46 protein-coding genes, 1 tRNA gene and 2 pseudogenes (2 of these 49 running past the window's edge) are annotated in these 57,671 nt (G+C 69.9%); 40 read left to right on the top strand and 9 right to left on the bottom strand.

Features of this window, described 5'->3' with window-relative positions; translation table 11 throughout:
• Positions 1-219, bottom strand: a pseudogene (locus IE140_RS00950) (hypothetical protein) (its annotated part extends 523 nt beyond the left edge of the window); the annotation flags it as partial.
• 31 nt (positions 220-250) lie between these two features.
• Positions 251-814, bottom strand: coding sequence for an MmpS family transport accessory protein (locus IE140_RS00945; RefSeq protein ID WP_229826658.1), 564 nt, complete (start codon positions 812-814; stop codon positions 251-253).
• 312 nt (positions 815-1,126) lie between these two features.
• On the opposite strand from IE140_RS00945, the gene IE140_RS00940 reads away from it, so the two are divergent.
• The 9 genes and pseudogenes from IE140_RS00940 to IE140_RS00905 all read left to right on the top strand — a co-directional run bounded on the left by IE140_RS00940 (position 1,127) and on the right by IE140_RS00905 (position 16,520).
• Entirely contained in the window at positions 1,127-9,865 is an 8,739-nt protein-coding gene (locus tag IE140_RS00940) for a golvesin C-terminal-like domain-containing protein (RefSeq protein ID WP_150195409.1), read from the top strand.
• A 154-nt stretch (positions 9,866-10,019) separates the two neighbouring features.
• On the top strand, positions 10,020-11,012 hold the full coding sequence (locus IE140_RS00935) for a hypothetical protein (protein WP_150195407.1): 993 nt from the start codon (positions 10,020-10,022) through the stop codon (positions 11,010-11,012).
• Positions 11,013-11,096: 84 nt separating this feature from the next.
• Positions 11,097-12,479 carry an SMI1/KNR4 family protein gene (locus IE140_RS00930; protein WP_150195405.1) on the top strand — a complete coding sequence of 461 codons (1,383 nt, stop codon included), beginning with the start codon at positions 11,097-11,099 and terminating at the stop codon, positions 12,477-12,479.
• A gap of 428 nt (positions 12,480-12,907) precedes the next feature.
• Positions 12,908-13,135, top strand: a complete 228-nt coding sequence (locus IE140_RS00925) for a hypothetical protein (RefSeq protein WP_150195403.1) — start codon at positions 12,908-12,910, stop codon at positions 13,133-13,135.
• 414 nt (positions 13,136-13,549) lie between these two features.
• Entirely contained in the window at positions 13,550-14,365 is an 816-nt protein-coding gene (locus tag IE140_RS00920; RefSeq protein ID WP_229826657.1) for a DUF3152 domain-containing protein, read from the top strand.
• A gap of 54 nt (positions 14,366-14,419) precedes the next feature.
• Positions 14,420-14,563 (top strand): annotated as a pseudogene (locus tag IE140_RS36740) (L,D-transpeptidase family protein); the annotation flags it as partial.
• A 76-nt stretch (positions 14,564-14,639) separates the two neighbouring features.
• Positions 14,640-15,092 carry a hypothetical protein gene (locus IE140_RS00915; RefSeq protein ID WP_167533502.1) on the top strand — a complete coding sequence of 151 codons (453 nt, stop codon included), beginning with the start codon at positions 14,640-14,642 and terminating at the stop codon, positions 15,090-15,092.
• A gap of 91 nt (positions 15,093-15,183) precedes the next feature.
• Entirely contained in the window at positions 15,184-15,747 is a 564-nt protein-coding gene (locus IE140_RS00910; RefSeq protein ID WP_229826656.1) for an RNA polymerase sigma factor, read from the top strand.
• A 2-nt stretch (positions 15,748-15,749) separates the two neighbouring features.
• The gene (locus IE140_RS00905; protein ID WP_189459979.1) at positions 15,750-16,520 is read left to right on the top strand and encodes a hypothetical protein; all 771 of its coding nucleotides are present in this window, start codon (positions 15,750-15,752) and stop codon (positions 16,518-16,520) included.
• Between the two features lie 483 nt (positions 16,521-17,003).
• Here IE140_RS00905 and IE140_RS00900 read toward each other — a convergent pair.
• A tRNA-Arg gene (locus IE140_RS00900) sits at positions 17,004-17,075 on the bottom strand.
• 152 nt (positions 17,076-17,227) lie between these two features.
• Here IE140_RS00900 and IE140_RS00895 point away from each other — a divergent pair.
• The 26 genes from IE140_RS00895 (at position 17,228) to IE140_RS00770 (ending at position 45,437) form a co-directional block, all read left to right on the top strand.
• A complete protein-coding gene (locus tag IE140_RS00895) occupies positions 17,228-17,662 on the top strand; it encodes a response regulator (RefSeq protein ID WP_229826655.1) in 435 nt (144 codons plus the stop codon).
• Between the two features lie 110 nt (positions 17,663-17,772).
• Positions 17,773-18,960: an ArgS-related anticodon-binding protein NrtL gene (nrtL, locus tag IE140_RS00890; protein ID WP_150195395.1), complete on the top strand. Its 1,188-nt coding sequence runs from the start codon at positions 17,773-17,775 to the stop codon at positions 18,958-18,960.
• 32 nt (positions 18,961-18,992) lie between these two features.
• On the top strand, positions 18,993-20,384 hold the full coding sequence (gene lysA, locus IE140_RS00885; protein ID WP_150195393.1) for a diaminopimelate decarboxylase: 1,392 nt from the start codon (positions 18,993-18,995) through the stop codon (positions 20,382-20,384).
• Positions 20,385-20,483: 99 nt separating this feature from the next.
• Positions 20,484-21,773 carry a homoserine dehydrogenase gene (locus IE140_RS00880; protein WP_150195417.1) on the top strand — a complete coding sequence of 430 codons (1,290 nt, stop codon included), beginning with the start codon at positions 20,484-20,486 and terminating at the stop codon, positions 21,771-21,773.
• 7 nt (positions 21,774-21,780) lie between these two features.
• Positions 21,781-22,851 (top strand): threonine synthase, encoded by a 1,071-nt coding sequence (gene thrC / locus IE140_RS00875; RefSeq protein ID WP_150195391.1) that lies wholly within the window; start codon positions 21,781-21,783, stop codon positions 22,849-22,851.
• A gap of 406 nt (positions 22,852-23,257) precedes the next feature.
• Complete coding sequence (thrB, locus tag IE140_RS00870; RefSeq protein WP_075264223.1) at positions 23,258-24,175, top strand: homoserine kinase; 918 nt, start codon at positions 23,258-23,260, stop codon at positions 24,173-24,175.
• Positions 24,176-24,564: 389 nt separating this feature from the next.
• Complete coding sequence (gene rho / locus IE140_RS00865; protein WP_093442037.1) at positions 24,565-26,592, top strand: transcription termination factor Rho; 2,028 nt, start codon at positions 24,565-24,567, stop codon at positions 26,590-26,592.
• A 288-nt stretch (positions 26,593-26,880) separates the two neighbouring features.
• On the top strand, positions 26,881-28,656 hold the full coding sequence (locus tag IE140_RS00860) for a trypsin-like serine protease (protein WP_093442034.1): 1,776 nt from the start codon (positions 26,881-26,883) through the stop codon (positions 28,654-28,656).
• Between the two features lie 260 nt (positions 28,657-28,916).
• Positions 28,917-30,020 (top strand): LCP family protein, encoded by a 1,104-nt coding sequence (locus tag IE140_RS00855; RefSeq protein ID WP_150195676.1) that lies wholly within the window; start codon positions 28,917-28,919, stop codon positions 30,018-30,020.
• 165 nt (positions 30,021-30,185) lie between these two features.
• Complete coding sequence (gene rpmE / locus IE140_RS00850; RefSeq protein ID WP_003966263.1) at positions 30,186-30,410, top strand: 50S ribosomal protein L31; 225 nt, start codon at positions 30,186-30,188, stop codon at positions 30,408-30,410.
• 156 nt (positions 30,411-30,566) lie between these two features.
• Complete coding sequence (gene prfA, locus IE140_RS00845) at positions 30,567-31,643, top strand: peptide chain release factor 1 (RefSeq protein ID WP_088572968.1); 1,077 nt, start codon at positions 30,567-30,569, stop codon at positions 31,641-31,643.
• Between the two features lie 40 nt (positions 31,644-31,683).
• The gene (gene prmC, locus IE140_RS00840) at positions 31,684-32,529 is read left to right on the top strand and encodes a peptide chain release factor N(5)-glutamine methyltransferase (protein ID WP_032763085.1); all 846 of its coding nucleotides are present in this window, start codon (positions 31,684-31,686) and stop codon (positions 32,527-32,529) included.
• 52 nt (positions 32,530-32,581) lie between these two features.
• Positions 32,582-33,229, top strand: a complete 648-nt coding sequence (locus IE140_RS00835) for an L-threonylcarbamoyladenylate synthase (RefSeq protein ID WP_032763084.1) — start codon at positions 32,582-32,584, stop codon at positions 33,227-33,229.
• A complete protein-coding gene (locus tag IE140_RS00830) occupies positions 33,226-33,867 on the top strand; it encodes an arsenate reductase/protein-tyrosine-phosphatase family protein (protein WP_006127583.1) in 642 nt (213 codons plus the stop codon). The genes IE140_RS00835 and IE140_RS00830 overlap by 4 nt, the downstream gene beginning before the upstream one ends.
• Before the next feature lie 213 nt (positions 33,868-34,080).
• On the top strand, positions 34,081-35,376 hold the full coding sequence (gene glyA / locus IE140_RS00825) for a serine hydroxymethyltransferase (RefSeq protein ID WP_150195678.1): 1,296 nt from the start codon (positions 34,081-34,083) through the stop codon (positions 35,374-35,376).
• 84 nt (positions 35,377-35,460) lie between these two features.
• Positions 35,461-36,858, top strand: coding sequence for an MraY family glycosyltransferase (locus tag IE140_RS00820; RefSeq protein WP_176741780.1), 1,398 nt, complete (start codon positions 35,461-35,463; stop codon positions 36,856-36,858).
• Between the two features lie 267 nt (positions 36,859-37,125).
• A complete protein-coding gene (locus tag IE140_RS00815; protein ID WP_010072149.1) occupies positions 37,126-37,566 on the top strand; it encodes a Cg1360 family ATP-synthase-associated protein in 441 nt (146 codons plus the stop codon).
• Between the two features lie 200 nt (positions 37,567-37,766).
• On the top strand, positions 37,767-38,600 hold the full coding sequence (gene atpB / locus IE140_RS00810) for a F0F1 ATP synthase subunit A (protein WP_006127587.1): 834 nt from the start codon (positions 37,767-37,769) through the stop codon (positions 38,598-38,600).
• An 87-nt stretch (positions 38,601-38,687) separates the two neighbouring features.
• Positions 38,688-38,918, top strand: coding sequence for an ATP synthase F0 subunit C (gene atpE / locus IE140_RS00805; RefSeq protein ID WP_006127588.1), 231 nt, complete (start codon positions 38,688-38,690; stop codon positions 38,916-38,918).
• Between the two features lie 41 nt (positions 38,919-38,959).
• On the top strand, positions 38,960-39,496 hold the full coding sequence (locus IE140_RS00800) for a F0F1 ATP synthase subunit B (protein WP_088572967.1): 537 nt from the start codon (positions 38,960-38,962) through the stop codon (positions 39,494-39,496).
• A complete protein-coding gene (locus IE140_RS00795) occupies positions 39,493-40,308 on the top strand; it encodes a F0F1 ATP synthase subunit delta (RefSeq protein ID WP_150195680.1) in 816 nt (271 codons plus the stop codon). Before IE140_RS00800 ends, IE140_RS00795 begins: the two co-directional genes overlap by 4 nt.
• Before the next feature lie 129 nt (positions 40,309-40,437).
• On the top strand, positions 40,438-42,009 hold the full coding sequence (gene atpA / locus IE140_RS00790; protein WP_030811009.1) for a F0F1 ATP synthase subunit alpha: 1,572 nt from the start codon (positions 40,438-40,440) through the stop codon (positions 42,007-42,009).
• 3 nt (positions 42,010-42,012) lie between these two features.
• Entirely contained in the window at positions 42,013-42,930 is a 918-nt protein-coding gene (locus IE140_RS00785; protein WP_093442024.1) for a F0F1 ATP synthase subunit gamma, read from the top strand.
• Positions 42,930-44,372: a F0F1 ATP synthase subunit beta gene (gene atpD, locus IE140_RS00780; protein ID WP_032763067.1), complete on the top strand. Its 1,443-nt coding sequence runs from the start codon at positions 42,930-42,932 to the stop codon at positions 44,370-44,372. The genes IE140_RS00785 and atpD overlap by 1 nt, the downstream gene beginning before the upstream one ends.
• A 110-nt stretch (positions 44,373-44,482) precedes the next feature.
• Complete coding sequence (locus IE140_RS00775) at positions 44,483-44,857, top strand: F0F1 ATP synthase subunit epsilon (RefSeq protein ID WP_030715243.1); 375 nt, start codon at positions 44,483-44,485, stop codon at positions 44,855-44,857.
• Between the two features lie 133 nt (positions 44,858-44,990).
• A complete protein-coding gene (locus IE140_RS00770) occupies positions 44,991-45,437 on the top strand; it encodes a DUF2550 domain-containing protein (protein ID WP_006127595.1) in 447 nt (148 codons plus the stop codon).
• 114 nt (positions 45,438-45,551) lie between these two features.
• Here the strand turns inward: IE140_RS00770 and IE140_RS00765 are convergent, their stop codons facing one another.
• The 3 genes from IE140_RS00765 to IE140_RS00755 all read right to left on the bottom strand — a co-directional run bounded on the left by IE140_RS00765 (position 45,552) and on the right by IE140_RS00755 (position 49,437).
• Positions 45,552-47,426 carry a glycoside hydrolase family 18 chitinase gene (locus IE140_RS00765; RefSeq protein WP_093442021.1) on the bottom strand — a complete coding sequence of 625 codons (1,875 nt, stop codon included), beginning with the start codon at positions 47,424-47,426 and terminating at the stop codon, positions 45,552-45,554.
• 164 nt (positions 47,427-47,590) lie between these two features.
• A complete protein-coding gene (locus tag IE140_RS00760; protein WP_100561555.1) occupies positions 47,591-48,241 on the bottom strand; it encodes a response regulator in 651 nt (216 codons plus the stop codon).
• Positions 48,238-49,437, bottom strand: coding sequence for a sensor histidine kinase (locus IE140_RS00755; RefSeq protein WP_150195682.1), 1,200 nt, complete (start codon positions 49,435-49,437; stop codon positions 48,238-48,240). Before IE140_RS00755 ends, IE140_RS00760 begins: the two co-directional genes overlap by 4 nt.
• 151 nt (positions 49,438-49,588) lie before the next feature.
• Here IE140_RS00755 and IE140_RS00750 point away from each other — a divergent pair, with 151 nt between their 5' ends.
• Positions 49,589-50,161: a hypothetical protein gene (locus IE140_RS00750; protein ID WP_150195684.1), complete on the top strand. Its 573-nt coding sequence runs from the start codon at positions 49,589-49,591 to the stop codon at positions 50,159-50,161.
• 3 nt (positions 50,162-50,164) lie between these two features.
• On the opposite strand, the gene IE140_RS00745 is transcribed toward IE140_RS00750, so the two are convergent.
• A complete protein-coding gene (locus tag IE140_RS00745; RefSeq protein ID WP_006127600.1) occupies positions 50,165-50,737 on the bottom strand; it encodes a cob(I)yrinic acid a,c-diamide adenosyltransferase in 573 nt (190 codons plus the stop codon).
• A 206-nt stretch (positions 50,738-50,943) separates the two neighbouring features.
• Between IE140_RS00745 and IE140_RS00740 the strand changes: the two genes are divergently transcribed.
• The 3 genes from IE140_RS00740 to IE140_RS00730 all read left to right on the top strand — a co-directional run bounded on the left by IE140_RS00740 (position 50,944) and on the right by IE140_RS00730 (position 55,139).
• Positions 50,944-51,792, top strand: a complete 849-nt coding sequence (locus IE140_RS00740; protein WP_006127604.1) for a 3-hydroxyacyl-CoA dehydrogenase family protein — start codon at positions 50,944-50,946, stop codon at positions 51,790-51,792.
• 280 nt (positions 51,793-52,072) lie between these two features.
• Positions 52,073-52,396: an STAS domain-containing protein gene (locus tag IE140_RS00735; protein ID WP_003966237.1), complete on the top strand. Its 324-nt coding sequence runs from the start codon at positions 52,073-52,075 to the stop codon at positions 52,394-52,396.
• Between the two features lie 238 nt (positions 52,397-52,634).
• A complete protein-coding gene (locus tag IE140_RS00730) occupies positions 52,635-55,139 on the top strand; it encodes an ATP-binding protein (protein WP_189459977.1) in 2,505 nt (834 codons plus the stop codon).
• A gap of 81 nt (positions 55,140-55,220) precedes the next feature.
• Here the strand turns inward: IE140_RS00730 and nucS are convergent, their stop codons facing one another.
• Entirely contained in the window at positions 55,221-55,892 is a 672-nt protein-coding gene (gene nucS, locus IE140_RS00725; RefSeq protein WP_006127607.1) for an endonuclease NucS, read from the bottom strand.
• Between the two features lie 272 nt (positions 55,893-56,164).
• Between nucS and IE140_RS00720 the strand changes: the two genes are divergently transcribed.
• Positions 56,165-56,557, top strand: coding sequence for an SCO5389 family protein (locus tag IE140_RS00720; RefSeq protein WP_006127608.1), 393 nt, complete (start codon positions 56,165-56,167; stop codon positions 56,555-56,557).
• Between the two features lie 144 nt (positions 56,558-56,701).
• Here the strand turns inward: IE140_RS00720 and IE140_RS00715 are convergent, their stop codons facing one another.
• Positions 56,702-57,671, bottom strand: the 3' portion of a protein-coding gene (locus tag IE140_RS00715; RefSeq protein WP_189459974.1) for an LLM class flavin-dependent oxidoreductase. It continues 101 nt past the right edge of the window; 970 of the gene's 1,071 nt are visible here — the last part of the coding sequence; its start codon lies off the right edge, out of view; the stop codon is at positions 56,702-56,704.

Raw genomic sequence — 57,671 nt, 5'->3', positions numbered from 1 at the left:
AGTGCGGGGCAGTTCGCGCTTCTTGGCGTCCTTGCCTGCCAGCGCCAGCGTGTGCGCCTTGGCTGGTCGGGAGCTGTCATCGGTCCCGGTGTCGCCGGAGCCTCCCGTGGCGGTCACGGCCGTCACACCGGTGCCGGCCAGGACCACGGCTCCCGCCGTCAGCCAGATGGTCCGCTTCGACGTGCTTGCCCGCCGCGCGCGGGTCCCTCTCGGACTCATGCCCATCCCTCGTGAAGCTGCTGTGTGATGATCAGTTTTCGGTGGCGGGCAGTTCGCCCGCGCAGGTGGCGCGCCCGAATTCGTTCATGGCCGTAGCTCTTTGGGCGTGCTTGCCGCGGATGGCGAGCGTGCAGGCTGCCTGTCCGCCCTTCTCGCCGAGGACGATGGCCACGGTCGGGGCTTTGCCCAGCGGCACCTGGACGGTCTGCTTCCACGGCAGCTTGGCGTCCCGGACGACCGTCGCCTGGCCGTCCTCGTCGCGGCCGAGGTACGAGATCTCGACCGGGCCCTCGCCCGTGACCTCGTACGTCACGGCGGCGGTCGGCACGGTGGGTGCCTTCGGCTTCTCCTCCGTGTCGAGCACGCCGTAGCCGACGAGGCCGCCGCAGGCGAGCAGCAGGGCGGCGGCGATCGCCATTCCGGCCCGGCTGCCGTCGGTGCCCTTGTCCGGGCTCTTGTTCGCCGTCCCGGTGTCTGCCGTTTCCGTGTTCGCCGCTTCCCCATCCGCGGGTTCCGCGTCTGGGGCTTGCGTATGAAGCGTCTCGACGGACATTTCCTCCGGCTCTGGGCTCTCCGTGGATTCCTTGGATGGCATGAACGAGTCCCGGCTTTCGGTGGGTCGAATCGATTCTGGAGTCGAACCGGGCGGTTATACACCACGTGGAGAGAACCGCGCGAGCGACGGGACAAAAGGGGCGAAGCCATCGCCTTTCAGGGTCGGGTTGCCCAGAATGTCCGTGGGCTTGACGGGATTTCACTGAAGTGGTCAATAATCCGCTGCCGCGCCCGTGAACCGGCCTTTCGGCTGCTCGCATGCGGCTGCACAGCCATGCTCAAGGCCGGGCCGGAACTCTCCGCTCGGCTCGTTCGGCGTGCCCGTTTCGCGCTCGTCGGGGGTCGGCCGCCGATGTCGAAAGGTAATGACGTGAAGGTTCCCTACAGGAGATATCTCTCCTGTCTGGTGGTCGCAGCGGTGGCAGGCACGCTACTGCCGCAGGTCGCTTACGCGGCCCCGCCACCACAGCCAGAAAAGGACGATGGTAAGGGAATTATCGAAACCGCCACCGACTGGTTCGGAGGAGACGGCAACGAAGGCAAAGAACCGCCCTCGTACGGCAACCACGGAATAGCCGACCGACAGAAGCTGGCCAGGGGAAAGAACGATCTGAAGGGTAAGCGGGTCAAGGAACTGACCTCCCGCCGGACGCCCACGGCGCGCTTCTGGCAGCTCTCCGACGGCCGCGTCGAGGCCGAGTTGTCGGCCGCGCCGACCTCGTACAAGGACACGGCCTCCAAGAGCTGGAAGAACATCGACACCCGGGTCGCGGAGACAAAGGCCAAGGGCTTCGAGTTCGCCAACACGGCCAACACCGGCCGCAGCTGGTTCGGGTCCGACCCGGACCGGCTGCTCCGCTTCGAGGCCGGTGACGGCGGCCGGTCGGTCACGCTCGGGCTGGAGGGCGCGGGCGCCCGTCTCAAGCCGGAGGCGAGGGGCGCTACCGTCACCTACAAGGGGGCGGCGAACGGCGCCGACCTCTCGTACCAGGTCGGCCCCGGCCGGGTGAAGGAGAACATCACCCTCGCCGAACGGCCCGCCGGCCCGGTGAAGTACACCTTCACCCTGAACACCGAGGGCCTGAGCCCCAAGGCCCGCAAGGACGGCTCGATCGCGTTCTTCGGCGAACTGCCGAACACCCCGGTGCTGGTCATCCCGGCGCCGTACATGACCGACGCGAAGAAGTCGGCCTCGTCGCCGTACGGGTACGAGTACAGCGCCGCCGTCACCCAGAAGCTCTCCCGCGACGGCGACGGCTGGAAGCTCACCGTCACGCCGGACGCGAAGTGGCTGGCGGCGAAGGAGCGCCAGTACCCGGTCGTCATCGACCCGACCATCACCATCGCGCCCTCGCCGTCCGGTTCGCAGGACACGATGGTCCTGTCCGACCAGCCGGGCGTGAACTTCAACTCCGCCTGGAACCTGTCCGCCGGCAAGACCTCCAGCACGGCCCAGGCTCGTTCGCTGCTGAAGTTTCCGCTGGACGAGATTCCGGCCGGCGTGAAGGTCGACGGGGCGCGGCTGGGCGTCTACTTCGACCAGTCGCACACCACTAATGGCAACGATGTGACGATGGAGGCCCACCGCGCCACCGGCGCGTGGGACGAGTCGACGGCGAACTGGTCCAACACCTCAGGACTGTTGGGCGAGCTGTCCGGCACCAGCGTCCAGGCCGACGACGGAGACGCGGGTACGACGGCGGCTACCGGCACCTGGCCCGCCTCCGGCTCGACGCTGACCCAGTACGCGATCGGCCAGGACTACCACTACAACAAGGACGCCGTCGCCGGGGACAAGTACACCTGGCAGCCGAAGGTCACCGACACAGCCTCCTACCGCGTCGACGTGCACTACGTCGCGGCCACCGACCGGGCGACGAACGCCCCGTACACGGTGACCCACCGGGACGGCACCCAGACCTTCACCGTCGACCAGAGCGCCGGCACCAACGGCGTGTGGACCTCGCTGAACGGCGGCACGCAGCTGCCGTTCGACAAGGGCACCGTCGGCAAGATCGTCCTCGGCGACGGACCGGCCTCCGCCTCGACCTCCGTCATCGCGGACGCCGTCCGCCTGGTGAACCCCGCCCAGATCGTCAAGAACAAGGGCGAGTACAACCAGTGGCACGAGTTCCCGGTCGCCGACACGGTGCAGAAGTGGGTCGACGGCACCGCGAACCACGGCTTCATCCTGAAGGCGAAGGACGAGTCGTCCACCGGGCCGCTCGGCGGCCCCCGCTACGAGGCCGGTGACGGCTACTACGGCGGCGAGACCTCAAGCATTCCGCGGCTGAACGTCACCTGGGGCCGCGTCGGCACCGTGCTCGACTCGCCGACCGTGGTGCACTCCACCGGCCCCGAGCTGCACTGGCCGGCGTACAAGAACACCGCCGGGGACACGGGCGCGGACATCGTCGAGTACCAGCTGCACCGCTCCACGCAGCAGGACTTCACGCCCTCCGCGGCGACACTGATCGCACCGATCGGCAAGACGGCCACCGCGTACACCGACACCACCGCGGTGCCCACCCCCGACTCGTCGTCCAGCGAGATCGGGAAGTCGTACTACTACCAGATCGCGGTCAAGACCGAGGACGGCGATCTGCTCGGATCGCCGACCCGCGTCGTGGGCATCCCCAAGGCCGGCCGGACGATGAAGATCATCCAGGGCAGCCAGGGCGGCGTCACTGACACCACCCTCTCCTCCGCCCAGCCGACCACCAATCAGGACACCATCCAGTCCTGGGACGTCGGCCAGAAGTGGCTGAGCGTCGGCAACAACTCCGGCACCTACGGCAAGACCCGTGCCGTGCTGAAATTCCCCACCAGCGACATCCCGGCCACCGCCACGGTGCTCGACAACCGGATGTACATGTGGGGCGCCGAGACCACAACGGGCAGTAACGGAGCGATCTACGAACTCCATGCTCTGACACGAGACTTCGCGGAGACCGGCGCTACCTGGAACAACGCGACCTCCACCACCCCTTGGACCAGCCCGGGCGGTGACATGAACGCCGCCGTCTCCGACACCGTGGCGGACATGGCGGACGTCGGCCGGCACTGGTGGGACGCCACCAGCCTGATGCAGAACTGGGTGAAGAACCCGGCCGGCAACAAGGGCGTCGCGGTCAAGCTGAAGGACGAGTCCACCACCGGCCCGCAGGAGCGCAGCCTGTTCCTGTCGGCGGAGGCCGCCGACCCGCAGTTGCGCCCGTATATGCAGGTCATCTACGTCGACTCGACCACCTCCTCGACGTACTACGCCCCCACCACCCCGTCCCGGATGACCCCGAACTCCACCTACACGGTGGACTTCACGGTCACCAACACCACGTCCTCGGCGTGGGCAGCGGGCGAGCGGGAGCTGTCCTACACCTGGAAGCTTCCCGATGGCACGGACGTCACCACCGGCGGCAACCAGCTGGAGACCCCGATCCCGGCCCTGCTGCCGGGCAAGTCGGCCACCATCCAGGCGCAGGTCGCCACCCCGATCAACTCGGACTCGGGCAACAAGCGCAACGAGTACGTGCTCGGCTGGGACGTCCGCAAGATCTCCGACGGCAGCTGGCTGTCGGCGGGCACGGGCGGCATCCCGGCGCTGAAGCAGAACGTGGCGGTCGAGGACCCGACCTCCAACCAGCTCGGCCTGGAGAAGTTCTACTCGTACACGGGCAAGAACACCGGCGCCGGGTCGACGGTCATGAACAACCTGTCGTCGGGCAACAGCGTCTGGTCGTACAACGCGTTCACGAACCCGGGGCGGGGGCTCACCACCTTCGCCCGGTTCGCGTACAACTCGCAGGACACTTCGGACACGGTTGCCGGTCACGGCTGGTCGTTCCAGGCTGCCGGCCCGATCCGGCTGGGCGCGCCCCTGGACTTCCACCCGAATCCGAACCCCACGGAGATCCGTCTCCCGGACGGCGACGGCACATCGCACGTCTTCCGTAAGCAGGAGGACGGCACCTGGAAGGCCCCGGCGGGCGTCCACTACCAGGTCACGATGAAGCCGGGCCTGGACTGCAAGCCGACCAAGGACCCGGTCCCGGACGCCTGGACGCTGACCCGCCCGGACGGCACCCGCTTCCTCTTCGGCTGCGACGGCTACATGACGTCGACCGTCGACAAGAACGGCAACACCCAGACGTTCACCTATGAGGAGCGCAAGTCCAACAACAAGCCGACCAAGTTCCTGAAGTACATCACGGACCCGGCCGGCCGCACGTCGCTCACCGTCGAGTACTACAAGAAGGGTGACCCGTCCTACGAGTACATCGACGACTCGGGCGCGAAGGTCACGGACTCGAACCTGACCAACTCCAAGATCTACGACCACGTGAAGTCCATGACGGACATCTCGGGCCGCAAGATCGCCTTCTACTACACGGACAAGGGCCTGCTGGGCCAGTTCACCGACGGCCCGGGCTCCAGCCAGCCCAAGGACTTCACGTTCACCTACGACGCCACGCAGGGGAACAAGAACGTCAAGCTCGTCAAGGCCACCGACCCGCGCGGCAACGGCACGGGCCTGGCGTACTACGCGCCGCAGGCCGGTGACGACCCGAAGTACCACTGGTGGACGAAGACGATCACCGACCGTCTTCAGGGCACCACCGGCTTCGCCTACGCCGTGAACGCCACGAATCCCAAGTTCACCGACACCAGGGTCACCGACTCCGAATCGCACGCGACCGACTACGTGGCGGACGACTTCGGCCGCCCGGTCCAGACGACCAACGCCAAGTCGGAGACCACGCGGATGTCGTGGGACGCGGACAACAACGTCACCTACCTGGAAGAGGACAACGGGGCCAAGACCGCCTACTGCTACGACCAGAAGACCGGCTACCCGCTCTGGTCACGCGACGCGGAGAACAACAAGGCCGGCGTCCCATCTGCCGCCGACTGCGCTCCGGGCGCCTACCCCGCAAACTCCTCGCAGTACACGTACCAGACCCGCTCCGACGGCTTCGCCGCCGACCTGGCCACCAAGACCTCACCCGAGGGCCGCAAGTGGCAGTTCGGCTATGACACCTTCGGCAACCTCAAGACGGTCACCGACCCCAAGGGCGTCGCCACCACGACGGCGGGTGACTACACGACGTCGTACGACTACGACACCCACGGCCAGATGACCAAGGCGACCGACGCCAACGGTAGCCCGACGACGAACAGCGACTTCGGCCCCACCGGTTACCCGGCCACGATCACCGACGCGCTGAACAAGTCCACGTCGTTCGTGTACGACGAGCGCGGCCAGGTCACCGAGGTCACCAACGCCCTCGGCAAGAAGACCACGCAGACGTATGACACCTTCGGCCGCCCGAAGCAGAACTCGGTTCCGAAGGACCAGGACGCGGGTGTGCTCATCACCACCCCGGCTCCCGTGTACGACGCCAACGACAACGTCATCAAGTCCACGGCGCCGAACGGTGCGGTCTCGACGGCGGTCTACGATGTCGCGGATCAGCTCAGCTCGGCGACGGCGCCCAAGGACACGGCGACCTCGGCCGAGCGGAGGACGTCCTACACCTATGACAAGGTCGGCAACCTCACGACCGTCACAGAGCCGAAGGGCGCGCTGACGACATCGGACGCGACCGACTACGTCACCACGAATCACTACGACGAGATCTACCAGCTCACCTCGGTGGTCAACTCCGCGGGCGACCGGATCTCCTACTCGTTCGACAACGTCGGCAACACGGTGCGGGTCGTCGACCCGAAGAAGAACGCGACCGCCGACACGACCGACTACACGTCCAAGATCGCGTACGACCTGAACCACCGAGTCACCACCTTCACGGACGCGGCAGGCAAGGTCACCTCGCGGACCTACGACAAGGACTCGCTGGTCCTCACGTCCACGGACGCCGCGAACAGCACCACGACCCTCACCTATGACGAACGGGGCAAGCAGACCGAGGTCAAGGCTCCGTACGACGGGGAGAAGTTCCGCACCACCAAGTACGAGTACGACCAAGTCGGCAATACCACCAAGGTGATCTCGCCGCGGGGTGCTGCGACGGCCACTGCGGACGACTTCACCACGCGTACCGAGTACGACGCGCTGAACCGTCCGGTCAAGCAGTTCCAGCCGTACGACCCGGCGGACGCCCGCTACAACGACCCGAACGTCTACACCGAGACGGTCTACGACGCGGTGGGCCAGGTGGAGCGGCAGTCGCTGCCGCCGTCGGAGGGCCAGACCGTCCGCAACGACACCGTCTTCGAGTACTTCGACAACGGCTGGCCGCGGAAGTCCACCGACCCGTGGGACATCACCACGACGTACGACTACACCGAGCTCGGGCAGCAGAAGGCGCGCACGCTTACGTCGGCGGGCGGTTCCTCGGACCGCACCATGACCCAGTCGTACTACCCCGACGGCAAGCTCAAGTACAAGTCGGACGACGGCGTGCCGGTGGGCAAGTCGGTCGTGCTCGTCGACAACTCCGACATCCAGAACAGCTCCACCACGGGAACCTGGACGAAGGGAGACATCGCCGGCCAGCAGGGCTACGACCACCGGACCCACGCGGCGGGCACGGGCACCGACGCCTTCACCTGGACGCTCAACATCCCGAAGGACGGCACGTACACGGCGTACGTGAAGTACCCGCGGGTCACGGGCGCGGCGACGGCGGCGAAGTACACGCTGTCGCAGGGGACGTCGACTCAGCCCTCCGTCACCAAGGACCAGACGGTTGGCACCAGCACCTGGGTTGCGCTGGGCTCCTTCAGCCTGAAGCAAGGCAATGACGCCCAGCTCAAGTTGGAGCAGAGCGGTTCAGGCGTCGTGGTCGCCGACGCGGTCAAGCTGGTGCGGGACGCGTCCGGTGACACGGACAACGAAAAGAAGTCCTTCACCTACGCCTACGACGCCAACGGCAACCTGAACTCGATCGACGACACCTCGTCGGGTGCGAAGATCGACGCCTACACGATCACCTACACCGGCCTCAACCAGGTCGAGAAGGTGACCGAGGCCCTCGCGGGCCAGGAGAAGAAGGTCACGTCGTACACCTACGACGCGAACGGCCAGGCGGACACGGTCACCCACCCCGACCAGTACGCCAAGTACACCTACGACCTGCGTGAGCTGGTCAAGAAGATCTCGATCGGCAAGTCCGCCACGGACGCGTCCCCGAAGGTGTCGTCGTTCACGTTCACCGAACGCGGCCAGCGGCTCAAGGAGACCAAGGCCAACGGCAACACCGTCGACTACACCTACTTCCTCAGCGGTGAGGTGAAGTCGACCACGGAGAAGAAGGACTCCGGAACTCTCGTCTCCTCACACACCTACGCCTACGACCTCAACGGAAACAAGGCACAGGACGCGGCGAAGAAGATGAACGCCGACAACCACGCGGCGTACCTCGACTCCACCACGGCCTTCACCTACGACCCCGTCAACCGGCTCGCCAAGTCCGTCAAGACGGGCAATGGGGCGAGTACGGACACCTACGTCCACGACGACAACGCCAACGTCATCCGGCAGACGGTCAAGGGCGGCACCACCGACTACGTGTACGACCGGAACCGGTTGCTCAGGGCCACCACCAGCGGCTCGACGGCGACCTACAACTACGACCCGTTCGGCCGCCAGCAGTCGGTGACGAGCGGCGGACAGGTCATCTCCCGGAACGTGTACGACGGCTTCGACCACGTCGTGGAGTCCCAGAAGCTGGACGGGACGGGCGCGATGAAGTCGACGAAGTACACCTTCGACCCGCTCGACCGCACCGCCTCGAAGACTGCCGACGGCAAGACGACGGACTTCAACTACCTCGGCCTGTCCGGCGAGGTGCTGAGCGAGGAAGTCGCCGGCCAGCTCACCAAGTCCTACCAGTACAGCCCGTGGGGCGAGCGCCTTTCCCAGGTCAAGCACAACACCGACGGCACCAGCGAAGACGGCTTCTACGGCTACAACTCGCACACGGACGTCGAGACCCTGACCGACAAGAGCGGCGACACCAAGGCCACGTACGGCTACACGGCCTACGGTTCCGACGACAAGTCGGAATTCACGGGCATCGACAAGCCGGACGCGGCGGACCCCACGAAGCAGGAGTACAACCCCTACCGGTTCAACGCGAAGCGCTGGGACGCCAAGTCGGGCACGTACGACATGGGCTTCCGTGACTACGACCCGGGTCTCAACCGCTTCACGACCCGGGACATGTACAACGGCGCACTCGCCGACATGAGCCTCGGCGCCGACCCGTTCACCGGCAACCGCTACGCGTTCACCGGCGGCAACCCGGTGAGTAACGTCGAGATCGACGGTCACTGGTTCGCGATTCCCGCGGTCGCCTACTGGGTGGCGGGGGCCCTGGGGCTGTCTCTCTACGCGGCTACACCGGAGGGCCAGGACAACCTCAACGACGCCGCCATGGCGTTGAGCCGGCTGATGCCGTCCGCGGAGGACGCCGGGTCCAGCTCGTCCAGCGGGACGCGGAACGCGGCCACGCCGTCACCTTCGCCTGGACCGGCTCCCGCCCCGTCCGGGGGCGGCGGCTCGAGCGGCCCCAAGGGAACGGTCACAGGCACGGCCATTTCGACGCTGGTCCGGATCTGGGCAGGCACGTCTGGGCAGTCCAGCCCGGACAAGTCGCTTCAGCGCAAACTGGTCGACCGGGCGGGCGAGGAGAACAAGAAGTGCCAGGACTCCACCGGTCCGAGCACGGTGTGGAATTCGCCGGTGGACGGACAGGGCCGGGCCACGGGCGGGTTCGCCTGTCTCGATCCGGCTGCGCCGGCGACCAGGGACAACCGGGAGCCTCAGGACCCGGTCGGCTGGTCGCTGCAGGGGAGCGCCGACGAATGGAACCGTGCTCATCTCATTGCCCGCGAATTCGGCGGGAGTTCCCGTAGAGAGAACATTGTCCCCACGACGAAGTACGCGAATCAGACTGCGATGCGAGCTGTCGAGTACGAGATCGAGAGGCGTCTCAAGTCAGGCGATCGGGTCTACTATCAGTCGGTCCCGATCTATGTTCCCAACCGGACGAACCCGATTGGAGTGCATATGTACGTGTCGAGCTCTTCGGGGACATTCTCGCGGCTGATAAGCTCAGGAGTTTGAGTCTCCTGAGGGACTGATCCGCCGCAGCTGAGGCGGTGGGGGTGAGCGGCCGGCCGCTCACCCCCACCGCCGCCGGCGTTGTCGTAGATGGCGAGGCCCGTTCCTCGCCGAAGGGGCGGTCCGGATGCGGACCGAGGATCAGAAAGGAAGAAACATGCACCACCTCGACGTCATCCGACTCCTCGGTCTCGATGTCCCGGCTCCTCCGCCGGAGGGCAGCGGGCACGGGGAAGTGATCCCCGCCGACTTCGAACTGCTGGTCCAAGCGGTGCAGAAGGGTGTGATTGCGGGCTCCGTGGTCCCCACGCGCCCTTACCTCCCAGTGCGTTCGCTGGAGGAATTCACGAAGGATGCCGCGCCGCGCATCGCGGCTATGAAGGAGTCCCTGCGAGCCCGCGAACAGGACGTTCCGCTGTCCTTCTTCCCTCACCCCGGCGGGATGGTTCCGTGGGGCCGCACCGCACGTGATGGTGTGCTGATGTGGGACACCACCGACCCGGACACCGAGAATTGGACGACCGTTCTCACCGAATCGGATTTCCAGGTCTGGGTGGACCTTCCGTTCTCCGCATCCGAATTCATCGTGCGGGCTCTTCTCGGGCGCGCCGAAGGAGTTCCCGACTTCGAGACCGATGAGCAGTTCGAATCGGGCTCCTACTGGGATGTCTACGACGACATGCGTGAGACGGCCATGACCCTGGCGAAGCGGGACATCGGGGCAGTGGAACACATCGTCACGATGGTGCGGAGTATCGGTGTTCCGGGCATCCGGCAGTATGCGGAAGAGCTTGTGGACCGGGCTGCCAGCGACTCGTGCGACAGGCTTCCGGAGGACTACGTGGCGGTCATGAAGGAATTCCCCGGCGGGGTCATCGCGGGGGTGCGGGTGTTTTCCGTCGTGCACACCGGCGGCGACAGTGCAGCGAGCCGGGCGGCCCCGGCGCTACGCCGGCTGACCGAGGATCGGCGGTTCCTGCAGTGGGGAGAGGTGGAGGGCCGAGCGGCCGGTTGGCTCACTGCCAAGGACGATCCTCAGGACTGGCGCGTCGGCTACATCGAGCCGGACGGCTCCGCTCTCATCTGCCCGGAGGACGAGACCTTTGCCACCTTCCTGCAACGCCGGCTGCAGGGCAACACACGCGACTGAGCCGCGCCCGTTCGACCCGCCGAGATCGGCGCCTTGCCTGATGCGCACGTTCCTTGCGATCAACCGAACAACCGGAGGACACCGATGCCCTGGAGGCATGACTTCGCGACCTGGGAGCCGTTGCTGCGGCTCGTGCAGTCCTCCAACGCGGAGCAGCTTGCCGTGCCGGGCGGCCATGTGACGGGCCAGATCGGGCACGGCGGCTGGAGTGTGCCCGTGCAGCAGCCTCTCCCCCTGCCGGGACGGGCCGCCCAGGTCGAGGACATGCAGGACGAGTTCACCGCAGTGGAGCGCGTGCAGAGCGCGCTCAAGGCCGACGGCGTGGGCGACGTCTCTTTCATGGTGGAGAGCGCACCGGACGGGAAGACTGTGCTGAGCGTGTTCGACGCGGGTCCGGCCGTGGAGCCGGGCTTTGTCAGTCCCTACCTGGGTGCGCTGCTCCTGGTCGAGGGAGCCGTCCCCGAGCCCTGGCGCCGCCTTCCCGAACCGGCGCCCGCCACGGGGCCGTCGCCGTCGGTGGATCTGGCGCTGCTGGAGCGGACCCTCCGGGAGCGGATGCCCGACGCCATCGGAGCGACCGAGGCAGAGATCGCCGAGGCGGAGGCGCGCCTCGGCATCGCGCTGCCCGAGGAGCTCAAGGTGCTCTACCGGGTGACACATGGGCGGTGGGAGGACGGGGCGGGAGCCTACGAGGCGATGGAGCGCATCGCCGACGCGGTCGGCTGCGAGCTCTTCTCGCTGGACCGGCTGTATGTCGCGGATGTGAAGTCCCGCCCCTCTCCCTGGCGGTTCGCGGCGATGGACGCGGTAGCCACGGCTCCGGACGCTGCGGTGCAGGATCTGGTCGGCTCTCCCGGCTGGATAGTCTTCGGCGACAGCGGTGGAGGCGACCGGGTGGCGGTCGATCTGACACCGGGGCCGACCGGACACGTCGGGCAGATCATCATGCTCGACCACGAGCGGAACATCGGTGCCGAACTGCGCGCCGACTCCCTGACCGACATGGTGGTGAACCGCCGCAACCGCTGGTACTCGGGACGTGCCTGGGACCATCCGCCGGTGGTGGCCCGGGTGAATGTCCGAAGCCTGAACAGCGTGGAGGCCGCCGCGCACCCCGATCTGGAGGTGCTCGGCATCGGCGTATGGGAGGGCGAGCCGCTCAGCCTCGAGCCGCTCGTCGGTCTGCCCCGCCTGCGGACCCTCAGCGCCTACCCGGGTGCGCTCGCCGATCCCCTGGAGATTGCCCATCTGACCGGCCTTGAGTACTTGGAGCTCGGGCCCGAGGAATGGCGCGTCCTCCTTGACGCCGACGCCGTCCCGCGGGGGCTTTCGGCCGCCGCCATCGAGGTGCAGGGCGAACGGCACCCCCTCCCGATCATGGCGCTCGCCAACGAACTCCTCGCCTTGTGGGGCCGCCCGCTGATCACCAGGACCGTCCTCGAAGGCCGCCTGGGCACCGAGAGGTAGCCAGGGCGCCGCCCCGGCCGGTCGATCACCTTTCGGTCGACTGCTTCACCGGCGGCTCAGACACCCACCGGGCCGCCTCGACGGCCCCGACGGCGGCAACGTCGGTTAGTACGTTTACCGGGTGCGCGCCGCCTCCGGCTCGGACGCGCGCACGCTGCAGTACGACATTCCCTGAACCCTGTCCGTGAGCGGGCTTCCGACCGGGCGCTGGACGCGCCCCGGCCGAGAGCCCGCTGCGTCACGCGGTGGTGGCCGACTTGAGGTACGCGACGAAGACGTCCAGGCCGGGTCCGTGACGGTGCGGACGGGCGCTCGGACGGAGACGACGCCGGGGCGGGCGTCGCACACTCCGTGCGGTCCACGGCGGGGAACACGCCGCGACCCTGGGCGAGCACGTCGACGTTCTGCTGATCCTGAGCACCGAGAGGGTGAGGGGCCGCGCGTGCGAGACCCGCGACGGCGTCGACGACCAGGACCTGCTCCGCCGGCACCGGTCCCAACTGGACGCCAGGGTGGTCGGCACGGCGCCGTACTGGATGGTCGAGGACCTCTTGGCGCACATCGGCGAACTTCGCCGGTTCTACCGGAGGCGCCGCCGCCGCGAACGAGGCCGTGGCCAAGCGGGTCTACGCCTGATGTGCGACGGGGAGCGCTGATCACCCGGACCGTCGTCGAAGGCCGGCTGGGCGGGTGAAATGCCGAGTAGGGGGAGGCCAGCACGGAGGTGCGGAGCGCGTTGCAGGTTGCGAGGAATGCCCCGTTAGTCCGTTGGTTTGACCGTCGCCTGTTTGTGCCACTAAAGCTTTCCTGGTCAGGATGGGTGCGTCGGTTCACGCCGGGCCGGGGGACATGAGATCGCCGGGCGCCTGGGGCAGTCCGGGCCACCCGTATTCATCGGCCCGCCGCACCGCACAGTGCCGCGCAGCGCCGTTCAGCCAGGGGGATGGTGAGCCGTGGGTCGGCAAGCACCGAGTCGGCGCAGATCGGTCCCATCCGGCGGTGGCGGCCGAAGACGCCGCGCGCGTGCCGGCAGCCGCAGACAAGCGGGCAACCGCGATGCGGCACGCGGGGTGGCCATCGGCGCATTCCTCTGCGCCACGCTGGGCGGGGGAGCAGCCGTCGCGCACTGGCAGGACACGCAGGCCGAGGCGGTGGCCGAGGACACCGCCACCCCCCTGACGACCCGGCCGGGCGATTCCGGCAGCGCGTCCCCGAGCAGCAGTCCCAGCCCATCCCTCAAGAGCAGTCCGTCCCTGAAGGCCGCTGCTTCCACGTCGCCGTCACCGTCGTCCTCCCCGGAGGACGACACCATCGACGTTCCCGCCACCGGCCCCGGTACGTTCACGATGTCCCGCACCGACGGGGCAGCTATCGGCAGCGGAAGCCGGGTGGTGCGCTACAAGGTGATGGTCGAGGACGGCATCGACATCCGGGCCGCTGACGCCGCCGCCGAGGTTTCCTCGATCCTCGCTGACAAGCGGGGCTGGGCCCGCAGCGGTACGCACTCGTTCCGGCTGGTGAGCTCCGGGCCCTACGACCTGGCGGTGAAGATCGCCACGCCCGGCACGGTCGACCGGATCTGCGGGGCCGCCGGTCTCCAGACCAGGGGCGAGGTGAACTGCCGGGTAGGGGAGAACGTGGTCGTCAACCTCAAGCGCTGGGTGCTGGGTTCTCCGGAGTTCGATGGGCCGATCGGCGACTACCGCGCGCTGATCATCAACCACGAGGTCGGCCACGGCATCGGCCGGGGCCACGAGACCTGCCCGGGGCCGGGCGAGCCCGCCCCGGCGATGATGCAGCAGATCAAGGGCCTGAAGGGTTGCGTCGCCAACGCATGGCCCTACAACCGGTCCGGCGCGTACCTGGGCGGCCCAGCGGTCCCGTGACCCGCGGACACGGCGTCGGCCGAGCCGGTTCTCGCTCTCAGGAGCGAGCCCGTCGCGCTTGGGCGCTGTGCCGGGATCTTCCTGCACGTCAACGGCAAAGGCGCGACGCCCGGTTGCGTGTCCGTGCCACGCGCGACGATGGACCGGTGCACGGGCTGGGTCGAGCCGTCGGCGCGCCCGCGTATCGCCGTCGGATGAGCCGGGAGCGGTCGGAGTGACTGGTCTCACATCCGGTGCCCGTGATGTACGCCCCGCGCAGGTCGCTGGGATCTACATGGATCTGGACTACGAAGCGTTGCCCGACGCGGCCGGCATGCGCGCATACGTGAACACGGTCGTGGGCGGCCTGGCGGCCCGCAGTCGGCTTCCTTTCGACTATTCCGTCGCCAGCCTGCGCCTCGTCGACTTCATCATCGACGGAGCGCGACGCGGCAGTTCCGGTCATGTGGGGCGGCCGATCGCTCTCCTGCAGAACCTCGGTGGGTACACCGGTGAGGTCATCGTCCGCAGGGCCGGTGCGCACTGGGTGGATCTGAGCCCTCAGCAGCGGGAATTGTTCGGCCAGCCCGTCGGCGTCCGGATGCCTGACGGGCGGGTGTGGAATCCGCTGGGGAAGGTGGTCAACCGCTTCGAGACCGGCGGGCCCGAGGAGTCGGTCCAGCGCTTCTATCTGATGCTGCACGGCCGTCGGACCGTTCCGACGGCCCGAAGATCCTGCTCCGTGTGACGCTTTCGTGTCGGTGTACGCAGATCTCATGGGGGCTCGCCCTGCGACACGGGCACGGTGTGCGGTGCCGAGGCAGCACGAAGAGGAAAGCGTGGGGGAGTACGACGCGGAGCTCGGCGCGGCTGTCGAGCGTGCGCAGCGCGGCGACGAGGACGCGTTCGCAACGGCATACCGGCTGGTGCAGCCAGGAATCCTCGGCTACCTGCGCGGGCTGGTCGGCGGCGAGGCCGAGGACGTGGCCGGGGAGGCGTGGCTGGAGATCGCCCGCGACATCGGCCGGTTCCGCGGCGACGGCGCGGGGTTCCGGGGCTGGACGGCGACCATCGCCCGGTACCGGGCACTGGACCACCTGCGAAGGCAACGGCGGCGCCCGCTGATCTCGGTGATCGAGGCGGACATGCTCCAGGTGCCGGACGTGAAGGACACCGAATCGGCGGTGTTGGAGAACTTCTCCACCCGTCAGGCGCTGGACCTGATCGGCGGCCTTCCACGCGATCAGGCAGAGGCTGTACTGCTACGGGTCGTCGTGGGTCTGGACGGTGCATCTGCCGCGCGCGTGCTAAGCAAGCGCCCAGGCGCAGTACGATCCGCAGCACACCGCGGACTCAAGAGGCTGGCGGGACGAGTCGCAGCGATGAACCGCCGCGAAGGATGAGCATGGCACCGGAACGGGAAGACCCCACAACCCCAGAATTGACCGCGCTCCTGAAGTCGGCGGCCCGCGGCGGTGAACTCGACCCCGCGGCGCATGAGCAGGCGCTCAGAGCCTTCCGTACTGCGCGGGACGACGGCAGTCTGTTCGATCGTGCCGCGGACGCACGGCCCCAGGACGACTGGCGGGCTGCCGAACCGCGCCCTCTCGCGGCCGGTCCCTTCCGCATGCCCTCGCTCAAGGTACTGCTCGCGGCGGCGGGCGCCGCCGTCACTCTGGGAGGCGTGGCCGTCGCGGCCGGGACAGGGGCGATTCCCTCGCCCTTCGAGCGCGGCGGTGGCGCGCGGCAGGACGCGCCCACGACACAGCAGCCCAGTGCCCCACCGTCCCGGACAGCTACACCGGAGGGTCAGCTGCCCGTGCCACCACGTCCCGATCCGTCGGTGGGCCGCTCGCGACACCCGGGGCCGGGGCCCGATGCCGAGCACGCTGACACCCGCGCCCAATGCAAGGTGTACCTGCGTGCAGTGGAACGCCACGGCACCGCGCCTCGAAGCCGGTCCATGGAGCGCCTCGAGGAGAAAGCCGGCGGCGCGGCGGAGGTTCCCGCTTACTGTGCCCGGCTGACACGAGACACGGCCAAACCGCCAGGGCCGGAGAAGGGTAAGTCTCCGGATGCCGCGAAGAAGAACGAAAGAGCGCCGGGGCAGTCGCTTGACAACGAGTCGCAGCAGGACCGCCAGGCGCCGAAGAAGGCCAAGGGCAAGGAGGAATGACGGTGCCTGGCCGAGCAGCGCGGAGGACAAGCCCGGCGCGGCCCGGACATGAAGGACGACCGGGGCCGCCACCCCACACGGCATGCAGGACCTCCTGTGCCTGGCTGCCACCGAAGAGACGCCCGCGCCACACATCGTCATTTTGGTGCCCGACGGAGGGGGAAAGAGTGACGACCCACCACACCGTGTGCGTTTCGGTGTGCCGTCCGCCATATTCAGGCAGGTCAAACGCGGTTTTCAGGGAAAGAGACGTTCTTGGCCTGTGGGTTGGCGACACGGTCGGAATTTCGCCGTGAGTACGGCCACCGAATGCCTCGCGAAGTGACTTTGACCTGCGAAAATCTGCCAACAGAGGAGGCAGGGTGCGTCGTTCGGGGCGCTACGCGACTCGAAATGAGCAACGGTCCGGAGGCCGTGTGCGTTTTGGCATGGAAGCAAAAGACCCTGATCTGCATTCCTGCAGGTCAGGGTCTTGATCCGGAGTGCCCCCGGCAGGATTCGAACCTGCGCACCCGGCTCCGGAGGCCGATGCTCTATCCCCTGAGCTACGGGGGCGAATCGCGGTGTTGCTCTGCGACGGGTGAAACACTACCAGCTCCCACGGGGTGTCCGTGAACAGGTATTCCGCGGAGGCGACGGCCACCCGTCCGGGGGCGGAAGTGGACAAAACCCGGACGCCGCCCCTCCGGCCGACCTACTCTCGAAGGGTGTCAGGGGCGTACGGCCGCGTGCTTGTTGTCGACGACAACAAGGTCATCCGGCAGCTGATCAGGGTCAATCTCGAGCTGGAGGGCTTCGAGGTCGTGACCGCGGCCGATGGTGTCGAGGCCCTGGACCTGGTCGGGAGAGTGCGCCCCGACGCCATCACCCTCGACGTCGTGATGCCCCGGCTGGACGGTCTGGAGACCGCCACCCGGCTGCGCTCCGACCCCCGCACCCGTGATCTTCCCATCGCCGTCATCAGCGCCTGCACGCCCGACGAGGTTGACGCGGGCGTCGTGGCCGGGGTCGACGCGTTCCTCGCGAAGCCGTTCGAGCCGAGCGAACTGGTCCGGATCATGCGCCGGCTGGTGACCGGGGAGGAAGAGCCCTCGGCGGACGGACGGCGCGGTGCCGGGCGGGCGGGGAGCGCCGCCGGCTGACCGGCGTGGCGGGCCGGGGCGGGCTCCCACGCGCCGTGGAACCGGGCCCGGCTGACCGGATGGCGAAACCGGGTCGCGAAGTGCCCCCCTCTCTCACCTACGCTTGACCCGTGACCCCCGCCGACCTCTCCCGGACCGTGCTGCACGCCGTGCGCCGCGCGGTCGACGAGGATGCGTTGCGCGCACCCGTGCCCGCGCGCGTGCGAGTGGAGCGGACCCGGCCCGGCGGCAGCGGCGACTACGCCTGCGCCGTCGCCCTCCAGCTCGCCGGGCCCGCCGCGCTGCCCGCCCTGGAGGTCGCCCGCATCCTGCGTGAACGCGTCGCCGCCGAGCCCGGCGTGGGGCGGGTCGAGATCACCGGGCCCGGGTTCCTGAGCTTCACCCTCGACGCCCCGGCCGAGAGCGACCGGGCCGTGCTCGCCGCCGTACGGGAACAGGGCCTCGCGTACGGGCACGGGGACGCGCTCCGGGACGAGAACCACCAGTTCCACCACGCGCGGGAGGTCCGCGCCGCCGTCACCGCCCAGACCGTGCGCCGCCTCCTCACCGCCCAGGGCGCCCGGGTGCGGACCACCTGCGCCGAACCGCCCGACCCGGACTGGGTCCGCCTCGGCGTCACCGTCGACGCGCACGGGACACCCCCCGTACCCCTCACCGGGATCCGGCCCGTCCCCGCCGGGGCCACCGCGGGCGAACTGCTGGAGCGGCTCGGGCCCGACGCGGCCCGCTGGGGGCTCCTGCGGGCCGCCGGACACGACCGCGCCGCCCTCGGCCCCGAACTGCTCGTCCAGGGCGAGGCCAATCCGCTCTTCCGGGTCCGCTACGCCCACGCCAGGGCCCGCGCCCTCACCCACGGGGCCGCCGCCCTCGGCTTCACCTCCGAGGCAGCCCCGTACGGCGAAAGCCCCGCCGGGCCCGCCGCGTACGGCGAAAGCCCCGCCGGGCCCGCCGCGTACGGCACAAGCCCCGCCGCGAACGCCGCGTACGCCGCGAACACCGAGCCCGCCGTGCCGCCCGCCCACGTCGCCGCCGCCCGCCCCCTCCTCGACCTCATCGCCGACCACCCCGGTGTCCTGCTCGCCGGGGCCCGTCACCGCGCGCCCGACCGGGTCGCCCGGCAGCTGGAAGCCGTCGCGCACGCGTTCTTCGACTTCCACGACTCCTGCCCGCCCCTGCCCGCCGGTGACGAGAAACCCTCGGCCGCCCACCGCGCCCGGCTGGCCATCGCCGAAGCCGCCGGGACGGTGCTGGCAGGCGGCCTGTCCCTGCTCGGCATCCGCGCGCCCGAACATCTCTGACGAGATCAGAAGAGACCCGAGAGAGCATCACGATGAGCCGCTCCGCACACCCCGCAGGCCCCCGTCACGCCGACGTCCTCCCCGAGGGGCACTACTCCGCGCCCGCCGCCGACCTCAACGTCCTGGACGAGAAGGTCTGGTCGCGCACCGTCACCCGTGACGCGGACGGCGCCCTCACCGTCGGCGGGATCGCCGTCGCCCGGCTCGCCGAGGAGTTCGGCACCCCCGCCTACTTCCTCGACGAGAGCGACTTCCGGGCCCGCTGCCGCGCCTGGGCCGACGCCTTCGGGCCCGACGCCGACGTCTTCTACGCCGGCAAGGCCTTCCTCTCCCGTGCCGTCGTGCGCTGGTTGAAGGAGGAAGGGCTGAATCTGGACGTGTGCTCCGGCGGGGAGCTGACCACCGCCCTCGACGCCGGTATGCCCGCCGACCGCATCGCCTTCCACGGCAACAACAAGACCGTCGCCGAGATCGAGCGGGCCGTCGAGGCCGGTGTCGGGCGGATCGTGCTCGACTCCTTCCAGGAGATCGTCCGCGTCGCCCACATCGCCCAGCGCCACGGTGTGCGCCAGCGCGTGCAGATCCGCGTCACCGTCGGCGTCGAGGCCCACACCCACGAGTTCATCGCCACCGCGCACGAGGACCAGAAGTTCGGTATCGCGCTCGCCGACGGGCAGGCCGCCGAGGCCGTGCGCCGCGCGCTCTCGCTCGACGGCCTCGAACTCATCGGCGTCCACTCCCACATCGGCTCGCAGATCTTCGACATGGCCGGCTTCGAGGTCTCCGCCCGGCGCGTGGTCCAGCTGCTCGCCGAGATCCGCGACGAGCACGGCGTCGAGCTGCCCGAGATCGACCTCGGCGGCGGCCTCGGCATCGCCTACACCTCCGACGACGACCCCCGCGAGCCGCACGAGATCGCCAAGGCGCTCAGCGACATCGTCACGCGGGAGTGCGAGGCCGCGAAGCTGCGCACGCCCCGGATCTCCGTCGAGCCCGGGCGCGCCATCGTCGGACCCACCGCGTTCACGCTGTACGAGGTCGGCACGATCAAGCCCCTGGAGGGGCTGCGGACGTACGTCAGCGTCGACGGCGGCATGTCGGACAACATCCGCACCGCGCTGTACGACGCCGAGTACAGCGTCGCGCTGGTCTCGCGCACCTCGGACGCCGAGCCGATGCTCGTCCGGGTCGTCGGCAAGCACTGCGAGAGCGGCGACATCGTGGTGAAGGACGCGTTCCTCCCCGCCGACCTGGCCCCCGGTGATCTGATCGCCGTCCCCGCCACCGGCGCGTACTGCCGTTCCATGGCGAGCAACTACAACCACGCGCTGCGCCCCCCGGTCGTCGCCGTCCGGGACGGCGAGGCGCGCGTGATCGTCCGGCGCGAGACGGAGGAAGATCTCCTGCGTCTCGATGTCGGCTGATGAAATAGTCATCTCAGGATCCGGACGGGGGTCAGAAACTCCCGTCCGGTGAGTGAGACTGGTCCCCACATGTGCATGTATGAGAAACGAGGTCGGATGATGCGTACGCGTCCGCTGAAGGTGGCGCTGCTGGGCTGTGGTGTGGTCGGCTCAGAGGTGGCGCGCATCATGACGACGCACGCCGACGACCTCGCGGCGCGCATCGGCGCGCCCGTCGAGCTCGCCGGTGTGGCCGTGCGCCGGCCCTCGAAGGTGCGTGAGGGCATCGACCCCGCACTGATCACCACCGACGCGACCGCGCTCGTGCAGCGCGGCGACATCGACGTCGTCGTCGAGGTCATCGGCGGTATCGAGCCCGCCCGGGCGCTCATCACCACCGCGTTCGAGAACGGCGCGAGCGTCGTCTCCGCGAACAAGGCGCTGCTCGCCGAGGGCGGCGCCGCCCTGCACGCCGCCGCCGAGAAGTACGGCCGCGACCTGTACTACGAGGCCGCCGTCGCCGGGGCCATCCCGCTGGTACGCCCGCTGCGCGAATCGCTCGCCGGCGACAAGGTCAACCGGGTGCTCGGCATCGTCAACGGCACGACCAACTTCATCCTCGACAAGATGGACACCAGCGGCGCCGGCTACTCCGAGGCGCTCGACGAGGCCACCGCCCTCGGGTACGCCGAGGCCGACCCGACGGCCGACGTCGAGGGCTTCGACGCCGCCGCGAAGGCCGCGATCCTCGCCGGGATCGCCTTCCACACCCGCGTGAAGATCGGTGACGTGCACCGCGAGGGCATCACCGAGGTCACCGCCGCCGACATCGCCTCCGCCCGCCGCATGGGCTGCACGGTCAAGCTGCTGGCCATCTGCGAGCGCGCCGCCGACGGGGCCTCCGTCACCGCCCGCGTCCACCCCGCGATGATCCCGCTCAGCCACCCGCTGGCCTCGGTCCGCGAGGCGTACAACGCGGTGTTCGTGGAGGCCGAGGCCGCCGGGCAGCTCATGTTCTACGGGCCCGGCGCCGGCGGCTCCCCGACCGCCTCCGCGGTCCTCGGCGACCTCGTCGCGGTCTGCCGCAACAAACTGGGCGAGGCCACCGGACCCGGTGAGTCCGCCTACACGCGCCTGCCGGTCAGCCCCATGGGCGAGGTCGTCACGCGCTACCACATCAGCCTCGACGTGGCCGACAAGCCGGGCGTCCTCGCCCAGGTCGCGACGGTCTTCGCCGAGCAGGGCGTATCGATCGATACCGTCCGCCAGCAGGGAAAGGACGGCGAGGCGTCCCTCGTCGTCGTCACCCACCGCGCGCCCGACGCCGCCCTCTCCGGGACCGTCGAAGCGCTGCGCAAGCTCGACACCGTGCGCGGTGTCGCCAGCATCATGCGTGTTGAAGGGGAGTAAAGGACCCATGACCAGCAAGGGCACCCACCAGTGGCGCGGCATCATCGAGGAGTACCGGGACCGGCTTCCGGTCACGGCGACGACGCCGGTCGTCACGCTTCGTGAGGGCGGTACGCCGCTCGTACCGGCGCAGGTCCTCTCCGAGCGCACGGGCTGCGAGGTGCACCTCAAGGTCGAGGGCGCCAACCCCACCGGTTCCTTCAAGGACCGCGGCATGACCATGGCCATCACCCGGGCCAAGGAGGAGGGTGCGAAGGCCGTCATCTGCGCCTCCACCGGCAACACCTCGGCCTCCGCCGCGGCGTACGCGGTGCGCGCGGGGATGGTCTGCGCCGTCCTCGTACCGCAGGGCAAGATCGCGCTCGGCAAGATGGGCCAGGCCCTCGTGCACGGCGCCAAGATCCTCCAGGTCGACGGCAACTTCGACGACTGCCTCACTCTGGCCCGCGCGCTCTCGGACAACTACCCGGTGGCGCTGGTCAATTCGGTCAATCCGGTCCGTATCGAGGGCCAGAAGACCGCCGCGTTCGAGATCGTGGACGCGCTCGGCGACGCCCCCGACATCCACGTCCTGCCGGTCGGCAACGCGGGCAACATCACCGCGTACTGGAAGGGGTACACCGAGTACGCCGGTGACGGCGTCTCCTCCCGCTCCCCGCGCATGTGGGGCTTCCAGGCCTCCGGTTCCGCGCCCATCGTGCGCGGCGAGGTCGTCAAGGACCCGTCCACCATCGCCACCGCGATCCGGATCGGGAACCCGGCCTCCTGGACCTACGCGCTCGCCGCGCGGGACGAGTCGGGCGGTTTCATCGACGAGGTGACGGACCGGCAGATCCTGTCCGCGTACCGGCTGTTGGCCTCCCAGGAGGGCGTCTTCGTGGAGCCCGCGTCGGCCGCCTCCGTCGCCGGTCTGCTCAAGGCCGCCGAGGAGGGCAAGGTCGACCCCGGCCAGAAGATCGTCTGCACGGTCACCGGCAACGGCCTCAAGGACCCCGACTGGGCCGTCGCGGGCGCCCCGCAGCCGGTCACGGTCCCGGTCGACGCGGCCACCGCCGCCGAGAAGCTCGGGCTCGTCTGAGGTCTTCGAGGCCTTGCCGGACGGGCCGCGGCAGCCGCCGCGGCCCACCGGCCGACCAGGGTGACGCCGCCCGTGCCGACGCCACCCGGTCAACCGTGACAACCCAGCTCAACCGCCCTCTTTCCGGGGCGGAGAGCGCATAGGAGGCGGGCGACACGCATCGTGCGCCTCCTGTGCGCCCTATGTCGCGACAGAACCTTCCTTCGATAAGCTGTACCCCATCCGCCCGACACCCGCCCGACGGTCCGCTGCGGTACGGCAGCCGTCGTGGGCGAACGCGGGACGGGCCACCGGATCCCCGTGTACACCCCGGTGCGCACCATGTCCCGCCCCCGTCCCCGCAGACCCCGCCGCCGCAGATCCACCGCACTGCATCCCCGCCGCCTTACAAGGAGTGGTCCGACCGATGGCCGGTCCCGCGTTCCGAGCCGCCGCCGTCCGGGTGCGCGTCCCCGCCACCAGCGCCAACCTGGGGCCGGGTTTCGACGCCCTCGGCCTCTCGCTGGGGCTGTACGACGACGTCGTCGTCCGGGTCGCCGACTCCGGGCTGCACATCGACATTGCAGGTGAGGGCAGCGAGACCCTGCCCCGCGACGAGAGCCACCTGCTCGTGCGCTCCCTGCGCACCGCGTTCGACCTGCTCGGCGGCCAGCCCCGCGGGCTGGAGATCGTCTGCGCCAACCGCATCCCGCACGGCCGCGGCCTCGGCTCCTCCTCCGCCGCCATCTGCGCCGGAATCGTCGCCGCCCGCGCCGTGACGACCGGCGGCGACGCCCGCCTCGACGACGCGGCCCTGCTGGAGCTGGCGACCGAGATCGAGGGGCACCCCGACAACGTCGCGGCCTGTCTCCTCGGCGGATTCACCCTCGCCTGGATGGACGGCGGCTCGGCCCGGGCGATCCGGATGGACCCCGCCGACACCGTCGTGCCCGTCGTCTTCGTGCCCGGGCGCCCCGTGCTCACCGAGACGGCGCGCGGCCTGCTCCCGCGCACCGTCCCGCACGTCGACGCGGCGCTCAACGCCGGCCGGGCGGCCCTCCTCGTCGAGGCCCTGACCCGCCGCCCCGAGCTGCTGCTCGCCGCCACCGAGGACCGGATCCACCAGGAATACCGGGGCCCGGCCATGCCGGAGAGCGTGGAGCTGGTGCACCGCCTGCGCGCCGACGGTGTGCCCGCGGTCATCTCCGGCGCCGGACCCACGGTCCTGGCGCTGACGGAGGAGGGTTCGGCCGACAAGGTCGCCCGACTGGCGGGGGAGGGCTGGGCGGCGAATCGGCTGGCCCTCGACGCGTCGGGCGCCAGTGTGCTGCCGCTGGCCGCGTAACCGCATGTGATTACCGGTGAGCGAGAGGGGGAATGTTTGTTGGAGCCGGTAGTGTTAACCTCAAGTCTGCAACCGACGTCTTTGAGGCGCGTTGCTTCGTGTCCCCCTCCGGGACCACCATTCTTCCGGGAGCCTCCCCAACTGCCTGAGCAGCCTGCCTGAGCAGTTTCGAGCACGCTCCGGAACCGGCACGACACCCCTCGCTCGTCCAGGAGTGGGCCGAGCAGGGGGATCTCGCGCCGGACCCCGCACGTTCATCTCTCCGCCGTACCCGGCGGACCACCGCCCCGGCAAGGTCCGCGATCCAGCAAGATCAACAGACCGCAGTCGGACAGCACAACCGGTCGCCGAGCCAGAAGGCCGACGTCCGCTCCAGGGAAGGACCCTTCGTGAGCGACACCACCGATCTGATGGGCGTGACTGCCGACAAGAACGTCGACAGCGCCGCGCCCGCCGAAGGTGCTGCCACTGGCACCACCGCACGGCGCCGCCGCTCCGGCACCGGCCTCGAGGGCATGGTCCTGGCCGAGCTGCAGCAGGTCGCGTCCGGCCTCGGCATCAGGGGCACCGCGCGGATGCGCAAGAGCCAGCTGATCGAGGTCATCAAGGAGGCGCAGGCGGGCGGCGGATCCGCCGCCCCCAAGGCCTCCTCCAAGGCCGCAGAGGCCCCCGCCGAGGCGGAGAGCAAGCCCAAGCGCCGCGCGACCTCCAAGGCGCGCACCGGGGACGAGGGCGCCGCTGCCGCCGCCGAGAAGAGCACGGCCGCCCAGCAGCAGATCGACATCCCCGGTCAGCCGGCCAGCGACGACCAGCCCGCGGGCGAGCGCCGTCGCCGCCGCGCCACCGCGCAGGCGGGCAGCCCCGACACCAAGACCGAGGTGAAGACCGAGGTCAAGGCGAAGGCGGAGCCCGAGGCCCAGCAGAAGACCGAGGAGCGGGCCGAGCCCAAGGGCGACGCCCGGGCCGAGAACGCCGCCGACACGGCCGAGGGCCGTCGTGGCGACCGCCAGGGCCGCGGTGACCGCGAGGGCCGCCGCGAGCGTCAGCGCGACCGCCGGAACAAGGGCGACGACCAGGGCCAGCAGGGCGGTGGCGGGCAGCGCCCGCAGCGCCAGGGCGGTGGCGGCCAGGGCCAGCAGAACCGTGACAACGGTCCGCAGGACGACTTCGACGACGAGGCGGGCGGCCGCCGCGGCCGTCGTGGCCGCTACCGCGACCGCCGAGGCCGCCGCGGGCGCGACGACTTCGCCGGTGATGTGCAGGTGGCCGAGGACGACGTCCTGATCCCCGTCGCGGGCATCCTGGACATCCTCGACAACTACGCGTTCATCCGGACCTCCGGTTACCTGCCGGGCCCGAACGACGTGTACGTCTCGCTCGCCCAGGTCCGCAAGAACGGCCTGCGCAAGGGCGACCACGTCACCGGCGCGGTGCGCCAGCCCAAGGACGGCGAGCGGCGCGAGAAGTTCAACGCGCTGGTCCGCCTCGACTCGGTCAACGGCATGGCGCCGGAGTCCGGCCGCGGCCGCCCCGAGTTCCAGAAGCTGACCCCGCTCTACCCGCAGGACCGGCTCCGCCTGGAGACCGACTCCAACGTCCTGACGACGCGGATCATCGACCTGGTGGCCCCGATCGGCAAGGGCCAGCGCGGGCTCATCGTGGCCCCGCCGAAGACCGGCAAGACCATGATCCTGCAGTCGATCGCCAACGCGATCACGGTCAACAGCCCCGAGTGCCACCTGATGGTCGTCCTGGTCGACGAGCGTCCGGAAGAGGTCACCGACATGCAGCGGTCGGTGAAGGGCGAGGTCATCTCCTCGACCTTCGACCGCCCCGCCGAGGACCACACCACCGTCGCCGAGCTGGCCATCGAGCGCGCCAAGCGCCTCGTCGAGCTGGGTCACGACGTGGTCGTCCTGCTCGACTCGATCACCCGTCTGGGCCGCGCGTACAACCTCGCGGCGCCGGCCTCCGGCCGCATCCTGTCCGGTGGTGTCGACTCGACCGCGCTGTACCCCCCGAAGCGCTTCTTCGGTGCCGCGCGCAACATCGAGGACGGCGGCTCGCTGACCATCCTGGCCACCGCGCTCGTCGAGACCGGCTCGCGCATGGACGAGGTGATCTTCGAGGAGTTCAAGGGCACCGGCAACATGGAGCTCAAGCTCGACCGGAAGCTCTCGGACAAGCGCATCTTCCCGGCGGTGGACGTCGACGCGTCCTCCACCCGTAAGGAAGAGATCCTGCTCGGCACCGACGAGCTGGCGGTCGTCTGGAAGCTGCGCCGGGTGCTGCACGCGCTCGACCAGCAGCAGGCGATCGAACTCCTCCTGGACCGGATGAAGAAGACCCAGTCCAACGCGGAGTTCCTGCTCCAGATCCAGAAGACGACGCCGGGCAGCGGCAACGGCAACGACTGACCGGTCGACGCGTCAAAGGCTCCGCCCCCTCACCTCGGTGAAGGGGCGGAGCCTTTTTCCGTCGCCCCGGTTCCCTTTTCCTCTTCTTTTCCTTCTCTGCACATTCCCTTGCCGTTGTTACTGACGTAATGTCTGGGGCAGTTGAGGTGGGGGGCCATCGAGGCGGAACGGCAGAGGCGTGAGCCCTGTGACGATCCGCCCTGCGCAGCGGACAGTTCACGCACCCCCGCCGTTTCCCGACCGGCGGGGCTCTTTCGTGCCGCCGGTTCCTATCCGAAGGATCACCGCGTGCACATACGCACCACGGGGGGCCGGCACGCGCGCCGGCTCAGACTCGCCGTTCCGGCGGCGGCCGTCACCGTCCTCGCCCTCGTCGGCACCGCGCTGACGATGTCCTCGTCGCAGGCCGAGGAGCCGACGCCGTCGCTGCCGACGGCAGCGCCCGAACGGCCCGCCGCCCCGGCCGAGTCGGAGCTGCGCGATCGGGTGTCGGAGGCGGCCGAATCGGACCGCGAGGTGCTCCCGCCGGCCAAGTTCGCCGGGGACGGCCCGGGCACCGCCGCCCCGATGGTCATCGGCGGAACGCAGACCTCGATCTCCAGCGCCCCGTGGATGGCGCAGCTCTGGTACTACGACGACCAGGGCACCCCGGCCGACGAGAGCGACGACACCGGCTTCTTCTGCGGCGGCGTCGTCATCGCGCCCACGAAGATCGCCACGGCCGCGCACTGCGTCAAGGGCTACGACTGGAACGCCAACGGCGCGGTCGTCACCGGCAGCACCTCCACCGAGCCCAACAGCAGCGGCACCGTCTCCTGGCCCTACCGCCAGTGGAACAGCCCGGTCTACAAGGACGTGCAGGGCGCGGCCGACAACGACGTCGCCGTCCTCACGCTCTTCGAGCCGGTCACGGCCAAGTCCCTTCCGGTGGCGGCCAACACGGACACCGGCCTGTACGCCGCGGGCACCCAGGCCAAGGTCTACGGCTGGGGCCGCACCAGTTCCACCAGCGACGACATCTCCACCACGCTGCGCTCGGCGACCCTGCCGATCGTCTCGGACTCGGCGTGCCGCACCTCGTACGGCAGCTACTTCGTCGCGGGCCACATGGTCTGCGCGGGCAAGACCGGTGCGAGCGACGCGGAGACCGTCGGGGCGTGCAACGGTGACTCCGGCGGCCCGCTGGTCATCGGCGGCAAGCTGGCCGGCATCGTCTCCTGGGGCATCGAGGACTGCGTCGGAGAGGGCGCGTACAGCGTCTTCGCGAAGGTGACCTCCTACACGGGCGCCATCAACGCGCGCGCCTACGACACCAACATGACCTGGGACCACCGGGCGGACCTGATGGCCCGCAACAAGTCCAACAAGACGATGTACCAGTTCAAGTCGACCGGCACCGGCATGACGAAGGCCACGTACAGCAGCGGCTGGGGCGACATCAACGTCCTGCTCCAGACGGACCTGAACCGGGACGACAACCAGGACCTGCTGGTGCGCGGCAAGGACGGCAACCTGTACTGGCAGTGGTACAGCATCGCGGCCGACGAGTGGCAGACCAAGCGCCTGGCCACCGGCTGGGGCACCCGCACGCAGATCCTCGCCCCCGGCGACCTGACCAGCGACGGTCACCCGGACATCCTCTCGACCGACTCCTCGGGCTCCTTCTGGCTGTACCCGGGCAAGGGCAACGGCACCTTCGCCGCCCGGGTCAGGATCGGCGGCGGTGGCCTGAACTACAACATGGTCCGCGGCAGCGGCGACTTCACCGGCGACGGCAAGGCCGACATCATCGCCCGTGGCAGCGGCGGCAAGATGTACCTCTTCAAGGGCACCGGCAAGGCGAGCGCCCCGTTCGCGTCCAAGATCCTCGTCCGGACCTGGGACGTGGCCACGGCCCTGGTCACCACCGGTGACTTCACCGGCGACGGCCACGCGGACATCATCGTCCGGGTGAAGACCGGGGAGCTGTACCTCTACCCGGGCACCGGCAAGTCCGACAGCGGCATCTTCGGCGCCCGCAAGCTGCTGGGCAGCGGCGCGAACAACTACGACCTGTTCGGCTGAGCCGAGACCTTGACCACATCCCGTACGGCTCACAGGCAGTCCGCACGATCGCTGTACGGGGCACGAAACCCCAGGTGAACGCCGCCTCACGGCTCGTACGCCCGTAAATCCTGTGGCCCCCGTCCTCCGACGGGGGCCACAGGCGTCTGTGCAACCCTTCTTGGTGCTTCGGCCGTCCTGGGAACCGACAGGGGAGGCCGACCGCGCGTGGAACACCACGGCAGGGGGCACGCGGGCAACGGGAGTGACGAGGGAGACGCGTGAGCGAGCAGAGCAGGGGCACGGGCCGCATACGCGGCACCGGCAGCCGACGGAGGAAGCCGACCCGCCGGCACCGCGCCAAGGTCGTCGCGGCCTGGACGGTGGCGGGAGTCGTGGTCGTCGGCGGGGCCGGGCTCGGCTACGCCTACATGGCGCTCGACGGCAACCTCTCCAGCATCGACATCGACGCCAAGCTCGGCACCGACCGTCCCGACGACGTGGACGACGGCTCGCAGGACATCCTGGTGCTGGGCTCCGACTCGCGCTCCGGCGACAACGGGAAGTACGGCCAGGACGAGGGCGCGGCCCGCTCCGACACGGCGATGGTCGTCCACGTCGACAGGGGCCACAAGTCCGCGAGCGTCGTCTCGATACCGCGCGACACCCTGATCGAGCGCCCCGCCTGCGAGAGCGACACCACCGGAGACCCGGTCCCCGCCGAGCACCGGGCCATGTTCAACACCGCCTACGAGGTCGGCGGGCCCGCCTGCGCGGTCAAGACCGTCGAGTCGATGTCCGGCATCCGCATGGACCACTACCTGGAAGTCGACTTCACCGGCTTCAAGAAGCTCATCGACGAACTCGGCGGCGTCGAGATCACCACGAGGACCGCGATCAACGACTCCAAGAGCCACCTCGACCTGGAGCCCGGCACCCACACCCTGAACGGGGAGGAGTCCCTCGGCCTCGTCCGTACCCGCAAGAGCGTCGGCGACGGCAGCGACCTGGGACGCATCCAGCTCCAGCAGGCGTTCATCAAGGCGCTCATGGAGCAGACGAAGAGCGTCGGGGTGTTCTCCAGCCCCAAGAAGCTCTTCGGCCTCGCGGACGCCGCCACCAAGGCGATCACCACCGACTCCGGACTCGGCTCGGTCAAGAAGCTCTCCGGCTTCGCGAACGGTCTCAAGGGCCTCGGCGCCGACAACGTCCACATGGTGACCCTCCCCGTGGAGTACGACCCGGCCGACCCGAACCGCGTCCTGCCGCAGGAGAAGGCAGGACGGCAGGTCTGGGCCGCGCTCAAGCACGACCGGCCGATCCCCGCCTCCGCCACCGAGAAGTCGGCCGGCGACAAGGGTGACGCCGACCAGGTCGTCGAGTAGCCCACCGGTCACCCCGGGTGCCCGGCCGGGCGGCGGGAATACCCGCGCCCCGCCCCCGGTTTTGGGAGATACGGCCGGTCCTGGCAGACTGGTACGTCGGCCCCGGTTCACGGCCCCGCAAATCCGCGCGGACGACCCGGCGCCCTCCCGAAACTAGGAGACACCTTGAAGCGCGACATTCACCCCGAGTACGTCGAGACGCAGGTCAGCTGCACCTGCGGTGCGTCGTTCACCACCCGGAGCACCATCGACAACGGCACCATCCGTGCCGACGTCTGCTCCGAGTGCCACCCGTTCTACACGGGCAAGCAGAAGATCCTCGACACCGGCGGCCGCGTGGCCCGCTTCGAGGCCCGCTTCGGCAAGGCTGCCGGCTCCGCCAGCAAGTAGCGAGCCACTGCGCCGGTTCCTGGCGCCCTCTTCCCGGGGGCGTCGGAACCGGCGTTTTTTCCGGTCGGGTGCCCGGGGGAGCCCCCGGGCGGCACCCCACCGGGCCGTACGCCCTCCAGCAGGCCCGCAGATTTCAGAGCAACCAGGAGCCCCCGCATGTTCGAGGCGGTCGAGGAACTGATCGGTGAACACACCGATCTCGAGAAGAAGCTCGCCGACCCGTCGGTCCACGCCGACCAGGCGAACGCGCGCAAGCTGAACAAGCGCTACGCGGAGCTGACCCCGATCGTCTCCACGTACCGGTCCTGGAAGCAGACCGGCGACGACATCGAGACCGCCCGCGAGTTCGCCGCGGACGACCCCGACTTCGCCGCCGAGGTCAAGGAGCTGGAGAAGCAGCGCGAGGAGATCACGGAGAAGCTCCGCCTCCTCCTCGTCCCGCGCGACCCCAGCGACGACAAGGACGTGCTCCTGGAGATCAAGGCGGGCGCCGGCGGCGACGAGTCCGCCCTGTTCGCCGGTGATCTCCTGCGCATGTATCTGCGTTACGCCGAGCGCGTCGGCTGGAAGACCGAGATCATCGACTCCACCGAGTCCGAACTCGGCGGCTACAAGGACGTCCAGGTCGCCGTCAAGACCAAGGGCGGCAACGGCGCCACCGAGCCCGGCCAGGGCGTCTGGGCCCGGATGAAGTACGAGGGCGGTGTGCACCGCGTGCAGCGCGTGCCCTCCACCGAGTCCCAGGGCCGCATCCACACCTCCGCCGCGGGCGTGCTCGTCACCCCCGAGGCCGAGGAGGTCGACGTCGAGATCCACGCCAACGATCTCCGTATCGACGTCTACCGCTCCTCGGGGCCCGGCGGCCAGTCCGTCAACACGACCGACTCCGCCGTCCGCATCACGCACCTGCCGACCGGTGTCGTCGCCTCCTGCCAGAACGAGAAGAGCCAGCTCCAGAACAAGGAGCAGGCCATGCGCATCCTGCGGTCCCGGCTGCTCGCCGCCGCCCAGGAGGCCGCCGAGCAGGAAGCCTCCGACGTCCGCCGCAGCCAGGTGCGTACCGTCGACCGCTCCGAGAAGATCCGGACCTACAACTTCCCGGAAAACCGTATCTCGGACCACCGCGTCGGCTTCAAGGCGTACAACTTGGACCAGGTGCTCGACGGCGAACTGGACGCGGTCATCCAGGCGTGCGTCGACGCCGACTCCGCCGCCAAGCTCGCCAACGCGTAAGCGACCCGCCCGCCCCGCACACCCCGTACGGAGAACCGCGATGAACCTGCTGCTCGCCGAGGTGGCCCAGGCCACCCAGCGGCTGGCCGACGCCGGTGTCCCCTCACCGCGATTCGACGCCGAGGAACTCGCGGCCTTCGTCCACGGGGTGAAGCGGGGCGCGCTCCACACGGTCCCCGACAGCGACTTCGACGCCCGCTACTGGGAGACCGTCGCCCGCCGCGAGGCCCGCGAACCCCTCCAGCACATCACCGGCCGCGCCTTCTTCCGCTACCTGGAGCTCCAGGTCGGACCCGGCGTATTCGTGCCCCGCCCGGAGACCGAGTCGGTCGTCGGCTGGGCCATAGACGCCGTGCGCGCGATGGACGTCGTCGAACCCGTCGTCGTCGACCTGTGCACCGGATCGGGCGCCATCGCGCTCGCCATGGCCCAGGAGGTCCCCCGCTCCCGCGTCCACGCCGTGGAGCTCTCCGAGGACGCCCTCAGGTGGACGCGGAAGAACGCCGAGGGGTCCAGGGTCACCGTGCACAAGGGAGACGCCCTGAGCGCCCTTCCCGAGCTCGACGGCCAGGTCGACCTGGTGATCTCCAACCCGCCGTACATCCCGCTCACCGAATGGGAGTACGTCGCCCCCGAGGCCCGCGACCACGACCCGGAGATGGCCCTCTTCTCCGGCGAGGACGGCCTCGACACCATCCGCGGCATCGAACGCACCGCCCACCGGCTGCTGCGCCCCGGCGGCCTCGTCGTCATCGAGCACGCCGACACCCAGGGCGGCCAGGTCCCCTGGATCTTCACCGAGGAGCGGGGCTGGGCCGACGCCGCCGACCACCCCGACCTCAACAAGCGCCCCCGGTTCGCCACCGCCCGCAAGGCCATGCCGTGACCGGCCCCCGGCACCACCACCCGTACCCGCACCTGTCCGAGGAGGCCGGCTGATGGCTCGGCGATACGACTGCAACGACGCCACCGACCGGACCACCGGACTGCGCGAGGCCGCATCGGCCGTCCGCCGGGGCGAACTGGTCGTGCTGCCCACCGACACCGTCTACGGGATCGGTGCGGACGCCTTCACCTCGGAGGCCGTCGCGGACCTGCTGGACGCCAAGGGCCGGGGCCGCAACATGCCCACCCCCGTCCTCATCGGCTCGCCGAACACCCTGCACGGCCTGGTCACCGACTTCTCCGAGGAGGCCTGGGAGCTCGTCGACGCCTTCTGGCCCGGCGCCCTCACCCTCGTCGCCCGGCACCAGCCCTCCCTCCAGTGGGACCTCGGCGACACCCGGGGCACCGTCGCCATCCGGATGCCGCTGCACCCGGTCGCCATCGAGCTGCTCACCGAGGTCGGCCCGATGGCCGTCTCCAGCGCCAACCTCACCGGACACCCCTCGCCCGAGGACTGCGACGCCGCCCAGGGCATGCTCGGCGACTCCGTCTCCGTCTACCTCGACGGCGGCCCGACGCCCGGCATCGTGCCGTCCTCCATCGTCGACGTCACCGGCGCCACCCCGGTCCTGCTGCGCGCCGGCGCCCTCTCCGCGGAGGAGCTGCGCAAGGTGGTCCCCGACCTCGAGGTGGCCAATTGACCGCCCCCGAGGGGCGTGGCATAGCGGGGCGGACAGATACCTTCCGCATCCTCCACGTCAGCACCGGCAACGTCTGCCGCTCGCCCATCACCGAGCGGCTGACCCGCCATGCCCTGGTGGACCGCCTCGGCGACCCGCTCAGCGGCGGCCTCATCGTGGAGAGCGCCGGCACCTGGGGCCATGAGGGCGCGCCCATGGAGGCCAACGCCGAGGTCGTCCTCGCCGACTTCGGCGCGGACGCCAGCGGCTTCGTCGGCCGCGAACTGCTCGACGAGCACGTCATCCGCGCCGACCTGGTCCTCACGGCCACCCGCGACCACCGCGCCCAGGTCATCTCCATGGGCCACTCCGCCGGCCTGCGCACCTTCACGCTCAAGGAGTTCACCCGGCTGGTCCGGGCGATAGACCCGGCCACCCTGCCCGACCCGCGCGACGAGGGCGTCGTCGAGCGCGCCCGCGCCCTGGTACGGGCCGCCGCCGCGCTGCGCGGCTGGCTGCTGGCCCCGACCGCCGAGGCGGACGAGGTCTACGACCCCTACGGCGCCCCCATCACCTTCTTCCGCTCCATCGGCGACGAGATCAACCAGGCCCTCGACCCGGTCGTCACCGCGCTCACCGGCGTACGCGCCCCGCACTGACGGTCGCAGGCACGCACCGGCGTACGCCGCCGCGCCTACAGCCGTACGTACGCGGCCCCGCCGGACGGCCCGCGCATCCCGCGCCGTACGCCGGTGCGCCGACCGGCGTACGGCACCCTCCGACAGCGGGCACGCCGCCCCGCCCCGGCGTACGTTGGAGCTGACACCGGCACCCCTCGCCGGCGCACCCACCACCAGGCCCGGAGCCGTCCCATGCCGGTCACCTCTCCCGCCGCACCCCCGTCCGCGGCCGTGCCGCCCGCGCCCGACCGCCCCGACGCCCTGCCCCAGGACTTCGGCACGCTGCTGAGCCAGGACCCGGAGATCGCCGGGATCCTCCTCGCCGAGCGGGACCGGCAGGCGGGCACCCTCCAGCTGATCGCCGCCGAGAACTTCACCTCGCCCGCGGTCCTGGCCGCCCTCGGCTCCCCGCTCGCCAACAAGTACGCCGAGGGGTACCCGGGCGCCCGCCACCACGGCGGCTGCGAGCACGCGGACGCCGCCGAACGCATCGCCGTACGCCGGGCCACCGCCCTCTTCGGCGCCGAACACGCCAACGTCCAGCCGCACTCCGGCTCCTCCGCCGTCCTCGCCGCCTACGCCGCGCTGCTGCGCCCCGGCGACACGGTCCTCGCGATGGGACTCCCGGTCGGGGGACACCTCACCCACGGGGCGCCGGGCAACTTCTCCGGCCGCTGGTTCGACTTCGTCGGCTACGGGGTCGACCCGGACACCGGGCTCATCGACCACACCCGGCTCCGCGCCCTGGCCCGCGCCCGCCGTCCCAAGGCCATCGTCTGCGGCTCCATCTCCTACCCCCGCCACCCCGACTACGAGACGTTCCGGGAGATCGCCGACGAGGTCGGGGCGTACCTGATCGTGGACGCCGCCCATCCGATGGGGCTGATCGCCGGGGGAGCGGCGCCGAATCCGGTCCCGTACGCCGACGTGGTCTGCGCCACCACGCACAAGGTGCTGCGCGGCCCGCGCGGCGGCATGATCCTGTGCGGCGCCGAACTGGCCGAGCGGATCGACCGGGCGGTGTTCCCGTTCACGCAGGGCGGGGCGCAGATGCACACGGTGGCGGCGAAGGCGGTCGCGTTCGGGGAGGCGGCCACCCCCGCGTTCACGCTCTACGCCCACCAGGTCGTCGCCCACGCCCGGGTGCTCGCCGCGGGCCTGGAGGCGGAGGGCTTCGAGGTGACGACGGGCGGCACGGACACCCATATCGTCGTCGCGGACCCGGCCCCGCTCGGCGTCGACGGCCGCACCGCCCGAGAGCGCCTGTCGGCGGCCGGTATGGTCCTCGACACGTGCGCCCTGCCGTACGGGGACGCCCGGGGCATCCGCCTCGGCACCGCCGCCGTCACCACGCAGGGCATGGACGACGGGGACATGGCCCGGATCGCGGCCCTGTTCGGAGCGGCTGTACGGGAGCCGGGCGATGTGAGCCCGATCGCGGCGGAGGTCCGGGCACTGGCGGAGCGGAATCCTCCCTATCCGGGGTAGGCGAGGCGCATGGAACCGTCACCCGTACCGTGGAGTCCTTGTAACAGAGACTAGGGTGTGGGGCTGAGATGGCCGGCGAAACCTGTGGGGCAGCCCGTGCGTGATTACCTGCTGACGCTCTGTGTCACGGCAGCGGTGACCTATCTGCTGACCGGACCGGTGCGTAAGTTCGCCATCGCGATCGGGGCGATGCCCGCGATCCGCGCGCGCGACGTCCACCGGGAGCCGACACCCCGGCTCGGTGGGATCGCGATGTTCGGCGGGCTGTGTGCGGGGCTGATCGTCGCCGACCATCTGTTCAATCTGAAGGGCGTCTTCGAACTCTCCAACGAGCCACGGGCGTTGCTCTCCGGCGCCGCCCTGATCTGGCTGATCGGCGTGCTCGACGACAAGTTCGAGATCGACGCCCTGATCAAGCTCGGCGGCCAGATGATCGCCGCCGCCGTCATGGTCATCCAGGGGCTCACGATCCTGTGGCTGCCGATCCCCGGCGTCGGCACGGTCGCCCTCACCCAGTGGCAGGGCACTCTGCTCACGGTGGCGCTGGTCGTCATCACGATCAACGCGGTCAACTTCGTCGACGGCCTGGACGGGCTCGCGGCGGGCATGGTGTGCATCGCGTCGGCGGCGTTCTTCCTGTACGCCTACCGCCTCTGGATGGGGTACGGCATCGAGGCGGCGGCCCCCGCGACGCTGTTCGCGGCGATCCTCATGGGCATGTGCCTCGGTTTCCTGCCGCACAACATGCACCCGGCGCGGATCTTCATGGGCGACTCGGGCTCGATGCTGATCGGCCTGGTGCTGGCGGCGGGAGCGATCTCGATCACCGGCCAGGTCGACCCGGACAACCTGAAGATCTTCTTCGAGGGCAGTGAGCGCGGGGCGACCCACGCGATGTTCCCGGTCTTCATCCCGCTGGTGCTGCCGCTGACGATCATCGCGATCCCGGCCGCCGACCTGATCCTGGCCATCGTCCGGCGCACCTGGAACGGCCAGTCGCCGTTCGCCGCCGACCGGGGGCACCTGCACCACCGGCTGCTGGAGGTCGGGCACTCGCACAGCCGTGCCGTGCTGATCATGTACTTCTGGTCGGCCCTCATCGCCTTCGGCACCGTCGGGTACTCGGTGCACTCGGCCTCGACGTGGATCATCTTCATGATCGTCGGTGCCAGCGCGATCGGCCTGATCCTGCTGCTGATGCCGCGCTTCACCCCGCGCGCCCCGCACTGGGCCAACCGCTTCGTGCCGCCGCGCTACCGCCACAGCACCCCGGAGCCGGCTTCCTCGCTTGCGCCCGCCTCCGGGGAGAAGTCGGTGCCCGTGGCCTCCGGGGCCCAACAGGGCGCGGGGGACGCTCAGATGGGCGATCAGGACGCCGACCGGGCCCCTGTGGCGGTCGGGGTGGCCGGCGTCAACGGCGCTACCGCGATCGGCCCTCGTTCGCGTTTCTCCGACCGGCGTTCCGTCGATTCCTCCCGTTGACGATTCGGAAGCCGCGGTGCATTACCAGACAATGCGCCGCCTTGTCGTGCACACACGCGCGGGTTAACTCTCATGTGTGACAGTTGGCACACTTTCCAGGTAAAGACCTCATCAAATAGTTTGTGATACCGTTCACGAGACCCGGTGACGGAGCCGAAGGACCCTAGTGAGACGGTCCATTGGCCTGGTAATCCGCCTCGCGGACCGGGCCTACGCTCGTCCATGACGACGCCCCATTCCTCCTCTCAGACCAGTGGAGCTGCCGCCATGCAGTCCGACATGCGCGAAGTACTGCGCATCGCCACCCCCACCGCCGCGGTGGGAGCCATCGCCACGCTCGTCGGCGGGCTCGTCGTCGGCGGCAAGGGGGCGATCGGCGCCGTCGTGGGCTGCGTGGTGGTCATCCTCTTCATGGCCCTCGGACAGCTGGCGCTGCAGTGGGTCGCCAAGTCGATGCCGCACCTCTTCCAGGGCATGGGGCTGCTGGTCTACTCGGTCCAGCTCGTGCTCCTGCTCGGCCTCATCATGGCCATCAGGAACACCACTCTCTTCGACCTCCAGGTCTTCGCCCTCACGCTGGTCGTCTCGGTGATCACGTGGATCGTCACGCAGACCGTGCTGCACGCCAGGAGCAAGACCCTGTACGTCGATCCCGACGGGGAGAGCGGGAAGACCCCGGGCGGAACCGAGGGGAAGCATGACCAGTAGGGCCGGGATAAAGCCCTGTTCGACATGCTGCTATCGTCCGGTCTCGGTTGCGGTACTGCGGGCGCGGACAACACGGCTGTCGCCTGATACATCGCGAGGCTTCGGGCCCGGCCGCCGCCTCCTCACCGTAAGAACCAGTCCGGTGCCGACCTGCGGCTGCCAGCCGCTCCGATACAACGAGGTAGCCGTATCCATGCGCCATGCAGAAGGAGCTCCTGGTGACTGCTGACGCCCAGACGCTCGCCTTCGAGGTTGACTGCCACCTGTTCCAGGGCTCGTGCGGATTCCCAGCCCCGAGCGCGTGGTCGTTCATCTTCGACCCGATCTTCACCATCGGGCCGGTCGAGTTCAACAAGCCGATGCTGCTCGCGATCATCGGGACGTTCGCCATCCTGGCTCTGTTCTGGGCCGGCTTCTCCAAGCCCAAGGTCATCCCGGGCAAGCTCCAGATGATCGCCGAGGCGCTCTACGACTTCGTGCACCGGGGCATCGCCAAGGAGATCATCGGCAAGAAGGGCGAGCCCTTCGTCCCGCTGCTGGTGTCCCTGTTCTTCTTCGTCTGGATGCTGAACCTCTGGGCGATCATCCCGATCGCACAGTTCCCGGTGAGCTCGCTCATCGCGTACCCGGTCGGACTGGCCCTGCTCGTCTGGGCCGTCTACATGACGGTGACCTTCCGGAACAACGGCTTCGTCGGCGGTATCCGCAACCTGTGCGTACCCAGCGGCCTGCCCAAGCCGATCTACGTGATCCTGACGCCGATCGAGTTCGTCTCGAACATCTTCGTGCGCCCCTTCACGCTGGCGGTCCGACTCTTCGCGAACATGTTCGCCGGCCACATCCTGATCCTGGTCTTCACGATCGCGACCTGGTACATGCTCGGCACCGTCCTCGGCACCGTCTACGCCACCGCGTCGTTCGCCGTGACTCTGGCCCTGACCGTCTTCGAGATGTTCATCCAGGCGCTCCAGGCCTACGTGTTCACCGTGCTGACCGCCACGTACTTGTCCCAGGCGCTCGAAGAAGCGCACTGAGGACACCCGGGCCACCACCCGGACACCCCCTAGACGTCCGGTGGACGCAATCTCCACCGGCCAATCAAGAGAAGGAATCACAGATCCATGTCTGAGACTCTCGCAGCCGTTGTGGGCAACGTCGGCACCATCGGTTACGGCCTCGCGGCGATCGGCCCCGGCGTCGGTATCGGCATCATCTTCGGTAACGGTGTGCAGGCCATCGCCCGCCAGCCCGAGGCTGCCGGTCTGATCCGTCAGAACATGCTGCTCGGCTTCGCGGTCATCGAGGCCCTGGCCCTGATCGGCTTCGTCGCCCCCTTCATCTACCCGAAGTAGTCCTGGCGACCTGACGATACGTTTTCGACGAAAGGTCCACCATGTTGCACTTGGCAGCCGAGGAGCCGCAGTCACCGCTGCTGCCGGTCTGGCCCGAGATCGTCATCGGTCTGATCTGCTTCAGCATTGTCTTCTTCGTCTTCTACAAGAAGCTCCTCCCGGCCATCAACAAGGCCCTGGACGAGCGTCGCGAGGCGATCGAAGGTGGCATCGAGAAGGCCGAAGCGGCTCAGACCGAGGCGCAGAGCGTTCTTGAGCAGTACAAGGCCCAGCTCGACGAGGCCCGTCACGAGGCCGCGCGTCTGCGTCAGGAGGCGCAGGAGCAGGGTGCCGTCATCATCCAGGAGATGAAGGCGGAGGGTCAGCGCCAGCGCGAGGAGATCATCGCCGCCGGCCACACCCAGATCGAGGCCGACCGCAAGGCCGCCGCCTCGGCGCTGCGTCAGGACGTGGGCAAGCTCGCCACCGACCTGGCCGGCAAGCTCGTCGGCGAGTCCCTCCAGGACCACGCCCGGCAGAGCGGCACCGTCGACCGGTTCCTCGACGAGCTCGAGGCGAAGGCCGAGGCGGCCCGATGAACGGCGCGAGCCGCGAAGCACTGGCTGCCGCACGCGAGCGTCTCGACGCGCTGACCGACAACACGTCGGTCGACGCGGCGAAGCTCGCCGAGGAGCTGGCCTCGGTCACCTCGCTGCTCGACCGCGAAGTATCCCTGCGCCGGGTTCTCACCGACCCGGCCCAGAGCGGCGAGAGCAAGGCCGAGCTGGCCACGCGCCTGCTCAGCGGACAGGTCGGCGGCGAGACCGTCGACCTGGTCTCCGGACTCGTCCGGTCCCGCTGGTCGCAGTCCCGTGACCTGGTGGACTCGGTCGAGGAGCTGGCGAACACCGCCGACCTCACCGCGGCCCAGCGCGGCGGCGGCCTCGACGACGTCGAGGACGAGCTGTTCCGGTTCGGCCGGATCGTCGGCTCCGACCCGGAGCTGCGTTCCGCGCTGACCAGCCGTACGGCCACGGCGTCCGCCAAGGGCGAGCTGCTGCGCAGCCTGCTCGGCGGCAAGGCGCAGCCGGTCACCGAGCGGATCATCGTCCGCCTCGTGACCCAGCCCCGTGGACGTAGCCTGGAAGCAGGGCTGGACTCGCTGTCCAAGCTCGCCGCGGAGCGCCGGGACCGCATGGTCGCCGTCGTCACCTCGGCGGTGCCGCTCAGCGACCGGCAGAAGCAGCGCCTCGGCGCCGCTCTGGCGAAGGTCTACGGCCGCGAGATGCACCTGAACCTGGACGTGGACCCCTCGGTCCTCGGCGGGGTCTCGGTGCGTGTCGGTGACGAGATCATCAACGGCACCGTCGCGGAGCGTCTCGACGATGCGACCCGTCGCATGGCCGGCTGAGACAGAGCAAGACCAAAGCAAGACCAGCGGCCCGGTTGGGCCGTGCAGAAATTGCAGAAGATTCCTGGGGGTCGGCCCCCAGACCCCCTTAAGAAACTTCGGGCCCAACAAGGAGAGCAGGGAACCCAGATGGCGGAGCTCACGATCCGGCCGGAGGAGATCCGGGACGCACTGGATAACTTTGTCCAGTCGTACCAGCCGGACGCGGCCTCGCGCGAGGAGGTCGGTACGGTCAGCGTTGCCGGCGACGGCATCGCGAAGGTGGAGGGTCTGCCCTCCGCCATGGCGAACGAGCTGCTGAAGTTCGAGGACGGCACCCTCGGTCTCGCCCTCAACCTCGAGGAGCGCGAGATCGGTGCGATCGTCCTCGGCGAGTTCAGCGGAATCGAGGAGGGCCAGCCGGTGCAGCGCACCGGTGAGGTGCTCTCCGTCGGCGTCGGCGAGGGCTACCTCGGCCGCGTCGTCGACCCGCTCGGCAACCCGATCGACGGTCTCGGCGAGATCGAGACCGACAGCCGTCGCGCCCTCGAGCTGCAGGCCCCTGGCGTCATGGTCCGCAAGTCGGTGCACGAGCCGATGCAGACCGGCTACAAGGCCGTCGACGCCATGGTGCCGATCGGCCGCGGCCAGCGTCAGCTGATCATCGGCGACCGTCAGACGGGTAAGACCGCGCTGGCCGTCGACACGATCATCAACCAGCGCGACAACTGGCGCTCGGGCGACGTGAACAAGCAGGTCCGCTGCATCTACGTCGCCATCGGTCAGAAGGGTTCCACCATCGCCTCCGTGCGTGGTGCGCTCGAAGAGGCCGGTGCGCTGGAGTACACGACCATCGTCGCCGCCCCGGCGTCCGACCCGGCCGGCTTCAAGTACCTGGCGCCGTACACCGGTTCGGCCATCGGCCAGCACTGGATGTACCAGGGCAAGCACGTCCTGATCATCTTCGACGACCTCTCGAAGCAGGCCGACGCCTACCGCGCCGTGTCCCTGCTGCTGCGCCGCCCGCCGGGCCGCGAGGCCTACCCGGGTGACGTCTTCTACCTGCACTCCCGTCTGCTGGAGCGCTGCGCCAAGCTCTCCGACGACATGGGCGCCGGTTCGATGACGGGCCTCCCGATCGTCGAGACCAAGGCGAACGACGTGTCGGCGTTCATCCCGACCAACGTCATCTCCATCACCGACGGCCAGTGCTTCCTGGAGTCCGACCTGTTCAACGCGGGTCAGCGTCCGGCGCTCAACGTCGGTATCTCGGTCTCCCGTGTCGGTGGCTCCGCCCAGCACAAGGCCATGAAGCAGGTCTCCGGCCGGCTCCGCGTGGACCTCGCCCAGTACCGCGAGCTGGAGGCGTTCGCCGCCTTCGGTTCCGACCTGGACGCGGCCTCGAAGGCCTCGCTGGAGCGCGGTAAGCGCATGGTCGAGCTGCTGAAGCAGCCGCAGTACGCCCCGTTCCCGATGGAGGAGCAGGTCGTCTCGGTCTGGGCCGGCACCACGGGCAAGATGGACGACGTCCCGGTCGAGGACATCCGTCGCTTCGAGAGCGAGCTGCTGGAGTTCCTGCGCCGTGAGCGCAAGGACCTCCTGACCAGCATCGCCGAGGGCGGCAAGATGTCCGACGACACGCTGCAGTCGATCGCCGACGCGATCGCCGCCTTCAAGCAGCAGTTCGAGACCTCGGACGGCAAGCTCCTGGGCGAGGGCTGATCGATGGGCGCTCAGCTTCGCGTTTACAAGCGCCGCATCCAAGCCGTCACCGCGACCAAGAAGATCACCAAGGCGATGGAGATGATCGCCGCCTCGCGCATCGTCAAGGCGCAGCGCAAGGTGGCGGCATCGCAGCCGTACGCGACCGAGCTCACCCGCGCGGTGACGGCGGTGGCGACCGGCTCCGACGCCAACCACCCGCTCACCACCGAGGTCGAGACCCCGACCCGGGCCGCGGTCCTGCTCATCACGAGCGACCGCGGTCTGGCCGGCGGCTACTCCTCCAACGCCATCAAGGCCGCGGAGCGACTGCGGGAGCGCCTTGCCTCCGAGGGCAAGGAGGTCGACACGTACATCGTCGGCCGCAAGGGTGTCGCGTACTACGGCTTCCGCGAGCGCAAGGTCGCCGACTCCTGGACCGGCTTCACCGACAACCCGGCGTACAGCGATGCCAAGCGCATCGCCGCCCCGTTGATCGAGGCCATCCAGAACGAGACGGCCGAGGGCGGCGTCGACGAGCTGCACATCGTCTTCACGGAATTCGTGTCGATGATGACGCAGAACGCGGTCGACGCCCGGATGCTGCCGCTTTCGCTCGACGAGGTGGCCGGGGAGAGCACCCGCAAGGGTGAGATCCTGCCGCTCTTCGAGTTCGAGCCGTCGGCCGAGGACGTCCTGGACGCCCTTCTGCCGCGCTACGTCGAGAGCCGTATCTACAACGCCCTGCTGCAGGCGGCCGCTTCCGAGCACGCCGCCCGCCGCCGCGCGATGAAGTCGGCCACCGACAACGCCGGGGACCTCATCAAGAGCCTGTCCCGGCTTGCCAACGCGGCCCGCCAGGCCGAAATCACCCAGGAAATCAGCGAGATCGTCGGCGGTGCCAGTGCCCTGGCCGACGCGACCGCGGGGAGTGACAAGTAATGACGACGACAGTTGAGACGGCCGCTGCCACGGGCCGCGTCGCCCGGGTCATCGGCCCGGTCGTCGACGTGGAGTTCCCCGTCGACGCGATGCCGGACATCTACAACGCCCTCCACGTCGAGGTCGCCGACCCGGCCGAGGAAGGCGCCCGCAAGACGCTGACCCTGGAAGTCGCCCAGCACCTGGGCGACGGCGTGGTCCGCGCGATCTCGATGCAGCCCACCGACGGCCTGGTCCGCCAGGCCCCGGTGACCGACACGGGCACGGGCATCACCGTCCCCGTCGGTGACGTGACCAAGGGCAAGGTCTTCAACACCCTCGGTCAGATCCTGAACGAGCCCGAGGCCGAGTCGCAGATCACCGAGCGCTGGCCGATCCACCGCAAGGCCCCGGCCTTCGACCAGCTCGAGTCCAAGACCGAGATGTTTGAGACCGGCCTGAAGGTCGTCGACCTCCTCACCCCGTACGTCAAGGGTGGAAAGATCGGTCTCTTCGGTGGTGCGGGCGTCGGCAAGACGGTCCTCATCCAGGAAATGATCATGCGTGTGGCGAAGCTGCACGACGGTGTGTCGGTGTTCGCCGGTGTCGGTGAGCGCACCCGTGAGGGCAACGACCTCATCGACGAGATGACCGACTCGGGCGTTCTGGACAAGACCGCGCTCGTCTTCGGCCAGATGGACGAGCCGCCGGGGACGCGTCTGCGCGTGGCCCTGTCCGCCCTGACCATGGCGGAGTACTTCCGCGATGTGCAGAAGCAGGACGTGCTGCTCTTCATCGACAACATCTTCCGCTTCACGCAGGCCGGCTCCGAGGTCTCCACGCTGCTCGGCCGTATGCCGTCCGCGGTGGGTTACCAGCCGACCCTGGCCGACGAGATGGGTGTGCTCCAGGAGCGCATCACCTCGACGCGTGGTCACTCGATCACCTCGATGCAGGCGATCTACGTCCCCGCGGACGACCTGACCGACCCGGCCCCGGCCACCACGTTCGCCCACCTCGACGCGACGACGGTTCTCTCCCGTCCGATCTCCGAGAAGGGCATCTACCCGGCCGTGGACCCGCTGGACTCGACGTCCCGCATCCTGGACCCGCGCTACATCTCCCAGGACCACTACAACGCGGCCAGCCGCGTCAAGGGGATCCTGCAGAAGTACAAGGACCTCCAGGACATCATCGCGATCCTCGGTATCGACGAGCTGGGCGAGGAGGACAAGCTCGTCGTCCACCGTGCCCGTCGCGTCGAGCGCTTCCTGTCGCAGAACACCCACGCCGCCAAGCAGTTCACCGGCCTGGACGGTTCGGACGTCCCGCTCGACGAGTCGATCGCCGCGTTCAACGCGATCTGCGACGGGGAGTACGACCACTTCCCCGAGCAGGCGTTCTTCATGTGCGGTGGCCTGGACGACCTCAAGGCCAAGGCCAAGGAGCTCGGCGTCTCCTGAGCCTCCGGCTCACCGAGGGGGGTGGGTGTGGTCCCACCCCCCTCACCACGCCCCGTAGAATTGACCCAACACCCGGCCGGGCGGCCGGGTGGTGACCCGAGGAGCCACCCTTGGCTGCTGAGCTGCATGTCGAGCTGGTCGCCGCGGACCGAAGTGTCTGGTCCGGCGAGGCCACCCTGGTCGTCGCGCGTACCACGTCCGGCGACATCGGCGTCATGCCCGGTCACCAGCCGCTTCTCGGTGTGCTGGAATCGGGCCCGGTGACGATCCGCACGAGCGAGGGCGGCACCGTCGTCGCCGCTGTGCACGGTGGATTCATCTCGTTCGCGGACGACAAGCTGTCGCTGCTGGCCGAGATCGCCGAGCTGGCGGACGAGATCGATGTCCAGCGCGCCGAGCGGGCGCTGGAGCTCGCGAAGTCGGATGCCGACGCTGCCGCCGAGCGGCGCGCCGAGATCCGTCTGCGCGCGGTGGCGGTGCTCTAGCACCCCCACGGACAGATGTTTTTACTCAGCCGCGGCCCGAGCTGGAGCGATCCAGCCGTGTCGCGGCTGAGGCGATGCAGGTGCAATACGGTTTCGGTGTTCGTTACTCGACGATGCGAGGAGGTCGGTGGAGATGGTCCTCGCGTTGTGGGTGGGCTTGTCCGTCGTCGTCATGGTCCTGCTGGGACTGTTCGTCTTCGGTCTGCGCCGGCGGCTGATCCAGCGCTCCGGAGGGACCTTCGACTGCAGCCTGCGCTGGGACGTCTCCGAGGAACCGGATTCCCTCGGCAAAGGCTGGGTGTACGGGGTCGCCCGCTACAGCGGTGACCGCGTCGACTGGTTCCGGGTCTTCTCCTACGCTCCTCGCCCCCGCCGGGGCCTGGAGCGTTCTGCGATCGAGGTGATCGCCCGCCGGATGCCGGAGGGCGAGGAGGAGCTCGCGCTGCTGTCCGACTCCGTCGTGCTCGGCTGTCTCCACCGGGGGACGCGCCTGGAGCTGGCGATGAGCGAGGACGCCCTCACCGGCTTCCTGGCCTGGCTGGAGGCGGCACCGCCCGGCCAGAGGGTGAACGTGGCGTAGCGGCCCGTACACAGGGCCGTGCACAGCGAAAAACCGGGGAGACGGGGGGCGGACCCGTCTCCCCGGTGCTTTTCCGGGGTCGTGCTTTTCGTGCCTCGGCCTGAGGCGTGGGGATTACTTCAGGCCGTTGGCCATCGCGCTCACGAGCTCGCCGTTGGTGGTGTCACCGGAGAACTCCCAGGAGAACGCGCCTCCAAGGCCCTGGTTCTTCGCCCAGGCCATCTTCGAGCCGACGGTGGCCGGGGTGTCGTAGCTCCACCAGTTGGTGCCGCAGTGGGCGTACGCGGTGCCGGCGACGGTGCCGGTCGACGGGCAGGAGCTCTTGAGGACCTTGTAGTCCTCGATGCCCGCCTCGTACGTGCCCGGCGCCGCGCCGGTCGCCGTGCCGCCGGGGGCGGCCTGGGTGACGCCGGTCCAGCCGCGGCCGTAGAAGCCGATGCCGAGGAGCAGCTTCTTGGCCGGAACGCCCTTCGCCTTCAGCTTCGCGATGGCGTCGGCGGAGTTGAAGCCCGCCTGGGGGATGCCGGCGTACGAGGTCAGCGGGGAGTGCGGGGCCGTCGGGCCCTGCTTCGCCCAGGCGCCGAAGAAGTCGTACGTCATCACGTTGTACCAGTCGAAGGACTTGGCAGCGCCCGCGTAGTCCGCGGCGTCGATCTTGCCGCCGTCGGAGGCGTCCGCGGTGATGGCGGCGGTGACCAGGTAGTCCGCGCCGAACTTCGCGCGCATCGCGTCGGCCATGGTCTTGATCGCGGCCGGACCGCTGGTGTCACAGCTCAGACCACAGGCGTTGGGGTACTCCCAGTCCAGGTCGATGCCGTCGAAGACATCGGCCCAGCGGGGGTCCTCGACCAGGTCGTGGCAGGACTGGGCGAAGGCCGCGGGGTTCTGGACGGCCTGGCCGAAGCCGCCGGACCAGGTCCAGCCGCCGAACGACCAGAGGACCTTGATGTGCGGGAACTTGGCCTTCAGCTTGCGCAGCTGGTTGAAGTTGCCGCGCAGCGGCTGGTCCCAGGTGTCGGCGACGCCGTCGACGGACTGGTCGGCGGTGTACGCCTTGTCGTAGTCGGCGTACGCGTCGCCGATGGTGCACTTGCCGTTCTGCACGTTGCCGAAGGCGTAGTTGATGTGCGTGATCTTCGCGGCCGTGCCGGACGTCACCAGGTTCTTGACGTGGTAGTTGCGCCCGTAGACGCCCCAGTTGGTGAAGTAGCCCATGTTGATCTTGTCACCGACGGGCGGCTCTCCGCCGTTCCCGCCGGTGGTGCGCACGGCGACGGAGCCGGAGACCGGGCCGGTCTGGTCGGCGGTGTCCCGGGCCTGCACGGCGTAGGAGTAGTCGGTGCCCGCGGTCAGGCCGGTGTTGGTGTACGTCGTGCCGGTGACCGTGGCGACCTTCGCGCCGTCGCGCAGGACGTCGTAGTTCTTGACGCCGTTGTCGTCGGTGGCCGCGGTCCAGCTGAGCTTCACCGAGGTGTCGGTGATGTCGCTCGCGGTGGGCTTGCCGGGGGCGGACGGCGCGTTGTCGCCGGGCACCGAGCCGCCGTCACAGGAGGCGCCGTTCAGCTTGCAGCCCGTGGGGGAGCCGGAGCCGGTGCCGTTGAAACCGAAGCTGATGCTGGCGCCGGGCGCGACGGTCCCGTTCCAGGCGAGGTTCTTGGCGGTGTAGTGGTTCCCGCTCTTGGTGAGGTTGGCGTCCCAGGCGGAGCCCGCCGAGGTGCCCGAGGGGAAGTCCCACTCGATGGTCCAGGAGGAGAGCGCGGTGGTGCCGGTGTTCTTCACCGTCCACTGGCCCTCGAAGCCGCTGCCCCAGTCGGACTTCTTGGTGTACGTGGCGGTGGCCGACGCGGCTGCCGAGGCGGGGGTGGCGAGTCCCACCATCGCGGCCAGCGGCACGACCAGCGCGGTCAGGCCCGCGACGACCTTGGATCTGCCGCTGCGTGCGGGTATCCATCGGAATCTGGAACGGCGTTGGGGGGTTTCAGTGCTCAACGGTGCTCCTCGGGTGAGGTCCAACAAACGGGGGTGATTCGTGGACTGCAAACCCTGCGCCGCCCTGAGTACGGGTGCTCTCGTACTCACCGCAGTGTTCCGGTGACAGTAGAAAGGTCTGGACCAACCGTCAAGAGGTCTGGACCAAAGATCGATCGCTCGTCTCAGATCCCCAACTCCTGCGCCAGCACCGCCGCCTGGACCCGACTGCGCAGCTCCAGCTTCCCGAGCAGCCTGCTGACATGGGTCTTCACCGTGGCCTCCGCCATCGACAGCCGCACCGCGATCTCCGCGTTGGACAGCCCCTCGCCCAGGCACCCCAGCACCTCGCGCTCGCGCCGGGTCAGGGAGTCCAGCACCACCGGATCGGCCGTCCGGCTCGTGCGTACGGGCGTGGTCCCCGCGAACTCGGCGATCAGCCGACGGGTCACCGCAGGGGCGATCAGCCCCTCGCCGCGCGCCACCGTCCGTACCGCCTCCAGCAGTTCGCGGGCGTCGGTGTTCTTCAGCAGAAAGCCACTGGCGCCCGCGCGCAGCGCCCCGAAGACGTACTCGTCCAGATCGAACGTGGTCAGCACCAGGACGTCCGCCAGCTCCTCCGCCACCACCTGCCGGGTCGCAGACACCCCGTCCAGCCGGGGCATCTGCACATCCATCAGGACGAGATCGGGCCGGAGTTCACGGGCCAGGCGCACCGCCGCCTCGCCGTCCCCGGCCTCCCCGGCGACCTCGATGTCCGGCGCGCTGGAGAGGATCAGTACGAGCCCCGCGCGCACGGCCGCCTGGTCCTCGGCCACCAGTACCCGGATCGTCATTCCCGCATCTCCCTCTCCCGTACATGCAGTTCGGCCCGCACCCGCCAGATCTTCGTACCCTCGCCGCCCGGCTCGGCCCCGGCCCCGAACGTCCCGCCGAGCAGCGCCACCCGCTCCCGCATGCCCACGAGACCCGCCCCCGAGCCGGGCGCGGTCGGCCCGGCCCGGCTGCCGAACGCACTGGTCACCTCGACCGTCAGCAGCTCCCCGGCCTGGCCGAGCCGCACCACGACCGGGCCCGGAGCCGCGTGCTTGAGAGCGTTCGTCAGGGACTCCTGCACGATCCGGTACGCGGCCAGCTCGACCGGCGTCGGCAGCGGGTCCGCGCCCGGGTCCCGGGTGTCCTCCAGGGAGCAGACGAGCCCGCCGGACGCCCCGTTGGTGTTCGTCTGCTCGATCAGGGTGTCCAGAGCCGCCAGCGTCGGGGCCGCGGCCGGGGCCTCGTCCTTGCCGCCCTCCCGCAGCAGCCCGATCAGCCGGCGCATCTCCGCGAGCCCCTCGACGCTGTTCTCCCGGATCACCTTCAGCGCGTTGCGCGAGGTCTCCGGGTCGTCGATGGACAGGGCCGCCGTGGAGTGGATCGCCACGGCGGAGAGGTGGTTGGCCACCATGTCGTGCAGCTCCCGGGCCATCCGGGCCCGCTCGGCGATCACCGCCTGCGTCCGGTCCATCTCGGCGAGCCGCGCGGTCTGGGCGGCCGCCAGCCGGGCGCTCTCGGCGGCGGCGCGATGGCTGCGCACACTCACTCCCGTGAGGGCGGGGACGAAGGAGACCAGCCCGATGACCAGGCCGATCAGCAGCGCCTCGGGCTTACGGAACCAGGCCAGGAAGCCGATCGTCGACGCGACGGTGACCAGCAGCGTGGCCACCGGGAGGCGGCGGGCGGCGGCCGGGGCCCCGTAGAGCACGGCCGCGTACATGACGTCCGTGAACATCAGGGCGGTGGCCAGGCTGCCCCGGGTGAACTGGTCCGCCACCAGCGCGAGCACGCCGATCGTCAGCGCCGCGCGCGGGGCGTTGCGGCGCAGCAGTTCGGCCCCGGCCATGGCGGTCAGCGGTACGAGCGTGACCCAGGGCGCGGAGAAGGGGCGGCCGCCCTGGGTGTGGAGGCCCAGCAGCCACAGCAGCAGCCCCCCGAGCAGCCCGGAGACGGCGAGGGCCACCGCGTCGCGGTCGGGGCGGATCGAGGTGAGCACCCCTCCATCCAACACGCACCGCGGCCCCCCGGGCCTCCCTTCGCGGGCCGATCCGCGACTACATCGAAGGATGCAGTCCGGTTTCGTCACTGCCGACGACGTATCCGCACCCGGCGGCCGGGAGCCTGGAGGGGAACGGGAGGAGAGAGTCGTGATCGCCCTACTGGTCGTGGCCTGCGAGGTCGCATTCTGGGTTCTGCTGGCCGCCGGGCTGGCCCTGCGGTACGTCGCGCGGAAACCGAGGCTCGGCGCGGCCGTGCTGCTGTGCGAGCCGCTGCTGGAGGTCGTCCTGCTGGTGGTGACGGCCATCGACCTGAAGAACGGCGCCGAGCCCGACTGGAAGCACGGCCTGGCGGCCGTCTACATCGGCTTCACGGTCGGCCTCGGCCACCACACCATCAAGAAGGTCGACGCCTGGGTCGCCCACCGCTGGTTCGGCGGCCCGCCGCCGGTCAAGCCGCCGAAGTACGGCACGGCCCGCGCGATCCACGAGTGGCGCACGGCCGCCCGCTGGATCCTCGCCGCGGTGGTCGCCCTGGCCCTGCTCCAGGCGGCGGTCTGGTACGTCGGCCCGGACGGGGCGATCAGCTCGCTCGAGAGCTGGCAGCAGAAGATGCTCCTGGTGATCGGCATCAACGTGATCATCGCCGGCGGCTACACGGTGTTCCCGAAGCGGGCCCCGCACGACGCGGTGGCCGACCGCGAGCGGGCCGACCGCTTCTAGGGCCTACCGCTCGCCGCCCGGCACCCACAGCACGTCCCCGACCTCCTTGTTCGCGCTCCGCGCCAGGATGAACAGGAGGTCGGAGAGGCGGTTGAGGTAGGTGGCGGTGAGCGCGTTCATCGTCTCCCCGTGCACCTCCAGGGCCGCCCAGGTGGACCGCTCGGCCCGCCGGACCACCGTGCACGCCTGGTGCAGCAGCGCCGCCCCCGGCGTACCGCCCGGCAGGATGAAGCTGCGGAGCTTCTCCAGCTCCTCCAGGAAGCGGTCGCAGTCCGCCTCCAGCTTGTCCACGTAACTCTGCTCCACCCGCAGAGGCGGGTACTTCGGGTCCTCGACCACCGGGGTGGAGAGGTCGGCGCCCACGTCGAACAGGTCGTTCTGGACCCGTACGAGGACCTTCACCACGTCCTCGGGCAGCTGCCCGAGCGCGATGGCCGTCCCGATCACCGCGTTGGCCTCGTTGGCGTCCGCGTAGGCCGAGATCCGCAGATCGGTCTTGGCGGTGCGGCTCATGTCGCCGAGGGCCGTCGTGCCCTGGTCGCCGGTCCGGGTGTAGATGCGCGTCAGATTGACCATGGGGTCAGCGTAGTGACGCGGGAACCCTCAACTACGCGCGGCGCGGAGCCGAATGACGCGTCCCGGTGTGATGTCCGTCATCTGAGACGTGACGCGCATCTCTTCACCGCCCCAGCACGGCCCACGGGTACTAACCTCCGCCGGAGAGCAATGTGAACCGCCGTGAACAAATGCGCACGGGCGAACAGAAACCAAGGGGTGCGAACGTGGCCAGGAAGCTCGCCGTCATCGGGGCCGGACTCATGGGATCCGGGATCGCGCAGGTCTCCGCGCAGGCGGGCTGGGACGTCGTGCTGCGGGACGTCACCGACGCCGCGCTGACCCGGGGCCGTGACGGCATCAAGGCCTCGTACGACAAGTTCGTCGCCAAGGGCAAGCTGGAGGCGGCCGACGCCGAGGCCGCGCTCGGCCGCATCACCACGACCACCGACCTCGACGCCGTGGCCGACGCGGACATCGTCGTGGAGGCCGTCTTCGAGAAGCTGGAAGTCAAGCACGAGATCTTCCGCGCCCTCGACAAGGTCGTCGGCGAGCACACCGTCCTCGCCTCCAACACCTCCGCGATCCCGATCACCAAGATCGCGGCCGTGACCGAGCGTCCGGAGCGCGTCGTCGGCGTGCACTTCTTCTCGCCGGTCCCGATGATGCAGCTCTGCGAGCTGGTGCGCGGCTACAAGACCAGCGACGAAACCCTCGCCACCGCAAGGGAGTTCGCCGAGTCGGTCGGCAAGACCTGCATCGTCGTCAACCGCGACGTGGCGGGCTTCGTCACCACCCGGCTGATCTCGGCGCTCGTCGTCGAGGCCGCCAAGCTGTACGAGTCGGGCGTCGCGACCGCCGAGGACATCGACATCGCCTGCAAGCTGGGCTTCGGCCACGCCATGGGCCCGCTCGCCACCGCGGACCTGACCGGCGTCGACATCCTGCTGCACGCCACGAGCAACATCTACACCGAGTCGCAGGACGAGAAGTTCGCCGCCCCCGAGCTGATGCGCCGGATGGTCGACGCAGGTGACATCGGGCGCAAGAGCGGGCAGGGCTTCTACACGTACTGACCGGATCCGAGGGCGGAACCTGATCGGATCCGCCCTCTCGGCCCGGCCGGCCCACCGCCGTCCGGGCCGGGGGAGCCGGGGATTCTACCCGGCGGTCACCGGCAGCCGACGAACCGAGGTCACTCCACCGAGTGAATTCGGTATCGGTTCGCTTACAGACGGCAACTTCCCTGTCGTCGCGGCAGTCAGTGGTGGCAGAGGCGCACGGTCGGCGGCGACGGCGGATCAGACGGACAGACAGACCGACGGACTTACTACGGAGCATGACCGGGGAGCGCATATGCACATCAGGGGCGACCACGCCGAGCTGGTCGTCGGGGGCCGCCTCGACGTCCGAAGCGCGGCGGACGCCCGTACGGTCCTGCACTCCGCCGTGGACGACGGAGTCGGCGACCTCGTGCTGGACCTGACCGAGCTGGACTCCTGGGACGCCACCGGGCTCGGCGTCATCATGGGGGCCCACCGCCGGGCCGGACGGGCCGGCCGCCGCCTCGTGCTGCGCGGCGTGCCACCGCAGATGCAGCGCCTCCTGGTGGCCACCCGGCTGCACCGCATCCTGGCCATCGAGGGCGGTATCGCCGCGGAGTCGCTGCCGCGCGTCTGAGCAGTGCCCGGCGGACGGGCACGGGCATCAGGCACGGAAGTCACGCAATCCTCACCGGAACGTGACGTCCTGGACGGCGTGGCACCCCGGCGCTTCATGAATACTGTGCCAAGGTCTAGGGTTCGGCCGTCCGCCGAATGACAACGAACCCATGGCGGACACCGGACCGGAAGCGACAGCGGGGCGCGTGTGAGGCCGGGAGGGGCGACCACGCACGACGCGTCTGGGGGACTTTGCGATGGACCCGACACACCGGGCACCCGATGAGTACGGGCAGGACCACGACCGCTCCGGCGGCGATCCCGGCCAACGTCGGCCGTCCCGCGACTCCGGCGGAGCCGACTTCGGCCCGCAGACGCCGCAGCAGGTCCGCGTCGTCCAGCTGACCGCCGGCGACCTGCTGCTGACGGTCAACCCCGTCGACGGCAGCGAGGTCGAGGCGATTCCGCCCGGCTCCGGCCCCGACGCCCCGGTCCGCCGCACCCCCGCCGAACGCGCCGACCACGAACGCGCCGGCGCACCCCCCGTGCCCGCCGGTCCGCCCGCCCCGCAGCTGCCGCTCCTGGAGCGCCAGGAGGAGCGCGAGCGCCTGGTCCGCCTGCTGGCGCGCGGCCGCAGCGTCCGCCTCACCGGCCAGCCCGGCTCCGGCCGCACCGCGCTGCTGGACGCCGTCGCCGCCGACTGCGCCGACCTGGCCCCCGACGGGGTCGTCCGCCTCAACGGCCGCGGCCGCACCGGCGCCGACCTGCTGCACGCCCTCTTCGACGCCGTGTACAAGGCCCCGGCCCACCGCCCCGACCGGGACGAACTGCTCGCGCTCGTCCGCGGTATCGGCGCCGTCGTCACCGTCGACGACCTGGAGATCGGAGGTGCGGCCCTCGACGAACTGCTCGCCGCCACCCCCGAGTGCGCCTTCCTGCTCGCCGCCACCACCGAGACCACCCCCGGCGTCGACGCCCACCTGGAGGAGGTCCTCCTCGCCGGTCTCGGCCGCGGCGCCTCGCTGGCCCTCCTGGAGAAGGTCGTCGACCGCCCCCTCACCGAGGAGGAGCGGAACTGGGCGGGTGACCTCTGGTTCGAGTCCGAGGGCCTGCCGCTCCGCTTCGTCCAGGCCGGATCCCTCCTCGTCCAGCGCGACCGGCTGCGCGCGGCGCCCGAAGAGGCCTTCGACGAGTACGACTACTTCGAGCCACGCGCGGACGACGCACCCCCGGCCCCCGTCGCACCCACCACCGAATCCCTCGACGTCCCCCTGCCGAGCCTCGGCGAGGGCGCCGCGCCCGCCGAGCTGCTCGCCTCCCGCCTCAGCGAGGCGGCCCGCGCCACTCTGCGCTTCGCCGTCGCCCTCGGCGGCGAGGTGCCCCACCAGGCCCATCTGCCGGCCCTCGTGGGCGACACCCACGCGGACGCCGCGCTCGGCGAGCTCGCGGGCTGCGCCCTGCTCTCCCCGGCCGGTCCGCGCTACCGGCTCGCCGCCGGAGTCCTCGCCCAGCTCGTGGCGGCCGGCTACGAGGACGAGGCCGCCACCCACGCCCGTACCGCCGCCCAGCACTACGCCTGGTGGACCTCGCACCCCTCGGTCACCCCGCAGCGGGCCGTGGCCGAGGCCGACGCGATCGTCGCCTCCCTGGCCCGGCTGGTCCCGGGCGACGAGGCCGGAGCGGCCAGCGCGGCCGTCCTGCTGGCCCGCAGCGCCTCCCCGGCCTTCGCCGCGGGGCTGGGCTGGGGCCCCTGGGAGCGCGCGCTCAGGATCGGCCAGGAGGCCGCCAGGATCGCCGGTGAGGTCGCCGAAGAGGCGTACTTCCACCATGAGTTGGGTGTCCTCGCGCTCTGCACCGGCAACCCGGACCGGGCCCGGACCGAGCTGGAGACCTCGATCGGGATGCGCGGCGTGCTCGCCGACAAGTCCGGGGCCGTGGCCGGGCGCCGCGCGCTCGCCCTGGTCGCGGACCGCTCCGGCGACTTCGCCCCCCTCGGCGGGACCCCCTCGGGCGACGGGACGACCGCCGTACGCCAGGACCTCCCCGGTACGCCGCCGGGCGGGACAGCCGGGGCGCCCCTGTTCCTCCGCAACACCGTCGAGGAGGAGCCCACGGTCATCTCCTCGCTGCCGCCCGCCCCCGCCGCGCGCAAGGTCTCCGGCCGTGCCGTGCTGGGCGGCGCCCGGCGCAACCTGGCCGCCGCGGGCGCGGGCGCCCTGCTGATCGCGGTGCTCGGCACCGTCGTCACCCTCGGCGTCACCTCGGACGGCGACGAGCCCGACAGCCGCAACGTCACCACCGAGCAGACGGCCACCGAGGACCCGGCCGGCGACGGTCCGGCCGACGACGGGACGGAGGACGTCCCGTCCCCGACCGGGCCGGCCGGCGACGAGACGTCCGCGACCCCGAGCGCCTCCGGATCGGCGAGCCCCAGCACCTCCGGTTCGCCCTCCCCGAGCGCCTCCTCGTCGAGCGGTACGTCGCCGACGGGTGAGCCGACGGACGGGGAGAGCAGCACACCGGGTGAGCCGACGCCGACGAAGACGTCGCCCACGCCCTCGGAGAGCGAGAGCGAGGGGGAGAGCCCGAGTCCCTCGCCGTCCGAGTCGGAGGGGGAGACGCCGGACCCGTCTTCGACGCCCACCGACTCGACCACGTCGTCGAGTTCGGCGGAGGCCCCTTCCTTCGCCGACTCCCCGGTGGCGTCCGCCTCCGCCCCCGCGGAGTCCGCGAGCGCGCCGGAGTCCGACCCGGTGGCCTGAGCGGGCCGGGACAGCAGAGAGCCGGGTGGTTCACGCGAAAGCGTGAACCACCCGGCTCTCGTCCGCAGATGTGCCGAACGGTCAGAACAGCCGCAGCTTGTCGTCCTCGATGCCGCGCATCGCGTCGTAGTCCAGGACCAGACAGCCGATGCCCCGGTCCGTCGCCAGCACCCGGGCCTGCGGCTTGATCTCCTGCGCCGCGAAGACCCCCCGCACCGGCGCCAGGTGCGGGTCGCGGTTCAGCAGCTCCAGATAGCGGGTCAGCTGCTCCACACCGTCGATGTCACCGCGCCGCTTCAGCTCCACGGCCACCGTCTGCCCGTTCGCGTCCCGGCACAGGATGTCCACCGGACCGATCGCGGTGGGGTACTCACGGCGGATCAGGGTGTGACCCTCGCCGAGGATCTCGATCCGGTCCGCGAGCAGCTCCTGCAGGTGCGCTTCCACGCCGTCCTTGATGAGCCCCGGGTCGACGCCCAGCTCGTACGACGAGTCGTGGAGGACTTCCTCCATCGTGATGATCAGTTTTTCGCCCGCCTTGTTCACCACGGTCCAGACGCCCTCCTCACCGTCGACGCCCTCCTTCAGGGTGCACGGCGGGGACATCCAGTTGAGCGGTTTGTACGCCCGGTCGTCGGCGTGGATGGAGACGCTTCCGTCCGCCTTCACCAGGATCAGTCGGGGGGCGGAGGGCAGGTGGGCTGTGAGCCGGCCCGCGTAGTCCACGGAGCAACGGGCGATGACGAGACGCATGGTGGGCAACGCTACTCGACGACAGGGGCCCGACGCGATTTCCCCATCCGTCGCCTCCCGTCACTCGGTGCACACCGCACCGGGGCGGCGCGGGCTTGCCCCTCTTTGCGCCCCTTCGTTATTGGCCGGTTGTGTTCCCAATCTCCTGGTGCGGCCCGGACTGCGCGCTTACCGTGGAAGCAGGAGGTCGCCGCCCGTGCACGCTGCGTCGTCGCCCCCCTTCCCTGCCCGTAAGGCCCCGGCCACTCTCCGGGGTCGCGAGAGGAGAACCCATGTCGCTCGACGTCTCACCGGCGCTGTTGGAACAGGCCGAGCGAGGCGAGGTCGACGAAGCCGACTTCGTCGACTGCGTCCGGACCTCCCTGCCCTTCGCATGGGAGATGATCAGCTCGCTGGTGGCTCAGCTGAAGGTCGACGGCGGAGAGTTCGCCGACAACCAGACGCCGCCGCCGGACGAGCAGGCTCGTGGTCAGCTGCTGCGCGCGCTCGCGAGTGATGCGATACGCGGCGCGCTCCAGCGGCACTTCGGAGTGCGCCTCGCATTCCAGAACTGCCACCGCGTCGCGGTGTTCCCGCTGGACGCCTCGGTCGACGACCGACTGGCCAAGTTCACTTCGGTGAGGGGCCAGTTGCTCAACCAGTCGCCCGAACTACGGGACTGCTGAACGCTTCTGCTGCCGTCCCGGGCCGCGGGAGGTGCAACTGGCTCCGGGGCGGCAGCTCCCGTACCACCGCACCACATGTCCCACGCGAGGTCCTTGTCCATGCACAGGCGCAGAATCCGGCGCAGACTGAGGCGTACACACAGGTCAGGTGAGCAGCGGCAGCACGTCGGCGCCCAGCCGCCGCACGTTCTCCTCGGTCGCCGCGAGATCGCCCGACCCCTCCACCAGCAGGGCGAACCGCGTGATCCCGGTCCGCTCGGCTGTGGCCGCGAGCCGGTCCGCGGCCAGCCGCGGCGTGCCCACCGGGTGCAGCCCGCACAGCAGTTCCGTGTACGCGACCGGGTCCCGCATCACGCGGTGCCTGCCGTCGACCGTGACATGGGCGTCGAGCCCCTGGCGCAGCCAGCCCGGCATCGTCTTCACCAGCAGCTCCGTGGCGTCCCCGGCACTGTCCGCGATCTGGGCCACCCCGGCGGACACATGTGCGGCCCCCTCCACCACCTCGGGCGGATGCCCGGCCTCCCGCGCGGCCGTACGCCACAGGGCGACCATCTCCGCCTTCTCCTCGTCACCGCAGTGCATGCCCAGCAGCATCGGCAGCGCCCGCGCCGCCGCGAGCCGCACACTCTTCGGCGAGGTGCACGCCACGACGGTCTCGGGCCCCGAGGGACCCGGCCCCAAGGCCCCAGCCCCCGGCCCCGCGTCCGCCTGGTCCACCAGCAGCTCGTCCGCGCGCGGCACCACCGCCACCTCGCGGAAGCCGAACCGCTCCCCACGCCCCGCGACTCGCGGCTCCCGCAGCCAGGCGAGTACCAGGTCCAGCGCCTCGGGGAAGCCGTTCTCGTACGCGTCGAGACCGCCGCCGAACACCTCCAGGTCCACCCACGGACCGCCCCGGCCCACCCCGAGCGAGAAGCGTCCGCCGCTGGTCAGATGCAGCAGCGCGGCCTGCTCGGCGAGCGCGACCGGGTGGTGGTTGGGCAGCACGCTGACCGCCGTGCCGACCCGGATTCTGCGGGTGCGGCCCAGCAGCAGCGCGGCCAGCGTCGTCGCCGACGGGCAGACCCCGTACGGCACGAAGTGGTGCTCGGCCAGCCAGACCGAGTCGAGCCCG

Source organism: Streptomyces parvus (assembly GCF_014648875.1).
GTDB classification, from domain to species: domain Bacteria; phylum Actinomycetota; class Actinomycetes; order Streptomycetales; family Streptomycetaceae; genus Streptomyces; species Streptomyces parvus.
This window is presented reverse-complemented; position numbering and strand designations above follow the sequence as displayed.

Coding starts and splice junctions, on each gene's coding strand:
- IE140_RS00800 (WP_088572967.1), top strand. CDS start 38,960: ATGTTGCACTTGGCAGCCGAGGAGCCGCAGTCACCGCTGCTGCCGGTC.
- prmC (WP_032763085.1), top strand. CDS start 31,684: ATGAACCTGCTGCTCGCCGAGGTGGCCCAGGCCACCCAGCGGCTGGCC.
- atpE (WP_006127588.1), top strand. CDS start 38,688: ATGTCTGAGACTCTCGCAGCCGTTGTGGGCAACGTCGGCACCATCGGT.
- IE140_RS00835 (WP_032763084.1), top strand. CDS start 32,582: ATGGCTCGGCGATACGACTGCAACGACGCCACCGACCGGACCACCGGA.
- nucS (WP_006127607.1), bottom strand. CDS start 55,892: ATGCGTCTCGTCATCGCCCGTTGCTCCGTGGACTACGCGGGCCGGCTC.
- IE140_RS00730 (WP_189459977.1), top strand. CDS start 52,635: ATGGACCCGACACACCGGGCACCCGATGAGTACGGGCAGGACCACGAC.
- IE140_RS00760 (WP_100561555.1), bottom strand. CDS start 48,241: ATGACGATCCGGGTACTGGTGGCCGAGGACCAGGCGGCCGTGCGCGCG.
- IE140_RS00915 (WP_167533502.1), top strand. CDS start 14,640: ATGGATCTGGACTACGAAGCGTTGCCCGACGCGGCCGGCATGCGCGCA.
- IE140_RS00785 (WP_093442024.1), top strand. CDS start 42,013: ATGGGCGCTCAGCTTCGCGTTTACAAGCGCCGCATCCAAGCCGTCACC.
- thrC (WP_150195391.1), top strand. CDS start 21,781: ATGACCAGCAAGGGCACCCACCAGTGGCGCGGCATCATCGAGGAGTAC.
- atpB (WP_006127587.1), top strand. CDS start 37,767: ATGCAGAAGGAGCTCCTGGTGACTGCTGACGCCCAGACGCTCGCCTTC.
- IE140_RS00905 (WP_189459979.1), top strand. CDS start 15,750: ATGGCACCGGAACGGGAAGACCCCACAACCCCAGAATTGACCGCGCTC.
- IE140_RS00745 (WP_006127600.1), bottom strand. CDS start 50,737: ATGGTCAATCTGACGCGCATCTACACCCGGACCGGCGACCAGGGCACG.
- IE140_RS00945 (WP_229826658.1), bottom strand. CDS start 814: ATGCCATCCAAGGAATCCACGGAGAGCCCAGAGCCGGAGGAAATGTCC.
- IE140_RS00720 (WP_006127608.1), top strand. CDS start 56,165: ATGTCGCTCGACGTCTCACCGGCGCTGTTGGAACAGGCCGAGCGAGGC.
- IE140_RS00940 (WP_150195409.1), top strand. CDS start 1,127: ATGTCGAAAGGTAATGACGTGAAGGTTCCCTACAGGAGATATCTCTCC.
- IE140_RS00735 (WP_003966237.1), top strand. CDS start 52,073: ATGCACATCAGGGGCGACCACGCCGAGCTGGTCGTCGGGGGCCGCCTC.
- IE140_RS00930 (WP_150195405.1), top strand. CDS start 11,097: ATGCCCTGGAGGCATGACTTCGCGACCTGGGAGCCGTTGCTGCGGCTC.
- IE140_RS00935 (WP_150195407.1), top strand. CDS start 10,020: ATGCACCACCTCGACGTCATCCGACTCCTCGGTCTCGATGTCCCGGCT.
- atpA (WP_030811009.1), top strand. CDS start 40,438: ATGGCGGAGCTCACGATCCGGCCGGAGGAGATCCGGGACGCACTGGAT.
- thrB (WP_075264223.1), top strand. CDS start 23,258: ATGGCCGGTCCCGCGTTCCGAGCCGCCGCCGTCCGGGTGCGCGTCCCC.
- prfA (WP_088572968.1), top strand. CDS start 30,567: ATGTTCGAGGCGGTCGAGGAACTGATCGGTGAACACACCGATCTCGAG.
- atpD (WP_032763067.1), top strand. CDS start 42,930: ATGACGACGACAGTTGAGACGGCCGCTGCCACGGGCCGCGTCGCCCGG.
- IE140_RS00815 (WP_010072149.1), top strand. CDS start 37,126: ATGCAGTCCGACATGCGCGAAGTACTGCGCATCGCCACCCCCACCGCC.
- IE140_RS00770 (WP_006127595.1), top strand. CDS start 44,991: ATGGTCCTCGCGTTGTGGGTGGGCTTGTCCGTCGTCGTCATGGTCCTG.
- IE140_RS00880 (WP_150195417.1), top strand. CDS start 20,484: ATGCGTACGCGTCCGCTGAAGGTGGCGCTGCTGGGCTGTGGTGTGGTC.
- lysA (WP_150195393.1), top strand. CDS start 18,993: ATGAGCCGCTCCGCACACCCCGCAGGCCCCCGTCACGCCGACGTCCTC.
- IE140_RS00795 (WP_150195680.1), top strand. CDS start 39,493: ATGAACGGCGCGAGCCGCGAAGCACTGGCTGCCGCACGCGAGCGTCTC.
- glyA (WP_150195678.1), top strand. CDS start 34,081: ATGCCGGTCACCTCTCCCGCCGCACCCCCGTCCGCGGCCGTGCCGCCC.